56 protein-coding genes and 4 pseudogenes (1 of these 60 cut by a window edge) are annotated in these 55,870 nt (G+C 66.3%); 38 read left to right on the forward strand and 22 right to left on the reverse strand.

Going from position 1 to position 55,870, the window contains the following annotated elements; translation table 11 throughout:
• The 3 genes from EZJ19_RS10725 to dnaA form a co-directional block, all read right to left on the reverse strand.
• The coding region (locus tag EZJ19_RS10725; RefSeq protein WP_240754742.1) for an ATP-binding protein at positions 1-1,209 on the reverse strand (1,209 nt) is incomplete at its 3' end.
• A gap of 53 nt (positions 1,210-1,262) precedes the next feature.
• Positions 1,263-2,369, reverse strand: coding sequence for a DNA polymerase III subunit beta (dnaN, locus tag EZJ19_RS10730; protein WP_131447438.1), 1,107 nt, complete (start codon positions 2,367-2,369; stop codon positions 1,263-1,265).
• Positions 2,370-2,567: 198 nt separating this feature from the next.
• A complete protein-coding gene (dnaA, locus tag EZJ19_RS10735; RefSeq protein ID WP_131447440.1) occupies positions 2,568-3,914 on the reverse strand; it encodes a chromosomal replication initiator protein DnaA in 1,347 nt (448 codons plus the stop codon).
• 154 nt (positions 3,915-4,068) lie between these two features.
• On the opposite strand from dnaA, the gene rpmH reads away from it, so the two are divergent.
• The 4 genes from rpmH to mnmE are packed head-to-tail and all read left to right on the forward strand — an operon-like array spanning position 4,069 to position 7,614.
• Positions 4,069-4,203 (forward strand): 50S ribosomal protein L34, encoded by a 135-nt coding sequence (gene rpmH / locus EZJ19_RS10740; RefSeq protein ID WP_131447442.1) that lies wholly within the window; start codon positions 4,069-4,071, stop codon positions 4,201-4,203.
• A complete protein-coding gene (rnpA, locus tag EZJ19_RS10745) occupies positions 4,200-4,589 on the forward strand; it encodes a ribonuclease P protein component (RefSeq protein ID WP_131447443.1) in 390 nt (129 codons plus the stop codon). The genes rpmH and rnpA overlap by 4 nt, the downstream gene beginning before the upstream one ends.
• A gap of 3 nt (positions 4,590-4,592) precedes the next feature.
• Positions 4,593-6,302, forward strand: coding sequence for a membrane protein insertase YidC (yidC, locus tag EZJ19_RS10750; protein WP_131447445.1), 1,710 nt, complete (start codon positions 4,593-4,595; stop codon positions 6,300-6,302).
• The gene (gene mnmE, locus EZJ19_RS10755) at positions 6,280-7,614 is read left to right on the forward strand and encodes a tRNA uridine-5-carboxymethylaminomethyl(34) synthesis GTPase MnmE (RefSeq protein ID WP_131447447.1); all 1,335 of its coding nucleotides are present in this window, start codon (positions 6,280-6,282) and stop codon (positions 7,612-7,614) included. The genes yidC and mnmE overlap by 23 nt, the downstream gene beginning before the upstream one ends.
• A 3-nt stretch (positions 7,615-7,617) precedes the next feature.
• Here the strand turns inward: mnmE and EZJ19_RS10760 are convergent, their stop codons facing one another.
• Positions 7,618-7,911 carry a hypothetical protein gene (locus EZJ19_RS10760; RefSeq protein WP_131447449.1) on the reverse strand — a complete coding sequence of 98 codons (294 nt, stop codon included), beginning with the start codon at positions 7,909-7,911 and terminating at the stop codon, positions 7,618-7,620.
• Positions 7,912-7,980: 69 nt separating this feature from the next.
• On the opposite strand from EZJ19_RS10760, the gene EZJ19_RS10765 reads away from it, so the two are divergent.
• Positions 7,981-9,780 carry an ABC transporter ATP-binding protein gene (locus tag EZJ19_RS10765; protein WP_131447450.1) on the forward strand — a complete coding sequence of 600 codons (1,800 nt, stop codon included), beginning with the start codon at positions 7,981-7,983 and terminating at the stop codon, positions 9,778-9,780.
• A 6-nt stretch (positions 9,781-9,786) separates the two neighbouring features.
• Here EZJ19_RS10765 and EZJ19_RS10770 read toward each other — a convergent pair whose 3' ends face one another.
• Positions 9,787-10,179: a bacteriohemerythrin gene (locus tag EZJ19_RS10770; protein WP_165873553.1), complete on the reverse strand. Its 393-nt coding sequence runs from the start codon at positions 10,177-10,179 to the stop codon at positions 9,787-9,789.
• Positions 10,180-10,342: 163 nt separating this feature from the next.
• Between EZJ19_RS10770 and mnmG the strand changes: the two genes are divergently transcribed.
• From mnmG to EZJ19_RS10855, 17 genes are all read left to right on the forward strand, one after another.
• Complete coding sequence (gene mnmG, locus EZJ19_RS10775; protein ID WP_131447454.1) at positions 10,343-12,232, forward strand: tRNA uridine-5-carboxymethylaminomethyl(34) synthesis enzyme MnmG; 1,890 nt, start codon at positions 10,343-10,345, stop codon at positions 12,230-12,232.
• Entirely contained in the window at positions 12,229-12,840 is a 612-nt protein-coding gene (rsmG, locus tag EZJ19_RS10780; protein ID WP_131447456.1) for a 16S rRNA (guanine(527)-N(7))-methyltransferase RsmG, read from the forward strand. Before mnmG ends, rsmG begins: the two co-directional genes overlap by 4 nt.
• Complete coding sequence (locus tag EZJ19_RS10785) at positions 12,837-13,622, forward strand: ParA family protein (protein WP_131447458.1); 786 nt, start codon at positions 12,837-12,839, stop codon at positions 13,620-13,622. Before rsmG ends, EZJ19_RS10785 begins: the two co-directional genes overlap by 4 nt.
• An 8-nt stretch (positions 13,623-13,630) precedes the next feature.
• Positions 13,631-14,470, forward strand: coding sequence for a ParB/RepB/Spo0J family partition protein (locus tag EZJ19_RS10790; RefSeq protein ID WP_131447460.1), 840 nt, complete (start codon positions 13,631-13,633; stop codon positions 14,468-14,470).
• A 93-nt stretch (positions 14,471-14,563) separates the two neighbouring features.
• Positions 14,564-14,932 (forward strand): ATP synthase subunit I, encoded by a 369-nt coding sequence (locus tag EZJ19_RS10795; RefSeq protein ID WP_131447462.1) that lies wholly within the window; start codon positions 14,564-14,566, stop codon positions 14,930-14,932.
• A 2-nt stretch (positions 14,933-14,934) separates the two neighbouring features.
• Positions 14,935-15,834 carry a F0F1 ATP synthase subunit A gene (gene atpB, locus EZJ19_RS10800; RefSeq protein ID WP_131447464.1) on the forward strand — a complete coding sequence of 300 codons (900 nt, stop codon included), beginning with the start codon at positions 14,935-14,937 and terminating at the stop codon, positions 15,832-15,834.
• A 46-nt stretch (positions 15,835-15,880) separates the two neighbouring features.
• On the forward strand, positions 15,881-16,120 hold the full coding sequence (gene atpE / locus EZJ19_RS10805) for a F0F1 ATP synthase subunit C (protein WP_131447466.1): 240 nt from the start codon (positions 15,881-15,883) through the stop codon (positions 16,118-16,120).
• A 40-nt stretch (positions 16,121-16,160) separates the two neighbouring features.
• Positions 16,161-16,631, forward strand: a complete 471-nt coding sequence (locus EZJ19_RS10810; protein ID WP_131447468.1) for a F0F1 ATP synthase subunit B — start codon at positions 16,161-16,163, stop codon at positions 16,629-16,631.
• Positions 16,632-16,633: 2 nt separating this feature from the next.
• Positions 16,634-17,170 carry a F0F1 ATP synthase subunit delta gene (locus EZJ19_RS10815; protein WP_131447469.1) on the forward strand — a complete coding sequence of 179 codons (537 nt, stop codon included), beginning with the start codon at positions 16,634-16,636 and terminating at the stop codon, positions 17,168-17,170.
• A 20-nt stretch (positions 17,171-17,190) separates the two neighbouring features.
• On the forward strand, positions 17,191-18,732 hold the full coding sequence (gene atpA / locus EZJ19_RS10820; RefSeq protein WP_131447471.1) for a F0F1 ATP synthase subunit alpha: 1,542 nt from the start codon (positions 17,191-17,193) through the stop codon (positions 18,730-18,732).
• A 13-nt stretch (positions 18,733-18,745) separates the two neighbouring features.
• Positions 18,746-19,606 (forward strand): F0F1 ATP synthase subunit gamma, encoded by an 861-nt coding sequence (atpG, locus tag EZJ19_RS10825; RefSeq protein ID WP_131447473.1) that lies wholly within the window; start codon positions 18,746-18,748, stop codon positions 19,604-19,606.
• 27 nt (positions 19,607-19,633) lie between these two features.
• Complete coding sequence (gene atpD / locus EZJ19_RS10830) at positions 19,634-21,013, forward strand: F0F1 ATP synthase subunit beta (RefSeq protein ID WP_131447475.1); 1,380 nt, start codon at positions 19,634-19,636, stop codon at positions 21,011-21,013.
• A 12-nt stretch (positions 21,014-21,025) separates the two neighbouring features.
• Positions 21,026-21,451, forward strand: a complete 426-nt coding sequence (locus tag EZJ19_RS10835) for a F0F1 ATP synthase subunit epsilon (protein ID WP_131447477.1) — start codon at positions 21,026-21,028, stop codon at positions 21,449-21,451.
• 90 nt (positions 21,452-21,541) lie between these two features.
• Complete coding sequence (gene glmU / locus EZJ19_RS10840) at positions 21,542-22,915, forward strand: bifunctional UDP-N-acetylglucosamine diphosphorylase/glucosamine-1-phosphate N-acetyltransferase GlmU (RefSeq protein WP_206199406.1); 1,374 nt, start codon at positions 21,542-21,544, stop codon at positions 22,913-22,915.
• 12 nt (positions 22,916-22,927) lie between these two features.
• A complete protein-coding gene (glmS, locus tag EZJ19_RS10845) occupies positions 22,928-24,757 on the forward strand; it encodes a glutamine--fructose-6-phosphate transaminase (isomerizing) (protein WP_131447479.1) in 1,830 nt (609 codons plus the stop codon).
• Positions 24,758-24,843: 86 nt separating this feature from the next.
• Positions 24,844-26,148, forward strand: a complete 1,305-nt coding sequence (locus tag EZJ19_RS10850; RefSeq protein WP_131447481.1) for an Hsp70 family protein — start codon at positions 24,844-24,846, stop codon at positions 26,146-26,148.
• A 12-nt stretch (positions 26,149-26,160) separates the two neighbouring features.
• A complete protein-coding gene (locus tag EZJ19_RS10855) occupies positions 26,161-26,385 on the forward strand; it encodes a DUF3820 family protein (RefSeq protein WP_131447483.1) in 225 nt (74 codons plus the stop codon).
• 40 nt (positions 26,386-26,425) lie between these two features.
• Here EZJ19_RS10855 and EZJ19_RS16695 read toward each other — a convergent pair whose 3' ends face one another.
• Positions 26,426-27,253, reverse strand: a complete 828-nt coding sequence (locus EZJ19_RS16695; protein ID WP_338069429.1) for a helicase-related protein — start codon at positions 27,251-27,253, stop codon at positions 26,426-26,428.
• Positions 27,250-27,894: a DEAD/DEAH box helicase gene (locus tag EZJ19_RS16700; RefSeq protein ID WP_338069430.1), complete on the reverse strand. Its 645-nt coding sequence runs from the start codon at positions 27,892-27,894 to the stop codon at positions 27,250-27,252. The genes EZJ19_RS16695 and EZJ19_RS16700 overlap by 4 nt, the downstream gene beginning before the upstream one ends.
• A gap of 171 nt (positions 27,895-28,065) precedes the next feature.
• Here EZJ19_RS16700 and EZJ19_RS10865 point away from each other — a divergent pair, with 171 nt between their 5' ends.
• A complete protein-coding gene (locus tag EZJ19_RS10865; RefSeq protein WP_131447485.1) occupies positions 28,066-28,344 on the forward strand; it encodes a hypothetical protein in 279 nt (92 codons plus the stop codon).
• Positions 28,345-28,408: 64 nt separating this feature from the next.
• On the opposite strand, the gene EZJ19_RS10870 is transcribed toward EZJ19_RS10865, so the two are convergent.
• The 3 genes from EZJ19_RS10870 to EZJ19_RS10880 all read right to left on the reverse strand — a co-directional run bounded on the left by EZJ19_RS10870 (position 28,409) and on the right by EZJ19_RS10880 (position 29,837).
• Positions 28,409-28,900: a GNAT family N-acetyltransferase gene (locus EZJ19_RS10870; protein ID WP_131447487.1), complete on the reverse strand. Its 492-nt coding sequence runs from the start codon at positions 28,898-28,900 to the stop codon at positions 28,409-28,411.
• A 286-nt stretch (positions 28,901-29,186) separates the two neighbouring features.
• On the reverse strand, positions 29,187-29,486 hold the full coding sequence (locus tag EZJ19_RS10875) for a TusE/DsrC/DsvC family sulfur relay protein (RefSeq protein WP_131447489.1): 300 nt from the start codon (positions 29,484-29,486) through the stop codon (positions 29,187-29,189).
• Positions 29,487-29,639: 153 nt separating this feature from the next.
• Entirely contained in the window at positions 29,640-29,837 is a 198-nt protein-coding gene (locus EZJ19_RS10880; RefSeq protein WP_240754743.1) for an Hpt domain-containing protein, read from the reverse strand.
• 29 nt (positions 29,838-29,866) lie between these two features.
• Between EZJ19_RS10880 and EZJ19_RS10885 the strand changes: the two genes are divergently transcribed.
• Positions 29,867-30,220: a response regulator gene (locus EZJ19_RS10885; RefSeq protein ID WP_206199407.1), complete on the forward strand. Its 354-nt coding sequence runs from the start codon at positions 29,867-29,869 to the stop codon at positions 30,218-30,220.
• A gap of 72 nt (positions 30,221-30,292) precedes the next feature.
• Here the strand turns inward: EZJ19_RS10885 and EZJ19_RS16805 are convergent.
• Positions 30,293-30,832, reverse strand: a pseudogene (locus EZJ19_RS16805) (HDOD domain-containing protein); the annotation flags it as partial.
• A complete protein-coding gene (locus EZJ19_RS10895) occupies positions 30,787-31,005 on the reverse strand; it encodes a hypothetical protein (RefSeq protein ID WP_131447495.1) in 219 nt (72 codons plus the stop codon). The pseudogene EZJ19_RS16805 and the gene EZJ19_RS10895, both read right to left, overlap by 46 nt.
• A 274-nt stretch (positions 31,006-31,279) precedes the next feature.
• Here EZJ19_RS10895 and EZJ19_RS10900 point away from each other — a divergent pair, with 274 nt between their 5' ends.
• Positions 31,280-33,484: a tetratricopeptide repeat protein gene (locus EZJ19_RS10900; RefSeq protein WP_131447497.1), complete on the forward strand. Its 2,205-nt coding sequence runs from the start codon at positions 31,280-31,282 to the stop codon at positions 33,482-33,484.
• 65 nt (positions 33,485-33,549) lie between these two features.
• Complete coding sequence (locus tag EZJ19_RS10905; protein WP_165873554.1) at positions 33,550-35,502, forward strand: tetratricopeptide repeat protein; 1,953 nt, start codon at positions 33,550-33,552, stop codon at positions 35,500-35,502.
• An 11-nt stretch (positions 35,503-35,513) separates the two neighbouring features.
• Here EZJ19_RS10905 and EZJ19_RS10910 read toward each other — a convergent pair whose 3' ends face one another.
• On the reverse strand, positions 35,514-36,119 hold the full coding sequence (locus EZJ19_RS10910; RefSeq protein WP_131447501.1) for a TetR/AcrR family transcriptional regulator: 606 nt from the start codon (positions 36,117-36,119) through the stop codon (positions 35,514-35,516).
• Positions 36,120-36,227: 108 nt separating this feature from the next.
• Here EZJ19_RS10910 and EZJ19_RS10915 point away from each other — a divergent pair, with 108 nt between their 5' ends.
• The 5 genes from EZJ19_RS10915 (at position 36,228) to EZJ19_RS10935 (ending at position 41,546) form a co-directional block, all read left to right on the forward strand.
• Complete coding sequence (locus EZJ19_RS10915) at positions 36,228-37,670, forward strand: efflux transporter outer membrane subunit (protein WP_131447503.1); 1,443 nt, start codon at positions 36,228-36,230, stop codon at positions 37,668-37,670.
• 17 nt (positions 37,671-37,687) lie between these two features.
• Positions 37,688-38,641, forward strand: a complete 954-nt coding sequence (locus tag EZJ19_RS10920; protein WP_131447505.1) for an efflux RND transporter periplasmic adaptor subunit — start codon at positions 37,688-37,690, stop codon at positions 38,639-38,641.
• A 10-nt stretch (positions 38,642-38,651) separates the two neighbouring features.
• Positions 38,652-40,187, forward strand: coding sequence for a DHA2 family efflux MFS transporter permease subunit (locus EZJ19_RS10925; RefSeq protein ID WP_131447507.1), 1,536 nt, complete (start codon positions 38,652-38,654; stop codon positions 40,185-40,187).
• Between the two features lie 19 nt (positions 40,188-40,206).
• Positions 40,207-40,650, forward strand: coding sequence for a universal stress protein (locus tag EZJ19_RS10930; RefSeq protein WP_131447509.1), 444 nt, complete (start codon positions 40,207-40,209; stop codon positions 40,648-40,650).
• Positions 40,651-40,781: 131 nt separating this feature from the next.
• The gene (locus EZJ19_RS10935; protein ID WP_131447511.1) at positions 40,782-41,546 is read left to right on the forward strand and encodes a ParA family protein; all 765 of its coding nucleotides are present in this window, start codon (positions 40,782-40,784) and stop codon (positions 41,544-41,546) included.
• Between the two features lie 42 nt (positions 41,547-41,588).
• On the opposite strand, the gene rsfS is transcribed toward EZJ19_RS10935, so the two are convergent.
• From rsfS to leuS, 6 genes and pseudogenes are all read right to left on the reverse strand, one after another.
• Positions 41,589-41,933: a ribosome silencing factor gene (rsfS, locus tag EZJ19_RS10940; protein WP_131447513.1), complete on the reverse strand. Its 345-nt coding sequence runs from the start codon at positions 41,931-41,933 to the stop codon at positions 41,589-41,591.
• 10 nt (positions 41,934-41,943) lie between these two features.
• Positions 41,944-42,585 carry a nicotinate-nucleotide adenylyltransferase gene (gene nadD, locus EZJ19_RS10945; RefSeq protein WP_131447515.1) on the reverse strand — a complete coding sequence of 214 codons (642 nt, stop codon included), beginning with the start codon at positions 42,583-42,585 and terminating at the stop codon, positions 41,944-41,946.
• A 1-nt stretch (position 42,586) separates the two neighbouring features.
• On the reverse strand, positions 42,587-43,858 hold the full coding sequence (locus EZJ19_RS10950; RefSeq protein WP_131447517.1) for a glutamate-5-semialdehyde dehydrogenase: 1,272 nt from the start codon (positions 43,856-43,858) through the stop codon (positions 42,587-42,589).
• Positions 43,848-44,882, reverse strand: a complete 1,035-nt coding sequence (gene holA, locus EZJ19_RS10955; RefSeq protein ID WP_131447519.1) for a DNA polymerase III subunit delta — start codon at positions 44,880-44,882, stop codon at positions 43,848-43,850. The genes EZJ19_RS10950 and holA overlap by 11 nt, the downstream gene beginning before the upstream one ends.
• Entirely contained in the window at positions 44,879-45,424 is a 546-nt protein-coding gene (locus EZJ19_RS10960) for an LPS-assembly lipoprotein LptE (RefSeq protein WP_131447521.1), read from the reverse strand. The genes holA and EZJ19_RS10960 overlap by 4 nt, the downstream gene beginning before the upstream one ends.
• Before the next feature lie 11 nt (positions 45,425-45,435).
• Positions 45,436-48,023, reverse strand: a pseudogene (gene leuS, locus EZJ19_RS10965) (leucine--tRNA ligase).
• Positions 48,024-48,142: 119 nt separating this feature from the next.
• Here leuS and EZJ19_RS10970 point away from each other — a divergent pair.
• Positions 48,143-49,033, forward strand: coding sequence for a phosphoribulokinase (locus tag EZJ19_RS10970; RefSeq protein WP_131447523.1), 891 nt, complete (start codon positions 48,143-48,145; stop codon positions 49,031-49,033).
• A gap of 60 nt (positions 49,034-49,093) precedes the next feature.
• Positions 49,094-49,453, forward strand: coding sequence for a 6-carboxytetrahydropterin synthase QueD (gene queD / locus EZJ19_RS10975; RefSeq protein ID WP_131447525.1), 360 nt, complete (start codon positions 49,094-49,096; stop codon positions 49,451-49,453).
• Positions 49,454-49,499: 46 nt separating this feature from the next.
• Here queD and lipB read toward each other — a convergent pair whose 3' ends face one another.
• Both lipB and EZJ19_RS10985 read right to left on the reverse strand, forming a co-directional pair.
• Positions 49,500-50,108, reverse strand: coding sequence for a lipoyl(octanoyl) transferase LipB (gene lipB, locus EZJ19_RS10980; protein ID WP_131447527.1), 609 nt, complete (start codon positions 50,106-50,108; stop codon positions 49,500-49,502).
• A pseudogene (locus EZJ19_RS10985) lies at positions 50,105-51,084 on the reverse strand (integron integrase). Before EZJ19_RS10985 ends, lipB begins: the two are co-directional and overlap by 4 nt.
• 157 nt (positions 51,085-51,241) lie before the next feature.
• Between EZJ19_RS10985 and EZJ19_RS10995 the strand changes: the two are divergent.
• From EZJ19_RS10995 to EZJ19_RS11005, 3 genes are all read left to right on the forward strand, one after another.
• Positions 51,242-51,952 carry an OB-fold protein gene (locus EZJ19_RS10995; protein WP_206199408.1) on the forward strand — a complete coding sequence of 237 codons (711 nt, stop codon included), beginning with the start codon at positions 51,242-51,244 and terminating at the stop codon, positions 51,950-51,952.
• 450 nt (positions 51,953-52,402) lie between these two features.
• Positions 52,403-52,687 carry a hypothetical protein gene (locus EZJ19_RS11000; protein ID WP_131447533.1) on the forward strand — a complete coding sequence of 95 codons (285 nt, stop codon included), beginning with the start codon at positions 52,403-52,405 and terminating at the stop codon, positions 52,685-52,687.
• Positions 52,688-52,760: 73 nt separating this feature from the next.
• Complete coding sequence (locus EZJ19_RS11005; protein WP_131447535.1) at positions 52,761-53,021, forward strand: hypothetical protein; 261 nt, start codon at positions 52,761-52,763, stop codon at positions 53,019-53,021.
• A gap of 66 nt (positions 53,022-53,087) precedes the next feature.
• Here the strand turns inward: EZJ19_RS11005 and EZJ19_RS11010 are convergent, their stop codons facing one another.
• Positions 53,088-54,044, reverse strand: a complete 957-nt coding sequence (locus EZJ19_RS11010; RefSeq protein ID WP_131446378.1) for an IS110 family RNA-guided transposase — start codon at positions 54,042-54,044, stop codon at positions 53,088-53,090.
• 307 nt (positions 54,045-54,351) lie between these two features.
• On the opposite strand from EZJ19_RS11010, the gene EZJ19_RS11015 reads away from it, so the two are divergent.
• Complete coding sequence (locus EZJ19_RS11015; RefSeq protein WP_131447537.1) at positions 54,352-55,059, forward strand: PEP-CTERM sorting domain-containing protein; 708 nt, start codon at positions 54,352-54,354, stop codon at positions 55,057-55,059.
• A gap of 131 nt (positions 55,060-55,190) precedes the next feature.
• Positions 55,191-55,870: pseudogene (locus EZJ19_RS11020) on the forward strand (IS481 family transposase); it runs 286 nt beyond the window's last position.

Raw genomic sequence — 55,870 nt, forward strand, 5'->3', positions numbered from 1 at the left:
CTCGACGATCTTGCTGCAGATGATCTTGGCGTCGGCCGGTCGTTCCAGCAGGAATTCGGACAGCTTGGCCGCGACCACGTCCTCGACCGCCTGGCGCGCCTCGCTGGAAACCAGCTTCATCTTGGTCTGCGAGGAAAACTTCGGATCCGGCATCTTGACCGAAAGCACGCAGGCGAGGCCCTCGCGCATGTCGTCGCCGGTGATCTCGACCTTGGCCTTCTTGGCGATCTCGTTCTCGTCGATGTACTTGTTGATGATCCGGGTCATCGCCGCGCGCAGCCCGGTCAGGTGGGTACCGCCGTCGGCCTGCGGGATGTTGTTGGTGAAGCAAAGCACCTGTTCCTGGTAGCCGCTGTTCCACTGCATGGCGACTTCGGCGCTGATGGTGACGCCGTTCAGGACGCTCTCGCCGGCGGAGTGGAACACGTTCGGATGCAGGACGGTCTTGCTGCGGTTGATGTACTCGACGAAGCCTTTGACGCCGCCCGAGAAGGCGAAATTCTCATGCCGGCCATCGCGCTCGTCGATCAGCTCGATCTTGACGCCGTTGTTCAGGAAGGACAGCTCGCGGATCCGCTTGGCGAGGATTTCGAAATGGAAGTCGACGGTGCCGAAGATTTCCTCGTCGGCGCGGAACTGGACTTCGGTGCCGCTGCGACCCGACTCGCCCAGGACGCGCATGGGCGACACCTCGACGCCGTTCTGGACTTCGAGCAGGCGGTTCTGCGGCACGCCGCGGGCGAACTCCATGAAATACGCCTTGCCGTCGCGCCGGATGGTCAGCTTGAGCCAGCGCGACAGCGCGTTGACGCAGGATACGCCGACGCCGTGCAGGCCCCCGGATACCTTGTAGCTGTTCTGGTTGAACTTGCCGCCGGCGTGCAGCACGCACATGACGATCTCGGCCGCCGAGCGCTTCGGTTCGTGCTTGTCGTCGAACTTCACCCCGACCGGGATGCCGCGGCCGTTGTCGGACACGGAGACGGAGTTGTCAGCGTGGATGACGACCTTGATGTCGTCGCACCAGCCGGCCAGGGCCTCGTCGATGGCGTTGTCGAGCACCTCGAACACCATGTGATGCAGGCCGGTGCCGTCCTGGGTATCACCGATGTACATGCCGGGGCGCTTGCGTACCGCCTCGAGGCCTTCGAGTTGCTGGATGCTGTCTTCGTCGTAGCCGCCGTTGCCGGCGCCGTTTTCGTGTTCCACGTGAAACATTCCTTATCGGAGGGTGGGATTCCTTGCGGGCGGGATGGTCGGGATCAGATGCGCATCGGCATGACGACGTAGCGGAAGTTGTCGTCGCCGGGCACGGTGATCAGCATGCTGCTGTTGGCATCGCCGAACAGGCAGCGGACCGCCTCGGTATCGAGGTTGTTGAGCACGTCCTGGATGTACTGGACGTTGAAGCCGATGTCGAGGGCATCGTAGGCGTATTCGATCTCCAGTTCCTCCTGCGCTTCCTCCTGCTCGTTGTTGCTGCAGGCGACACGCAGCGTGCCGGCGGTCATGGCCAATCGGACGCCGCGGTACTTGTCGTTGGTCAGGATGGCGGCCCGGGCCAGGGACTGGTGCAGGCGCTGGCGGTTGATGTCGAAGTACTTCTCGTAGCCGACCGGGACGACGCGTTGATAGTCCGGGAACTTGCCGTCCACCACCTTGCTGCGCAACTCGAAATCGGGGTGGCTGACGACGACCTGGTTGGCGCCGATGCGGATGCGTGCCTTTTCATCGCCTTCGCCTAGCAGCTTGATCAACTCCATGACCGTCTTGCGCGGCAGGATCACCTCGACCGGCTGGCTGGCTTCGGCTTCCAGCTCGATGGCGTCGACGGCCAGGCGGTGGCCGTCGGTAGCGGCCACCACCAGCTTGTTGCCCTGCAACTGGAACAGCATGCCATTCAGGTAATAGCGGATGTCCTGTACCGCCATGGCGTATTGGGCGCGGGCCAGCAGCTTGCGGAGTTTGCTGGCGCTCACTTCCAGTTCGATGCCGTCGCCCTCGCCGCTTTGCAACTTGGGGAAGTCCTTGGCCGGGAGGGTCTGCAGGTTGAAACGGCTCTTGCCGGCCTGGATGCGCAGCTGTTCGTTGTTGAGGTCCAGCGCCAGGCTGGTTTCGTCGGGGAGGGAACGGGTGATGTCCAGTAGCTTGCGTGCGGATACCGTGAAGGCGGTATCGGTTTCCGACTCACCGGCCATCCAGGTGGTGATCTGCAGTTCCAGGTCGGTGGCGATCAATGCCGTCTTGCCCGCGCTGTTTTCTACCAGGATGTTGGAAAGGATGGGCAGGGTATGTTTGCGTTCCACCACGCCGACCACGGCCTGGAGCGGCTTGAGGAGGGTTTCCTTCTGGCAGTTAAGTACAAGCATAATATCTCTTTCGTTGGTAATAATAACGTCCGATATGGCTTTGTATAAGTCGATATTCCCAATAAAAATCAACTAACTATATCATCGCAAAGGCTGTGGATAAATTCTGTACCGGCTGTGCACGGATTGGGGACAAATCCGCACTCCGGAACAAATGGGCTTTTCGTCCACAGCTAATCCCGGTACTCATCCACATGGTTATCCCGTGAGTACCTGGATCAGCAGGCTGTAATCCTTGCGGAACTCGGGCTCGGCATTCTTGAGCTCCTCGATCTTCCGGCAGGCATGCAATACCGTGGTGTGGTCGCGACCGCCGAAGGATTGACCGATCTCGGGCAGCGACAGGTCGGTGAGTTCCTTGGCGAGGTACATGGCCATCTGACGCGGCCGTACCAGGTTGCGCGTACGTTTCTTGGAAAACATGTCGGCAACCTTGATCTTGTAATAGTCCGACACGGTCTTCTGGATGTTCTCGATCGAGACCTGGCGGTTCTGCACCGCCAGCAGGTCCTTGAGCGCCTCCTTGGCCAGTTCCACGCTGATGGCCTGCTTGTGGAACCGGGCATAGGCGATGACCCGTTTCAGGGCACCCTCCAGTTCGCGCACGTTGGAACGCACCTGCTTGGCGATGAAGAAGGCGGTGCTCTCGCCCAGGTGTTCGCCCTCCTGCTGGGCCTTGTTGAGCAGGATGGCGACCCGCATCTCCAGTTCGGGCGGTTCCAGCATCACCGTCAGTCCCCAACTGAAACGCGATTTCAGGCGTTCCTCGATGCCTTCCAGGTCCTTCGGAAAGGTGTCGCTGGAGATGATCACCTGCTTGTGCGACTCGATCAGGTTGTTGAAGGTGTAGAAGAACTCTTCCTGGGTGCGGCCCTTGCCGGCGAAGAACTGGATGTCGTCGATGAGCAGGATGTCCAGGCTGTCGTACTTGCGCTTGAATTCGTCGAAGGACTTGTGCCGGAATGCCTTCACCATGTCCGAGACATAGCGCTCGGCATGGATGTAGCGGACCTGGGCCTTGGGATTGTTCTCCAGCACCTTGTTGCCGATGGCCTGGATCAGGTGGGTCTTGCCCATGCCGACGCCGCCATAGACGAACAGCGGGTTGTAGCCGGAGCCGGGATTGTCGGCGACCTGCAGGGCGGCGGCGCGCGCCAGGTCGTTGGCCTTGCCGCGCACGAAACTGGAAAAGGTGAAGTTGGCGTTCAGGCGGGATTCACTCGGCGGCACCTTCTCGGCCGCACCCGCGCCGCGCGGTCCCGGAGCGGCGGCCGGTGCCGATTCCCCGGTTTGCGGGCTGGCCTTGCCTTTCGCCTCGACGATGACCGCGACCGGCGTCGGCTTGCTGAAGTAGGAGGCCGCCAGGTCCTCGATATCGCCGAGGAACTTGTCCTTGATCCACTGGGCGACGAAACGGTTCGGTGCACTGATCCGGATCTGGTCCTCCGCGACGCTCACCGTCAGAGGCTTGATCCAGGTGTTGACTTGCTGGGCGTTGAGCTTGACCTGGAAATGCCCCAGACAATGGGACCAGAAATCGTGCATGGATCGTTCGGGATGGAGGGTGGGGAGGGAACGCGGCGGGCGCCATTGTAGCATCGCGGCTGCTCCCTGTAGGCCTTGAAATGTTTGACAAATTATAGGCTTAAAAGGTGTAATACGCCCCTTTTTACGTCCAGCCGTACTTTTAGGAACAACCATGAAACGCACTTACCAGCCCTCCGTAGTCCGTCGCAAGCGTACCCACGGTTTCCGTGCCCGCATGAAGACCAAGGGCGGCCGCGCGGTGATCAATGCCCGCCGCGCCAAGGGCCGCAAGCGTCTGGCCGTTTGACGGACACGACGCGCCGGGGGCTGTATGCCTTCGGTTGGAACAGCAAACTCAGAAAAACGGATGACTTCTCATCCGTTTTTCGTTTCAAGCGGGTCCATCGCGGCGCCAATCTGGACATATTTTTCAGCCAAAATGGCTTGCCATATCCGCGCCTCGGCCTGATTGTGCCGAAGAAGATATTGGCCCGGGCGGTGGACCGTAACCGGACCAGGCGGGTATTGCGGGAAGCCTTCCGGCTCGGCCAGCCGGGCCTGAGTGGACTCGACGTGGTCATCCGGGTCAAGGCCGCCGGCCAGGATGCCGACTACCGGGCGCAGTGGGAACTGTTCATGCGCAAGCGCGTGAGCAGGAGTCCAGCCGCGCCCGGCAACGAAATGAACGGGTAGAACATGGATTTGCAACGCATCGTCGCCTTCGTCGTCTTTTCCTTCTCCCTGCTGATGCTTTGGAATGCCTGGCAGGACTACAACCATCCGAAGCCGGTGCAGACGACCCAGGCGAACGGCCAGCCGGCCGGCCCCGCCCTGCCGATGCCGGGCGCGAATCTGCCGGCGGCCCAGCCGCAGCCGGTCGCCAGTGGAGTGCAGGTGGCCAGCGGCACGCGCGCCGTGGTCAAGACGGACGTGATGACGGTGGTGGTCGACGCCAACGGAGGCGATCTGCGCGAGTTGAGCCTGGACGCCTACCAGCAGGACACCGAGGTCGAGCTGCTGAAGGGCTTCAAGAAGCTGTTCAGCGGCGGCGGTCAGGGCGCGGACAAGGCCAAGCCGTTCAAGCTTTTCGAACAGAGCCCGGAACACGACTATTTCGCCCAGTCCGGCTTCGTCGGCAAGGATCTGCCCAACCATAAGACGGTCTACACCCTGCAAGCGGGCGAGTACGACCTCAAACCCGGCGAGAACACGCTCAAGGTCAGCATGACGGCGCAGATGGACGGCGTCGAGGTGGTCAAGACCTATACCTTCCATCGCGACAGCTACGTGATCGACGTGGATTACGCGGTGCACAACGGCGGCACGGCGGACGTCGAGGGATATTCCTACTTCCAGTTCCAGCGTGACGGCAAGAAGCCGGAGGGGCAATCCACCTTCATCAGCAGCTACGCCGGTCCGGCCATGTATACCGAGTCCGGCAAGTTCCAGAAGATCGCCTTCTCGGATATCGACAAGGCCAAGCAGGATTTCGTCAAAGCCGCGCCGGACGGCTGGATGGGCATGGTTCAGCACCATTTCGTCGCCGCCTGGGTGACACCGAACCCGGACGACAAGGCGGAGCGCGGCTTCTATGCCGACGCGCTCGGCAATGGCCAGTACCGGGCCGGCATGAAGATGCCGACCATCAAGGTTGCCCCGGGCGGCAGCGCCAACGTCGACATGCGGCTGTATGCCGGGCCGCAGGACCAGGCCAAGCTGAAGACCCTGGCCCATGGCCTCGAGCACGTCGTCGACTACGGCTGGCTGACCGTCCTCGCCTACCCCCTGTTCGTCTTCCTGAGCTGGCTGAATTCCCTGGTCCACAACTGGGGCGTCGCCATCATTCTCCTGACCGTGGCCGTGAAGATGGCCTTCTACCCGCTCTCGGCCGCCAGCTACAAGTCGATGGCCCAGATGCGCAAGTTGGCGCCGCGCCTGCAGCACCTCAAGGAGCGCTACGGAGATGATCGCCAGAAGCTGCACGAGGCGATGATGAAGGTCTATCAGGAGGAGAAGATCAATCCGCTCGGCGGCTGCCTGCCCATCGTGGTTCAGATTCCGGTCTTCATCGCCCTGTACTGGGCCCTGATGTCGGCCGTCGAACTGCGCCAGGCGCCCTTCGCCCTCTGGATCACCGACCTTTCCGAGCCGGATCCCTACCTGGTGCTGCCCATCCTGATGGCGTTGACCATGTTCATCCAGCAGAAGCTGTCGCCGACCCCGCCCGATCCGGTCCAGGCCAAGGTGATGATGATCATGCCGATCGCCTTCTCCTTCATGTTCCTGTTCTTCCCGTCCGGCCTGGTGCTCTACTGGCTGGTCAACAACATCCTTTCCATCCTCCAGCAATGGCGCATCAATTACGTGATCGAACGCGCCGGTCATGGCAAGCCAGCCACAAAATGACGTAATCGCCGCCGTCGCGACCGCCCCGGGGCGCGGCGGCATCGGGGTCGTGCGGGTGTCCGGCCCCGACCTCGCGGCACTCGCGGCGGCGGTCGTCGGCAAGACGCCGGCGCCACGCCACGCGACCTACGCCCATTTCCGCGACGCGACCGGCACGATCCTCGACGAGGGCATCGCACTCTATTTCCCGGCCCCCCATTCCTTCACCGGCGAGGATGTCCTCGAACTGCAGGGCCATGGCGGTCCCCAGGTCCTGCAATTGGTGCTGGAACGCTGCCTGGAACTGGGCGCTCGGGTCGCCCAGCCAGGTGAATTCAGCCGCCGCGCCTTCCTCAACGACAAGCTGGACCTCGCCCAGGCGGAGAGCATCGCCGACCTGATCGACGCCCAGAGCCGCGAGGCGGCGCGCTCGGCCATGCGTTCGCTGACCGGGGAGTTCTCCGCCCGCATCCGGGAACTCGTGGACGCCCTCATTCACCTGCGCATGCTGGTCGAGGCGACCCTGGACTTTCCCGAGGAAGACATCGATTTCCTCGCCAGGGCGGATGCCTTCGGCCAGCTCGACGCCATCGAGGGACGGCTCGCCGGGGTGCTCGGCCAGGCGCGCCAGGGGGCGCTGCTGCGCGAAGGCCTCAGTGTCGTCCTGATCGGCCAGCCCAACGTCGGCAAGTCGAGCCTGCTCAACGCCCTGGCCGGACACGAGGCGGCGATCGTCACCGAGATCGCCGGCACCACGCGGGATGCCCTGCGCGAAGCGATCCAGATCGATGGCATCCCCTTGCACGTCACCGACACCGCCGGCCTCCGGGAAACCGCGGATACCGTCGAGGCGCTGGGCATCGCGCGTACCTGGCAGGCGGTGGAACACGCGGACGTCGCCCTGCTGCTGGTGGACGCCGGTCACGGTGTCGGCGCCAGCGAGGCGGCGATCATCGCGCGCCTGCCGCCGATCCCCCGGCTGACGGTGCACAACAAAATCGACCTGGCGGGCGAACCGGCACGGATCAGCGGCGACGAGGTCTGGCTCTCGGCGAAAGCGGGTGCCGGGCTCGATCTGTTGCGCCGTAGGCTGTGCGAACTCGCGGGCTGGCAGGCGACCGGCGAAGGTGTCTTCATGGCCCGGCGCCGCCACCTGGCGGCCCTCGTCGAGGCGGGCGAGCGCCTTGCGCACGCCCGGACGGCTTGGCCGGCGCTCGACCTGTTCGCCGAGGAATTGCGCCTGGCCCAACTCGCCCTCAACAGCATCACCGGCGAGTTCGGCGCCGACGACCTGCTGGGCGAGATATTCAGCCGATTTTGTATCGGGAAGTGATCCCTACAGGCCGTTTCCGAAGCCGAAACGGAGTGGCGACACCTGCACGCCGTTGTCGTTGAAATGACGCCGCTTCCAGTTCAGGTCGGATATGAACATCAGCTCCTCGAAGGCTTCTTCCGGGAGACCGGCACGGCCGTTGCGGTCGTCGACCAGGATGGTGGCGAGGAAGCGGTCAGCCGCCTCGGGTTCGATCCACGCCTGCACCAAGCCTTTGACGATATGGGGGAAACGTCGTTCCAGCACGCTGGTGGTATCCGCTGCGGCCGGCTCCTGGCCGGGATTCTGCTTATCCATTACCTGGCTCCCAAATTTTTTACGCGATACATTTATAGTCATGAAAATCGTTATTAATCAAGGTGAAGCATGACGCATCCCGAGTCGCTTGGCGAGTCGGCGGCATTATCCTGGCGCACCGTATGGAACGAGGTGCTGCGCCACAAGCGCCGCCTGGCGGTCGCCAACCTGGCTGCCATCGTCGCCGTGATGGCGGCGGTCCCGGTACCGCTGGTGCTGCCGATCCTGGTCGACGAGGTGCTGCTCGACAAGCCCGGCCGCTTCGTCGCCGCAGTCGCACCGCTGTTTCCGCCGGCCTGGCACGGTCCCCTGCTGTTCATAGGCAGCGCCCTGCTGCTCACCGTGGTGCTCCGCGTCGTCGCCATCCTCCTCAACGTCTGGCAGACGCGCAGCTTCGCACTGGTGGCCAAGGAGGTGGTATTCATCATCCGGCGCCGCCTGCTCGAACGCCTGTCCAGGATCGCCCTGTCCCAGTACGAGACCCTGGGTACCGGCAAGATGACTTCCCATTTCGTCACCGACCTGAACGCCATAGACAGCTTCCTGGGTGCCTCGATCTCGGGTTTCCTGGTCGCCGTGCTGTCGCTGGTCGGCGTCGCCGCCGTGCTGTTCTGGATGAACTGGCAACTGGCATTGTTCATCCTGCTCCTCAACCCCGTGGTGATCGGTTTCTCCACCCGGCTGGGAAAGAAGGTGAAGGAATGGAAGCGGCGCGAGAACAGTGCTTTCGAGCTGTTTCAGGAAGCCCTGACCGAGACCCTCGATGCCCTGGCGCAAATCCGGGCGATGAACCGCGAGCGCCACTACCTGGCGCGCGTGATCGACAAGGCGGGTGACATCCGCAAGCACGCCGCCGCCTACGCCTGGAAGTCGGACGCCCTCGGACGAATCTCCTTCTTCATCTTCCTGGTCGGCTTCGACGTCTTCCGCGCCGTGTCCATGCTGATGGTCATCTATTCCGGGCTGAGCATCGGCGAGATGCTGGCGGTGTTCGGCTACCTCTGGTTCATGATGTCCCCGGTCCAGGAGATCATCAACATCCAGTACGCATGGTTCGCCGCCAACGCCGCGATCGCCCGGGTCAACGGCCTGCTCGCCCTGGCCGAAGCGGAGCAAGGCGGCGGCGGGCGCAATCCGTTCGCCGGTGCCGAGACGGTGGGGCTGGAGCTGCGCCACCTGAGCTTCGCCTACGGCGATGGCGACGTCGTCCTCGACGACGTCAGCCTGACCGTGGCGCCCGGCGAGAAGGTCGCCCTGGTCGGCGCCTCCGGAGGCGGCAAGTCGACCCTGGTGCAGGCCCTGCTCGGGCTCTATCCGGCCAGCTCAGGGAGCATCCTGTACGGCGACGTCCCGGTGGCCGAGATCGGCTGGGCGACGGTGCGGGACCACGTCGGGGTGGTCCTCCAGCACCCAGTGCTTTTCAACGCCAGCGTGCGCGATAACCTGGCCATGGGCCGGGAGTACGCCGACGAGCGGCTCTGGCACGCCTTGGCGATCGCCCAGCTCGTCGAGCTGGTCGAGTCCCTTCCCGGCGGATTGGAGGCCGTGGTCGGCCGGCACGGCGTCCGCCTTTCGGGCGGGCAGCGGCAACGGCTCGCGATCGCCCGCATGGTCCTGGCCGAGCCCGAGGTGGTGATCCTGGACGAAGCCACCTCGGCGCTCGACACGGAGACCGAACGGGCTTTGCACCAGGCCCTGGCCGCGTTCCTGAGCGGCCGCACGACGCTGATCATCGCGCACCGGCTGTCCGCGGTGAAGCAGGCCGACCGCATCCTGGTGTTCGAGAACGGCCGCGTGGTCGAAGAGGGCGAGCATGCCGCCCTGATGGAGAAGGGCGGCCTCTACCACAAGCTGTACGCCCACGCCTGAGCGTGGTCAGTGGCTGGCGATCCAGTTCGCGGTGACGAAATCCATGGTCTGGATGTGCTGGATGAACCAGGCCGGGATTTCCTGGCCGACGACCCGGTTAACCGCGTCCGCGTCGGGCGAACCGGCAGCGACGCCGGCGGTGAAATCGGCCAGCCAGGCGAGCGCCCGCTCGTGTTCCTGCTTGTGCACCGGATAGGGCGGGAAGCCGGTCGCCTGCATGGCCTCCTCCTCGCGCGCGAAATGCTCGCGGTTGTGGTCGAGAAAGGCGCGGCAGGCCTCGGCCAGGGCCGCGGGAGCGGCACCGTAGGTGGGCAGAGCGGCGAGCATGTCGGCAAGCTGTTCGGCGGCGTGATCATGGTCGGAATTCATGAACTCGACGGCGACGCGGGGAATTTCCATGGTCATTGAAGCTACCTCGTCGTGCAATCGGGGCTATCATAGGCGGCGCCCGCGCGCGGGCCATGACAAATGTCATGGCCACGGTAGTGTTTCACGTGAAACAGCGGGCGAATTTGCGTAGAATCCGGCTCCCTCCGCGAGCCCGAACCCCCTGACCAAGCTGATGATTTTCCCGGATATATTCGATGTGATCGTGGTGGGTGGCGGCCACGCCGGCACCGAAGCGGCGCTCGCGGCGGCGCGCCTGGGCGTGCGTACCCTGCTGCTCAGCCACAACATCGAAACGCTCGGTCAGATGTCCTGCAATCCGTCCATCGGCGGCATCGGCAAGGGCCATCTGGTGCGCGAGGTGGACGCCCTGGGCGGCGCCATGGCGCTCGCGACCGACGCCGCCGGCATCCAGTTCAGGACCCTGAATTCCTCCAAGGGCCCGGCCGTGCGCGCCACGCGCGCCCAGGCCGACCGCGTCCTGTACAAACAGGCCATCCGCAGCCGTCTGGAGAACCAGGCCAATCTGACGCTCTTCCAGCAGGCGGTCGACGACCTGATCCTGGAGGGCGACCGGGTCGCCGGCGTGCGTACCCAGCTCGGCCTCGTGTTCCGTTGCCGGGCCGTGGTGCTCACCGCCGGTACGTTCCTGGACGGCCTCATCCACGTCGGCATGGAGCACTTTCCGGCCGGCCGCATGGGCGACCCGCCGGCGGTCTCGTTGGCGGCCCGCCTACGCGAGCTGCAACTTCCCGCGGGCCGCCTGAAGACCGGCACGCCGCCGCGCATCGACGGCCGCAGCATCGATTTCGCGCAGACCCAGGAGCAGCCGGGTGACGACCCGGCGCCGGTGTTCTCGTTCATGGGCGAGCGCGCCATGCATCCGCGCCAGCTGCCTTGCTGGATCACCCATACCAACGCACGCACCCACGAGATCATCCTCGGCGGCCTCGACCGCTCGCCCCTGTACACCGGCGTCATTGCCGGCGTGGGGCCGCGCTACTGCCCGTCCATCGAGGACAAGATCAAGCGTTTCGCCGACAAGGATTCGCACCCCATTTTCCTGGAGCCGGAAGGCCTCGCCACCCACGAGTTCTACCCGAACGGCGTCTCCACGAGCCTGCCGTTCGACGTCCAACTGGCCCTGGTGCGTTCCATCAAGGGCCTCGAGCAGGCCCATATCCTGCGTCCGGGCTACGCCATCGAATACGACTACTACGACCCGCGCGCCCTCCGGCCCTCCCTGGAGTCCAAGGCGATCGGCGGTCTGTTCTGTGCCGGCCAGATCAACGGTACCACCGGCTACGAGGAGGCCGCGGCGCAGGGTTTGCTGGCCGGACTCAACGCCGGCCTGCAGGTCACGGACAAGGAGCCTTGGTGGCCGCGCCGCGACGAGGCCTACCTGGGCGTGCTGGTTGACGACCTGATCACCCGGGGGGTTTCCGAACCGTATCGGATGTTCACCAGCCGGGCCGAGTACCGCCTGTCCCTGCGCGAGGACAATGCCGACCTGCGCCTGACCGAGACGGGTCGCCGCCTGGGCCTGGTCGACGATGTCCGCTGGCGCCGTTTCGAGGCGAAGCGGGAGGCCATCGCGCGCGAGACCGAGCGTCTCAAGGCGACCTGGGTCAATCCGCTGCGCCTGCCGGAGGCGGAGGCGATGCGGGTCCTCGGCAAGCCGATCGAGCGCGAGTACAGCCTGTTCGACCTGCTGCGCCGGCCGGAGGTGGCTTATCCCGCGCTGCTGAGCCTGCCCGACGCCGGCGTCGCCGTCGCCGATCCGGAGGTCACGGAGCAGGTCGAGATCCAGGCCAAGTATTCGGGCTACGTCGACCGGCAGGTCGAGGAGATCGCTCGCCAGCGCGAGCTCGAGGACACCGCGCTGCCCACCGATCTCGATTACATGGCCCTGAAGTCGCTATCCATCGAGGTGCGCCAGAAACTCAGCCAGGCGCGTCCGGCCACCCTGGGCCAGGCCTCGCGGGTGTCCGGCGTGACGCCGGCGGCGATCTCGGTGCTGACGGTGTACCTGAAGCGCCTACAGAAGACGAGGGAGCGGGCATGAAGGAACGACTGGACGCCGCCCTGGCGGCGATGGGCCTCGACCTGCCGGGAGCGTGCCGGGAGCAACTGCTCGCGTATCTGGACCTGCTGCGCAAGTGGAACAAGACCTACAACCTGACGGCGATCCACGAACCCGAGCGGATGCTCACCCACCACCTGCTCGACAGCTTGGCCGTACTGCCCTACATCGGCGCCGAGCGGTTGCTCGACGTCGGCGCCGGCGCGGGTCTGCCCGGCATCCCGCTCGCCATCGCCCGGCCGGGCCTCGCCGTGACCCTGATCGACGCCAGCCACAAGAAGGTCGCCTTCATGCACCAGGCCGCCATCGAGCTCGGCCTGGACAACGTCAAGGCGGTGCACGGTCGGGTCGAGCAGCTGCCCGCGGCGCCCTTCCCGCAGATCATCTCGCGCGCTTTCAGCGACCTGTCCGACTTCGTCCGTCTGACCCGTCCATTGCTCGCCGAGGGCGGCGAGTGGCTGGCCATGAAGGGCCTGTTTCCGAACGAGGAACTCGCCCAACTGAAAGGTGCCCGCCTGAAGCGGGACATCGAACTGGCCGTTCCCGGCCTGGACGCAAATCGCCATTTGATAGTTCTGGAGGCGGCATGAGCGGGAAAGCGGCGCATATCCTGGCGGTCACCAACCAGAAGGGCGGGGTCGGCAAGACCACCACCACGGTCAACCTCGCCGCCGGCCTGGCCCTGCTGGAGCAGCGCGTGTTGCTGGTCGACCTCGATCCCCAGGGCAATGCCACCATGGGCAGCGGCGTGGAGAAGCGCGATTGCCAGCAGACCGTCTACCACGTGCTGCTGCGCCAGGCCGTCTGCCGCCAGGTGCGCCGGGCGGCCGCGAACGGCGGCTACGACATCCTGCCGGCCAACCGCGACCTGGCCGGGGCGGAGGTCGAATTGGTCCTGGAACAGGGCCGCGAAGGCCGCCTGCGCGAGGCGCTCGGCACGGTCGCCCAGGAATACGACTACATCCTGATCGACTGTCCGCCGGCGCTCAACCTGCTCACGGTCAACGCCCTGGCGGCGGCCGACGCCGTGCTGATCCCCATGCAGTGCGAGTACTACGCGCTGGAGGGGTTGTCGGACCTGGTCAACACCGTCAAGCGGGTGAAGTCGAGCCTGAACCCGGCCATCGAGATCGAGGGCCTGCTGCGCGCCATGTTCGATCCGCGGAATACCCTGGCCCAGCAGGTTTCCGAGCAACTCAAACAGCATTTCGGCGAGAAGGTGTACGACACCGTGATCCCGCGCAACGTGCGCGTGGCCGAGGCGCCCAGCTACGGCATGCCGGTTCTCGTCTACGACCGCCATTCCAAGGGCGCCCAGGCCTATATGAAGCTGGCCGAGGAAATCGTCGGCCGCCGCGCCGGTCAACATTAGGAGGCAAGATGGCGAAACTGAAGGGATTGGGACGGGGCCTCGATGCCCTATTGGCCGAGGGCGAGACCCCGGAGGGCGAGCGCTTGTTGACGTTGCCGTTGACCAGCCTGGCGCCCGGGCGCTACCAGCCGCGCACCCGGATGGACGAGTCGGCGCTCGCCGAACTGGCCGATTCGATCCGGTCGCAGGGGCTCATGCAGCCCATCCTGGCGCGTTCCATCGCCGGCGGCAAGTACGAGATCATCGCCGGCGAAAGGCGCTGGCGCGCCAGCCAACTGGCCGGCCTGAAGGAAGTCCCCGTGCTGGTGCGCGACGTCCCGGACGAGGCGGCCCTAAAGATGGCCCTGATCGAGAACATCCAGCGGGAAGACCTGAATCCGCTCGAAGAGGCACTCGGCCTGCAGCGTCTGATCAGTGAGTTCACCATGACCCACCAGAGCGTGGCGGAATCGGTCGGCCGCTCGCGCACCGCGGTGACCAACCTGCTGCGCCTGCTCAACCTCGCCAAGCCGGTGCAGACCCTGATGATGGACGGGCAGTTGGACATGGGCCACGGCCGCGCCCTGCTCGCCCTCTCCAACACGCGCCAGGTCGAGGCCGCCGGCGAGATCGTCAAGCGTGACCTGTCGGTCCGCGAGACCGAGCGCCTGGTCGATCGCCTGCTCAAGCCGGCGGCCCCGAAGCCGGAGGAGAAGAAGGATCGCGACGTCATCCGACTGGAGGAGTCGCTCTCCGAACGCCTGGCCACCAAGGTTTCCATCAACGCCAACCGCAAGGGTTCGGGTCGGTTGACGGTGGAATTCGCGAGCCTCGACCAGTTGGACGAAATCCTGAAGCGGATCAAGTGAGTAGCATATGTGGAACAACGTGCACGGGCGAGAAATCATCAAAGGGTTTGATGATTGCATTAGCCTCCCTAATTGCTTTATCATAATCGTCTAATGTTATTGGCCGTTCGCCGTCCCTTGCTGTTGCAGGCGGGCGCTCTCGGCCTGTTGGCTTTGGCAGTTGGCGGATTCGGCGACATGGGGATCGCATTGGCGGTCGCGTATGGCGGCGCGGTTTCGGTACTGAACACGGCCTTGTTGTGGTGGCGTTGGTATCGCGGTGCACAGGACTTCCACTGCGATGGCGGCCGCCACCTGAGATCGTTCTACCGTTCCGCCATGGAGCGGTTTTTTGTTGTCGTCATAATGCTGGCGGCCGGTTTCGTCTGGATAGGGGACCATCCAGTGGCCTTGCTGGCGGGATTTATGTTTGGACAGGCGGCCTGGATAGCGGCCAGTCTGGCCTTGCGTGAGAGAACTTGACCATGTCCGCGGAAGCGCACACTTCTACTGAATATATCAAGCACCACCTGCAGAACCTGACCTACGGCAAGCTGCCTGCGGGTTACCAGCGCCATGACGGCGAGACGCTGCAAGCCGACACCTGGACCCTGGCGCATTCCCCGCAGGAAGCCAAGGACATGGGCTTCTCCGCCTTCAACGTCGACACCCTGGGCATCTCCCTGGTGCTCGGTCTCCTGTTCATCTGGCTGTTCCGCAAGGTTGCCAAGAGCGTCACCGCCGGCATCCCCGGCGGCGCCCAGAACTTCGTCGAATGGGTGATCGAGTTCATCGACAACAGCGTCAAGGGCTCGTTCACCGGCCGCAACCCGCTGGTCGCCCCCTTGGCCCTGACCATCTTCATCTGGATCTTTATGATGAACTTCATGGATCTGGTGCCCATCGACTGGATTCCGGGTGTCGCCACGCTGCTCGGCGTGCCCTACCTGAAGGCGGTGCCGACCACCGACCCGAACGCCACCTTCGGCATGTCCATCACCGTGTTCTTCCTGGTCCTCTACTACAGCGTCAAGATGAAGGGCCTCGGCGGCTTCGTCGGTGAGTTGACCCTGCAGCCGTTCGGCAAGTTCGGCCTGCCCGCCAACTTCTTCCTCGAAGGCGTGAACCTCCTGGCCAAGCCGGTTTCGCTGGCCCTGCGTCTGTTCGGCAACATGTACGCGGGCGAGATGATCTTCATTCTGATCGCGCTCATGGGCGGTGCCTGGGCGGGTGCCAGCATCGGCAACCTCACCCTGTTCGGCTCGCAGATCCTGCTCTCCCTGGGCTGGGCGATCTTCCACATCCTGATCGTCACCCTGCAGGCCTTCATCTTCATGACGCTGACCATCGTCTACCTGGACATGGCGCATCAGGAACACCACTGATTTCCCGAATCCCTGTCATTCCATCTTTAATCTCTAGGAGAAAACCATGACTGAAGTACAAGCCCTGCTGTTCATCGCTGGCGCCATCATGATGGGCCTGGGCGCGCTCGGCGCCTCCGTCGGTATCGGTATCCTCGGCGGCCGTTTCCTGGAAGGCGCCGCCCGCCAGCCCGAACTGATCCCGATGCTGCGTACCCAGTTCTTCATCGTCATGGGTCTGGTCGACGCCGTGCCGATGATCGCCGTCGGTCTGGCCATGTACGTCCTGTTCGCGGTCGCCGGCTGATAAAAGCGAGGTTGTCCGCCACCGGCAAGAAAGGTAACGCATGAACATCAATGCAACCCTGATCGCCCAGATGATCATGTTCGCCATCTTCGTATGGTTCTGCATGCGCTTCATCTGGCCGCCGATCGTCAACGCCCTGGATGCCCGCAAGAAGCAGATCGCCGACGGTTTGGCGGCTGCCGACCGCGGCAAGCACGAACTCGAGCTGGCCGCCAAGCGCGCCAGCGAATCGCTGCACGAAGCGAAGATGAAGGCTTCCGAGATCATCGCCCAGGCCGAAAAGCGCGCCGCCCAGATCGTCGACGACGCCAAGGTCGCCGCTCAGGCCGAGGGTGACCGCCAACTGGCCGCCGCCCAGGCCAACATCCAGCAGGAAGTCTTCCGTGCCCGCGAGCAGCTGCGCGGTCAGGTGGCCGCCCTGGTGGTCGCCGGCGCCGAGAAGGTGCTGCGCCGCGAAGTCGACGCCAAGGTGCATGCCGACCTGCTCGAAGCGGTGACGAACGAGCTCTGACCATGGCCGAGATCACCACCATCGCCCGTCCCTACGCTGAAGCCGTAGCCAAGCTGGCCGGCGAGAGCCAGGCCTGGCAGGCCTGGTCGGCCATGCTGGCGGCTGCCGCCCAGGTCGCCGCCGATCCGCAGATCGCCGCCTTGGCCGGCAACCCGGCCATTCCGGCCGAGCGCGTCGCCGACGTGATTGTCTCCGTGTGCGGCAAGGCCCTGAACGACGAAGGCGCCAACTTCGTCCGCCTGCTGGCCGACAACAAGCGCTTCAACGTCCTGCCCGAGATCGCCGCCCTGTTCGAAGAGATCAAGGCCGCCCAGGAAGGCACGCTGGAAGCGCGCGTCACGACCGCTTTCGAACTCTCCGCCGCGCAGATGAGCGCCCTGGTGGCGAAGCTCGAAGCGAAGTTCGGCCACAAGGTCAACGCCAGCCAGGAGGTGGATACCTCCCTGATCGGCGGCGTGGTGGTCCAGGTCGGCGACGAGGTCATGGATGCGTCGGTGCGCGGCCGCCTTGAAGGCATGGCTGCCACCCTGAAAGCTTGATAAGAGAATCTGGAGTTACTATGCAACTCAATCCGTCTGAAATCAGCGAGCTGATCAAGAGCAAGATCCAGAACCTGGAGACCGGCTCCGAGCTCCGTACCCAGGGGACGGTGGTTTCCGTCACCGACGGCATCGTGCGCGTCCATGGCCTCACCGAGGTCATGCAGGGCGAAATGCTGGAATTCCCCGGCAACACCATGGGCATGGCCCTGAACCTGGAGCGCGACTCCGTCGGTGCCGTGGTGCTGGGCGAATACGAACACATCACCGAAGGCGACATCGTCAAGTGCACCGGCCGCATCCTGGAAGTGCCGGTCGGCGAAGGCCTGCTCGGCCGCGTGGTCAACGCCCTGGGCCAGCCGATCGACGGCAAGGGCCCGATCAACACCACCGCGACCAGCCCGATCGAGAAGATCGCCCCCGGCGTGATCGCCCGCCAGTCCGTCTCCCAGCCGGTGCAGACCGGCCTGAAGTCGGTCGACGCCATGGTGCCCATCGGCCGCGGCCAACGCGAACTGATCATCGGCGACCGCCAGACCGGTAAGACCGCCGTCGCCATCGACGCGATCATCAACCAGAAGGGCACCGGCGTTAAGTGCATCTACGTCGCCGTGGGCCAGAAGGCTTCCTCCATCGCCAACGTGGTGCGCAAGCTGGAAGAGCACGGCGCCATGGACCACACCATCGTCGTGGCCGCCACTTCCTCCGATCCGGCCGCGATGCAGTTCATCGCCCCCTACGCCGGTTGCTCGATGGGCGAGTACTTCCGCGACATCGGCCAGGACGCCCTGATCGTCTACGACGATCTCACCAAGCAAGCCTGGGCCTACCGCCAGATCTCCCTGCTGCTGCGCCGTCCGCCGGGCCGCGAAGCCTACCCGGGCGACGTCTTCTACCTGCACTCCCGCCTGCTCGAGCGTGCCGCCCGCGTCAACGCCGACTACGTCGAGAAGAAGACCGCTGGCGCCGTCAAGGGCCAGACCGGTTCGTTGACCGCCCTGCCGATCATCGAAACCCAGGCCGGCGACGTGTCCGCCTTCGTGCCGACCAACGTGATCTCCATCACGGACGGGCAGATCTTCCTGGAAACCGACCTCTTCAACGCCGGTATCCGCCCCGCCATCAACGCCGGCCTGTCGGTGTCCCGCGTCGGCGGCGCCGCCCAGACCAAGATCATCAAGAAGCTCGGCGGCGGCGTCCGTCTGGCCCTGGCCCAGTACCGCGAGCTGGCCGCCTTCGCCCAGTTCGCCTCCGACCTGGACGAAGTCACCCGCAAGCAGCTCGAGCGCGGCAAGATGGTCACCGAACTGATGAAGCAGCTCCAGTACGCGCCCATGAGCGTGACCGAGATGGCCATCACCCTGTTCGCCGTCAACCGCGGCTACATGGATGACGTCGAGGTCAAGCGCGCCCTGGCCTTCGAAGCCTCGCTGCAGTCCTTCCTGAAGGGCAAGTACGCCGGGCTCCTGGCCAAGATCGCCGAGACCAACGACCTCAGCGCCGACAGCGAGAAGGAACTCGCTGCCGCCATCGAGGACTTCAAGGCCTCCGCCGCCTACTGATCGGGACTGAACGATGGCCGCCGGAAAAGAGATCCGCACCAAGATCAAGAGCGTGGAGAACACGCGCAAGATCACCAAGGCCATGGAAATGGTCGCCGCGTCCAAGATGCGCAAGGCGCAGGAGCGCATGAAGCATGCGCGTCCCTACGCCGAGAAGATCGGCAACGTGGCGGCCCATTTCAGCCAGGCCCATCCCGAGTACCGGCATCCCTTCGTCGAGCACCGTGAGCAGATCAAGCGCGTCGGCCTGATCGTCGTCACCACCGACAAGGGCCTGTGCGGTGCCCTCAACACCAACGCCCTGCGTCTCGCGCTCACCAAGCTGAAGGACTGGGACGGCCAGAACATCGAGGTGGATGTCACCACGATCGGCAACAAGGGTGCCGGCTTCATGCAGCGCCTGGGTGCCAATATCGCCTCGCAGGTCACCGGCCTGGGCGATACGCCGCACATGGAACGCCTGATCGGGCCCGTGCAGGTCATGCTGGACAACTTCAAGTCCGGCCGCATCGACGCCCTGTACCTGATCTATTCGCGCTTCATCAACACCATGAAGCAGGAAGTCGCCTTCACCCAGCTCCTGCCGCTCGCGGCCGAGCCGGAGGCCGAGCCGACCCACTGGGACTACATCTACGAGCCCGAGGCCAAAGGGGTCGTCGACGGCCTGATGGTGCGCTACGTCGAGGCGCTGATCTACCAGGCGGTGGCCGAGAACATGGCCTGCGAACAGTCCGCCCGGATGGTCGCCATGAAGGCCGCCTCGGACAACGCCAAGACCGTGATCGAGGAACTGAAGCTGGTCTACAACAAGACCCGCCAGGCCGCCATCACCAAGGAACTCAGCGAGATCGTGGCGGGCGCCGCGGCCGTGTAACGGATTCAATACTTAGGAAATACTGCGATGAGCGAAGGAAAAATCGTACAAATCATCGGCGCCGTGGTGGACATGGAGTTCCCGCGCGGCCACCTGCCCAAGGTCTATGACGCCGTCAAGATAGACTCCCCGGCGCTCACCTTCGAGGTGCAGCAGCAACTGGGTGACGGCATCGTCCGGACCATCGCCATGGGCTCCACCGACGGTCTCCGTCGCGGCATGCCCGTGCAGGATACCGGCGCCCCCATCCAGGTGCCGGTCGGCCAGGCCACCCTGGGCCGCATCATGGACGTCCTGGGCGAGCCGGTCGACGAGGCCGGCCCGGTCAACGCCGAAACCCGCATGCCCATTCACCGCAAGGCTCCGGCCTACGCGGACCAGGCGTCCGCCGTGGAAATCCTGGAAACCGGCATCAAGGTCATCGACCTGATCATGCCGATCGCCAAGGGCGGCAAGGTGGGCCTGTTCGGCGGCGCCGGCGTGGGCAAGACCGTGACCCTGATGGAACTGATCCGTAACATCGCCGTCGAGCACAGCGGCTTCTCCGTGTTCGCCGGCGTCGGCGAGCGGACCCGCGAGGGCAACGACTTCTATCACGAAATGAAGGAAGGTGGCGTTCTCGACAAGGTGTCCCTGGTCTACGGCCAGATGAACGAGCCGCCGGGCAACCGTCTGCGCGTCGCCCTGACCGGCCTGACCATGGCCGAGTACTTCCGCGACGAAGGCCGCGACGTGCTGTTCTTCGTCGACAACATCTACCGCTACACCCTGGCCGGTACCGAAGTGTCCGCCCTACTCGGCCGGATGCCTTCCGCCGTGGGCTACCAGCCGACCCTGGCCTCGGAAATGGGCGCCCTGCAGGAACGGATCACCTCCACCCGCACCGGCTCCATCACCTCCTTCCAGGCCGTCTACGTGCCTGCCGACGACTTGACCGACCCGTCCCCGGCGACCACCTTCGCCCACTTGGACGCCACCCTGGTGCTGTCCCGTCAGGTGGCCGAGCTGGGTATCTACCCGGCCGTCGACCCGCTCGACTCCACCTCCCGGATTCTGGATCCGCTGGTGGTCGGCGAGGAGCACTACTCCGTGGCCCGTTCCGTGCAGGCCACGCTGCAGCGCTACAAGGAACTGCGCGACATCATCGCCATTCTCGGCATGGACGAACTCTCCCCCGAGGACAAGCTGGTCGTCTCCCGCGCCCGGAAGATCCAGCGCTTCCTGTCGCAGCCCTTCTTCGTGGCCGAGGCCTTCACCGGCGCCCCGGGCAAGTACGTCTCCCTGAAGGACACCATCGCCGCCTTCAAGGCGATCGTGGCCGGCGAATACGACCACCTGCCCGAGCAGGCCTTCTACATGGTCGGCACCATCGAGGAAGCCGCCGAGAAGGCCAAGACCATTCAGTAAGGAACAGCCACCATGGCCATGACCATTCATCTCGACATCGTGAGCGCGGAAGCCTCCATCTACTCGGGTCTCGCCGAGTTCGTGGTGGTCCCCGCCGAGATGGGCGAGGTGGGCATCTACCCCCGCCACGCCCCTCTGCTCACCCGGATCAAGCCCGGTTCGGTGCGCATCAAGGCCCCGGATCGCGACGAAGAGGACCTGATCTACGTCTCCGGCGGCATCCTGGAAGTGCAGCCGGGTGTGGTGACCATCCTGTCCGATACCGCCATCCGCGGCGCCGACCTTGACGAGGCCAGGGTCCTGGAGGCCAAGAAGCAGGCCGAGGAGGCCATGGCCAACCGGACCGGTGCCATGGAGTACGCCCAGGCCCAGGCCGAACTGGCCGAGGCCGTGGCCCAACTGGCGGCCATCGACAAGCTGCGCAAGCATCGTCATTGAGCCAGCCGGAACGGCGCAAAATGGGCAGCCTCGGCTGCCCTTTTGTTTTTCCGTGCCCGTATAATTTGCCGACCTGATGGACCCGCACCCATGACCCGTCCCCTGACCGTAGTCGTCCTCGCCGCCGGCAAAGGCACCCGGATGCAGTCCGACCTGCCCAAGGTGCTGCACCCACTGGCCGGCCGTCCCCTAATCGGCCATGTCCTGGCCGCCGCCGACAGCCTCGGCCCCGACGGCATCTGCGTGGTCTACGGTCATGGCGGCGAGACGCTGCCGAAAACGGTCGGCCGCGCCGACCTGGCCTGGGCACTGCAGGAGCCGCAGCTGGGCACCGGCCACGCCGTCCAGCAGGCCATGCCGCACGTCGATCCGGCCGGCGACGTCCTGATCCTGTACGGCGACGTCCCCCTGATCCGTCCGGACACCCTCGCCGAGATGGTCATGATCGCCCGTGAGGGCGCCCTGGCATTGCTCACGGTCGAGTTGGCCGACCCGGCCGGCTACGGCCGCATCGTGCGCAACGCGCGCGGCCAGGTCGAGGCCATCGTCGAGCACAAGGACGCCGACCCCGAGCAACTGGCCATCCGTGAGGTCAACACCGGAATTCTCTGCCTGCCCGCCGCCAAGCTGGCGGCCTGGCTCGCCCGCCTGTCCAACGACAACGCCCAGGGCGAGTACTACCTGACCGACGTGATCGCCATGGCGGCCGGCGAAGGTGAGCGCATACTTCCCTGCCACCCCGCTGCCGAGTGGGAGGTCCTGGGCGTCAACAGCCGAGCCCAGCTGGCCGGCCTCGAGCGCCGCCTGCAGGCCACCATCGCCGACGCCCTGATGGCCGCCGGCGTCACCCTCGTCGACCCCGCCCGCCTGGACGTCCGGGGCCGTCTCGAGTGCGGCCGGGACTGTCTGATCGACGTCAACTGCGTTTTCGAAGGCCACGTGGTCTTGGGGGACAACGTGAAAGTGGGCGCTAACTGCGTGATTCGCGACGCGGTCCTTGGCGACGGCGTCGAGGTCAAGGCCTTCTGCCACCTCGACGGCGCCAAAATCGGCGCCCAGGCGATCATCGGCCCGTATGCCCGCCTGCGCCCGGGTACCGCCCTGGCCGAGGCGGTGCACATCGGCAACTTCGTCGAGTTGAAGAATGCCCAGGTCGGCTACAACTCCAAGATCAACCACCTCTCCTACGTCGGCGACGCCAGCGTGGGCGCCCGGGTGAACATCGGCGCGGGCACCATCACCTGCAACTACGACGGCGTCAACAAGCACCGCACGGTGATCGAGGACGAGGCCTTCATCGGCTCCGACACCCAGCTGGTCGCCCCCGTCACGGTCGGGCGCGGCGCCACCCTGGGCGCCGGCACCACCCTGACCAAGGACGCCCCCGCCGAGCAGCTGACCCTGTCGCGTGCCAAGCAACTGACCATGCCGGGCTGGAAGCGCCCGGTGAAGCGGCCAAAGTAAGAGGAATCGAGCATGTGCGGAATCGTCGGTGCGATCGCCGGGCGCGACATCGTCCCCATCCTCATCGAGGGCCTCAAGCGCCTGGAGTATCGCGGCTACGACTCGGCCGGCGCCGCGGTCCTGCACGACGGCCGCCTGGAACGCATCCGCCGCGTCGGCCGGGTCGCCGAGATGGCCGCCAGTGCCGCGACCCAGGGCCTGGCCGGGACGCTGGGCATCGGCCACACGCGTTGGGCGACGCACGGCGGCGTCACCGAGTACAACGCCCATCCGCACATCTCGCGGGGCGAGATCGCCCTGGTCCACAACGGCATCATCGAGAACCATGAGGAACAGCGGCGGCGCCTGACCGAACTCGGCTACCAGTTCGAATCGCAGACCGACACCGAGGTGATCGCCCACCTGGTCCACCACTATTACGGCCGCGACCACGACCTGTTCCGGGCCACCCGGGCGGCGGTCGCCGAGCTCAAGGGCGCCTATGCGATCGGCGTCGTCGCCCTCGCCTCGCCCGACCAGATTTGCTGTGCGCGCATGGGCTGCCCGCTCCTCATCGGCCGCGGCGAGGGCGAGAACTACTTCGCCTCCGACGTCTCCGCACTGCTCGCCGAGACCCGCCGGGTGATCTACCTGGATGAGGGCGATGTCGCCGCCGTCACCCGCGACGGCGTCGAGATCGTCGACCGCGAAGGCCATCCGGTCACCCGCCCGGAGCGCCTGTCGACCGTCGCCGCCGACGCCATCGAGCTGGGTCCCTACGACCACTACATGCAGAAGGAGATCCACGAGCAGCCGCGCGCCACCGCCGACACGCTGGAAGGCGTCATCGACGCCGGCGTCGTGCCGGCGTTGTTCGGCAGCGACGCGGCCACCGTTTTCGCCGAGGTCGACAGCGTCCTCATCCTGGCCTCGGGCACCAGCTACTACGCCGGCCTGGTCGGCCGGCAGTGGCTGGAGTCGCTCGCCGGCATCCCCTGCAACGTCGAACTCGGCCACGAATACCGCTACCGCGACTCCATCCCCAATCCGCGCCAGCTGGTGGTCACCATCTCGCAGTCCGGCGAGACCCTGGACACCATGGAGGCCCTGAAGCGGGCCAAGGCGCTCGGCCACGCCCATACCCTGTCGATCTGCAACGTCCAGGAAAGCGCCTTGCCGCGTGCTTCCAGGCTGGTGTTCTACACGCGCGCCGGCGCCGAGATCGGCGTCGCCTCGACCAAGGCCTTCACCACCCAGCTGTGCGCCCTGTTCATCCTTGCCCTCACCCTGGCCAAGCAGCGCGGCCGGCTGGCTGCCGATGCCGAAGCCGGCCACCTGGAGGCACTGCGCCAGCTCCCCGGCAGTGTCCAGCACGCCCTCAACCTGGAACCGCAGATCAAGGTTTGGGCCGAGCAGTTCGCCGACAAGGACCACGCCCTCTTCCTCGGCCGCGGCCTGCACTACCCGATTGCCCTGGAAGGCGCCCTCAAGCTCAAGGAAATCTCCTACATCCACGCCGAGGCCTATCCGGCCGGGGAACTGAAACACGGCCCCCTGGCACTGGTCGACGACAAGATGCCGGTGGTGGTCATCGCCCCCAACGACAGCCTGCTCGAGAAGGTGAAGTCCAATATGCAGGAGGTCCGCGCCCGCGGCGGCCAGCTCTATGTCTTCGCCGATCTGGACAGCCATTTCAGCGCCACCGACGCCGTGCACGTCATCCGCACGCCGCGCCACGCCGGCCTGCTGTCGCCGATCATACATGCCATCCCGGTGCAGCTGCTCGCCTATCACGCGGCCCTGCGCAAGGGTACCGACGTCGACAAGCCGCGCAACCTGGCCAAGTCCGTCACCGTCGAGTGACGGGGCCCGGCCGCCGGGAGCCGCCGTATACTACGCGCCTGCCGGTCCGGCCTGACCGTGCCGGCGCCGGAAAACCTCGACCTCCCATGCCTCGCAGACCGCGTCCCACCCGTTCCGCTCGCGCCAGCGCCGGCGGCGCCATCGTCGCCATCGACTTCGGCACCTCCAATTCCACCGCCGGATATCCGAGCGCCGCGGGACCGGTGCTGGTGCCGCTGGAAGCGGATCACGCCACCATTCCGAGCGCGATCTTCTTCAACACCGAGGACGAGTGCATCCAGTTCGGGCGCAGTGCCATCGAGTCCTACACCCAACACTACGAGGGTCGTCTGCTGCGGGCGCTGAAGAGCGTCCTGGGCAGCGCGCTGATCGAGGAGACGACGCCGGTCGGCAACCAGCGGATCGCCTTCAAGGACATCATCGGACTGTTCCTGCGCCACCTGAAGGCCCGGGCCGAGGCCGGGATGGGGGCGGCCGCCGAAGCGGTTGTCCTGGGCCGGCCGGTCCATTTCGTGGACGACGACGATGCCCGCGACCGGGCGGCCCAGGACCAGTTGGAGGCCATTGCCCGCGAGGCCGGTTTCAAGCAGGTGGATTTCCAGTACGAGCCCATTGCGGCGGCGCTCGACTACGAGGCCGGGATCGACGCCGAGGAACTGGCGCTGATCGCCGACCTGGGCGGCGGCACGGCGGACATCTCCATCGTCCGGGTCTCGCCGGCGCGCCACCTGAAGGCGGACCGCAAGGCCGACGTACTGGCCAATGCCGGGGTCCACATCGGCGGTACCGACTACGACAAGCGGCTGAGCCTCGACCAGGTCATGCCGCATCTGGGCTACCGGAGCCACCATCGCCTACACCCCGACCGCGAGCTGCCGGCCCCGGTGTATTTCGATCTCGCCACCTGGCACCGCATCGTCCTGCTCAACGACAACCGCACGGCCTCGTTGTTGAAGGAGCTGCACCACGTCGCGGCGCAGCCGGCCCTGGTGCATCGCCTGGCCCGCGTCATCCGCGAGCGGACCGGCCACCAGTTGGCCGGCGATGTGGAAACCGCCAAGATCGCCCTGTCGGATGCGGCGAACGTCGCGCTGGCGTTGCCCTATGTCGACGACGGCCTGGTCGTCGAGCTCTCACGCGCGGCCTTCGAACGGGCCACCGGCGCCGAGACGGAGAAGATCGCCGCCAGCATCCACGCCTGTCTGAACCAGGCCGGCGTGCCGGCCACGGCGATCACCACGCTGTTCCTCACCGGCGGCACTTCGGCAATTCCCTCGGTACGCGCGGCCTGCCGGGCAAGCGTGCCGAATGCCCGTTTGGTCGAGGGCGACCGCTTCGGCAGCGTCGGCCTCGGTCTGACCATCCACGCCGGCGTGCGCGCCCACGGCTGAGGCGCGCGCGACGTGAAGCGCGAGGACCTGGAACGGCTGGTCAGCGTCGAAATGCCCTTCGGCAAGCACAAGGGCTGGCTTATCGCCGACCTGCCCGGCCACTACCTGAACTGGTTCGCCCGGGAAGGCTTTCCCACAGGCGAGATCGGCCGTCTGCTGGCCCTGATGCAGGAGATGGACCACAACGGCCTGCGGCCGTTGCTTGATCCACTACGGTCCCGACCGGCCGCCAAATAGCTTCCCCCAGGGCACACTCGGGCGCTTCGGGACGAACGCCTCAGCCCTTCGGCCGCCGCCTGATGCTGGCGTTGGCCCGCGACGGCCGGCCGTCGAAGGCGGCATCGAGGGCACGCACCTTCACGCTCTTGCCCTTGAGCTTGCCGTCGGCCAGCCGGCTTTGCGCCTTCAGGGCGATCTCCCGCGCCACCGCGACATAGGTGACGCTGTCCGTGACGTTGATCTTGCCCACCTGCTCGGCCTTGAAACCGGCCTCCCCGGTGAGCGCGCCCAGCACGTCGCCGGGCCGGATCTTGTCCTTGCGCCCGCCCAGTATCTGCAGGGTCACCATCGGCGCCCGCAGGGGCTGGCCGCTGGCGGCGGACAGCTCGTCGATCGGGTGCCATTCCACCTCCGTGCCCAGGACCTTGGCGATCTCGTCGACCCGGCGCATCTGGTTGCGGCTGGCGAGGCTGAGCGCCCAGCCGTCCTGGTCGGCCCGGCCGGTGCGGCCGATGCGGTGGATGTAGATCTCCGGGTCCGGCGTCACGTCCACGTTGATCACCGCCTCCAGCTGGGCGATATCGAGCCCCCGGGCCGCCACGTCGGTGGCCACCAGCACCGAACAGCTGCGGTTGGCGAACTGGATCAAGACCTGGTCGCGGTCGCGCTGCTCCAGTTCGCCGTGCAGCGCCAGGGCGTCGAAGCCCGCCTCCCGCAGCACCTGGAGCAGGTCCCGGCATTGCTGGCGGGTGTTGCAGAAGGCCAGGGTGCTGACCGGCCGGTAGTGGTTCAGCAGGCGCACCACCGCGTCTAGCCGTGTCTCGTTGCTGACCTCGTAGAAGCGCTGGCGGATCTTGTCCGCCTCGTGCAGGTCGGTGAGCTTCACCTCCCGGGCTTGTGCAGGAACTTCCGGCCCAGGTCGACGACGCCTTCGGGGTAGGTGGCCGAGAACAGCAGCGTCTGGCGCGCCTTCGGACAGCGCCGGGCGATGTAGACGATGTCGTCGTGGAAGCCCATGTCGAGCATGCGGTCGGCCTCGTCCAGCACCAGGGTGTTGAGGGCGTCGAGGTTCAGGCTTTCCCGTTGCAGGTGATCCATGATGCGGCCCGGCGTGCCCACCACGATGTGGGCGCCGTGGGCCAGGCTGGCCATCTGCGGGCGCATCACGCTGCCACCCACCAGCGACAACACCTTGATGTTGTCCTCGCTGCGCGCCAGGCGGCGGATCTCCTGGGTCACCTGGTCGGCCAGTTCGCGGGTCGGGCACAGCACCAGGGCCTGCACCTCGAACCGGCTGACGTCGAGGTTCGCCAGCAGGGTGAGGCCGAACACCGCGGTCTTGCCGCTGCCGGTCTTGGCCTGGGCGATCAGGTCGTGGCCGTCCAGGGTCACCGGCAGGCTCGCGGCCTGGATCGGCGTCATGTTCAGGTAGCCCAGCTGGCGCAGGTTGTCGATCACCGCCGGTGCCAGCGGCAGGCAACCGAACGGCGCGGAGAGGGCAGAATCGGATTGGGTATCTTCAGGCATGCCGGATTATACGGATGGGCTCGGCCGGACGGGGCATCGGGCGCTGACCGGCAAGTCGCTTCGGTGCCGCGGGCTGCCGCCGACTCGCACCTTTATTCGTGGCGAGGATTCGTGGAACCGCGCATGATCCCATCCGCGGCCGACTCATCGGCGCAGTGGAGGACATGGAAAGTGACCACCCGAATCAAGATAGCCGCCTGCGAGGTCCGCCTAGGCGATTTGATCTACAACGGCCTCGGTACCAGCAAGCATCCGACCGATACCTGGGAAGCCATCACCCAGGTCAATGCCGTCGATGGCTTCGTACAGTTGATTACCGGCCACCCCGACCTTCCCCCCGGTGAATTCTGGTTCGAGCCGGACGAACTCGTCGTCGTCATCCGTCATCCGCCGGCCGCGCCGGAGGCAGAGGCCGCCAAGCCCGAGCACAAGCATCGTCATCGTCATTAGGCGAGTTCCCGTGCCGCGCTGGGCTGGCGACTAGCAGGCGACGGCCGGGGCGGTCGGCAACCCGTCAGCGACGAAGCAGGGCCATCAGGTACCCGTCGAAATACCGGCCGTCGACGCAGAAATCCTGTCGTAGGACGCCTTCCGTGGCGAAGCCGAAGCGTTCATACAGCGACGTGGCCCGGCTGTTGTCCGCGCGTACCGTGAGCTGGATTCTCCGCAGGCCCTTGGCCCAGGCCTGGTCGATCGCCGCTTCCATCAGCATGGCGCCAATGCCCCGGCCGCGCGCAGGCGGCAGAACGCCGATCGTCAGCACCCCGACGTGGGTTCGCGCTTCACCCGGGGCCGGCAAGACGTCGCACCAGCCCAGGACTTCGTCGTCCACGGCGACGAACTGGCAGAGGTCACGGGCGATGTTGGTCCGCAGGGTGCCCAGCCACGCTTCCTTCGCGGGCGCTTGGAAGGACGCCAGGTATTGCCGCTCGCGCGCCACCGCGTCGAAAGCCGCATACAGGCCGTCCAGATGGCACTCGGCGGTTGGCAAGATCGCTAGGGGCATGGCGGTGCCGGAGGCAGATTCGGCGGCTCGATCGGATGGGGAGGCGTGCTGTGGCGGCATTGTGGTCCGCGCCCGGAGGACGCTCGAACCATCGAGCCTGGCAACGGTGTCCGGTCGTCGCCCGAATGGCCGGAACGCCGGAACGCAGCCGTCCGCAGATCGCGGCGCACGGCCCGGAGCGCCGGCGAAGGGTCCAGCGGGACCCGCCTGAACGGCGCTGGCCGGTCAGGCGGTCAAGCCGCGGGAACCGGTTCTTCGGCGGCGGCCTGTCGTGGCCTGAGTTCGATCAGACGCAGCCCGTCGGCTGGGGCAGGCCGCCGTACTTGGTGATCATCTTCATCGGCCCGCGCGGGAACAGGTCGTAGAGCGGCTGTGCCTTCCGGTCCATGCCATGCATCTTGGCGAATTCGCGTATGGGCGGTACGGCCTGGGTCTCGCTGTAGATCTCGCGGGCGGACCGGATGTACTTCACGTGCTCCTCGGTCAGCTCGAAGTTGTCGTCCAGCCGAGCGAGTTCATACATGACTTCCTCCGTCCAACTGGAGGGATCGACGAGATAGCCGTTGCCGGTGAGTTCAAGTTCCATGATATTCCTGCGTATAGTTGATCAGTTTGGTCAAGTATAACCGAATTCCGCATTGGAATAGAACCCGAGTTTATAGGACTGGCTCGATTCGCACATCGTCATCGGCCCGCCGGCGCCGGGGCGGGCGAAGTGGCCCTGCCGGTGGCCGGCGCCTCATTCCCGGGCGCGGAAGGCCTCGATGCGCTGGCTGGCCAGTTCGAATGCGGCGTCGAAGGCCCCGAGCTCGGCCCTGAGCACCTCGGTGTCACCCGCCTTGCCGGCCTGCTCCAGCTTCTCGCACAGGTCGCCCAGGCGCATCGCACCGACCGCACGGGCATTGGACTTGAGACCGTGGGCGATCTGGCCGGCCACGGCCGGCACGCAGCCTGGCGGGCCATCGGGTGCTGCTCGTCGAGGACAATGCGCTGAACCAGGAGCTGGCGACCGACCTGCTGGGCGACGTCGGTCTCCAGCCCGAGCTCGCCGCGAACGGTGCCGAGGCCGTGGCGGCCGTGCAGCGCAAGCGCTACGACCTGATCCTGATGGACGTCCAGATGCCGGTCATTGATGGCCTGGAGGCGACCCGGCGCGTCCGCCTGCTGCCCGGCTATGAGGAAACCCCCATCCTGGCGACGACGGCAAGCGCCTTCGAGGAGGACCGGAAACGCTGTCTCGAGGCCGGCATGGACGACTTCGTGGCGAAGCCGATCGACCCCGCGTTGCTGCGCGGCGCCTTGGCGCGCTGGCTGCCCTAGCGCGGGGGCGCGGCCGCCGACCTCGCCATGGTCCATGCCGAAGACGTCCCGCTCCACCTCGTGGCGGGGCCGGCCGTGCCGATGGACGGTCTCGCCGACCTGGAGGAACTTGCCCGGATAGAAGGCGTACATCCAGGCCTGGCCGATGTCGTGCAGCATGCCCGCGACCAGGCTCGGATGGGCGGGCAGGCCGCAGCGGCCGGCGAGTTCCTGGGCGCCGGCGCCGATCGCCAGGGAGTGCTGCCAGAACGACTGTTCGTGGTCGAGAAAGCGCATGAAATCGGCCAGGGTGACGATCAGGATGGTCTCCCGCAGGCGCTCCTGGCCCAGGCGCGCCATGACGGCGTGGACCTCGCGAGCAAAGGACTGCCCGGCCGGCGCGTCGTGCGCAGGCGCATGGCCGAGGATCCGGCTGAATACCAGGGGATCCCGATACAGGCTGGCGACGATGGTCTCCAGGCAGGCGTCCTCGTCGTCGAGGTTGTCCAACAGCTCGTTCACCGCGCCCGGGAAGGGCGGCAGCATGGAGAGGCTGTCGGCGACCAGCGTCGCCGAGACGTAGCCGGTCACGGCCGGCACCGGTAGCGCCGGATGGCCGCGAACAGCCCGCATTGGCCGGGCTCGCTGAGGTCGGCGTCGCGGAATATCGCCTCGACCCGGGCCTGGCCGGCGGGCAGGTCCAGGACGCCGCGGCCTTCGTTCGAACAGCGGATGGGCTGTGCCAGGATCATGCCGGCATGGAGCTGGAACAGGGGCAGGTGGCGCGGCCGCGCGGTGGCGGCCACACGGTCTCGACCCGGGACGGGACGACGCGTTGAAGCGGACAGGACGGTCATGTTTTCAGCCATAGCCATTTGCCACGATCCTGCCACACGACGGCGGCGAAACCAGCCCGGTCGTCACCCGGACAGGCCTAGGTGATCGCCCAGTTGCGCCGTCGGATTTCGGCCCCGGACCGGGTTGCCGAGGATCGGACGGAGGGCCGGTAACGCCGGGTGTCGTTTGACAGCCAAATCCGCCGCACAGCAGACTTGGGGGTCGGATGAACCGGGACCGGGCATGCAGAAACTGCCAGAGCAATTTGCCGCCGCCGTGCAACTCCATCGCTCCGGGAAGATCGGCGCGGCGATCGATCTCTATCTCAAGATCCTGCCCCGCCAGAAGAACAACGCCCAGCTGCTTTATCTGCTCGGGACCGCCTATCTGCAGGCCGGGCGGCTCAGCGAGGGCATCGCCGAGGTCCGGCGCTCGCTCGCCATCGCGCCGGACAACCCCGATGCCCTGAACAATCTCGGCAACGCCCTCAAGGGCCTCGGCCGTCCGGACGAAGCGCTGGCCACCTACGACCGGGCGCTCGCCCTGCGGCCGGACTACGGCGACGCCCACTTCAACCGTGCCAACGTCCTCCAGGACCTCGGCCGCCATGCCGAGGCGCTGGCCGCCTACGAGCAGGCGCTCGCCCTGCGTCCGGACCATGCGGAAGCGCACAACAACCGGGCCAACGCCCTGAAGGACCTCGGGCGCCCGGACGAAGCGCTGGCCGGCTACGACCGGGCGCTGGCCGCGCGCCGGAACTACGCCGAGGCATACAACAACCGCGGCGTCGTCCTCAAGGACCTGAAGCGCCACGCCGAAGCGCTGGCGGATTACGAGCGCGCGCTGGCGCTCCGGCCGGACTACCCGGAGGCCCATTACAACCGCGGCAACGCCCTGGCCGAGCTCAAGCGCCACGAGGAGGCGCTGGCCAGTTACGAGCGGGCGCTGGCCGGCCGCCCGGACTATGCGGACGCCCATCACAACCGCGGCAACGTCCTCAAGGACCTCAAGCGTTACGCCGAGGCCTCGGCGAGTTACGAGCGGGCGCTGGCGCTCCGGCCGGACTACCCGTTTCTGCGCGGCAAGGCCCTCCAGGCGCGGATGCAGCAGTGCGTCTGGCGGGGCCTCGAAGCCGACCTGCAGGCACTGGCGGCGGGCATCTCGGCGGGCCGGCCGGTCACCCCGCCGTTCGAACTGCTGGGGGTGATCGACGACCCGGCGCTGCAACTCGCGGCGGCCCGCCTCTTCGCCCGGGAACGCTACCCGGAGGGCGGCGCCGTCGTCGGCACCCCCACGCCGGGGCGGAAGATTCGCATCGGCTACTATTCGGCGGACTTCCACAACCATGCCACCACCTGGCTGATGGCCGAGTTGTTCGAGGCCCATGACGTCGACGCCTTCGAGGTGCACGGTTTTTCCTTCGGGCCCGACAAGAACGACGAGATGCGTCGCCGGGTGTCCTCGGCCCTGCATCGCTTCCACGAGGTCTCGGCCCGGTCCGACCGCGAGATCGCCGAGCTGTCGCGCACGCTCGGCATCGACATCGCGGTCGACCTGAAAGGCTACACGGGAGACAGCCGGACCGGCATCTTCGCGCAGCGTTGCGCGCCGATCCAGGTGAGCTACCTGGGCTACCCCGGCACCATGGGGGCGCCCTACATCGATTACCTCGTCGCCGACCCGACCCTCATCCCGGAGGCGGACCGCCGGCATTACTCGGAAAAGATCTGCTACCTCCCGCACAGCTATCAGGTCAACGACTCCAGGCGGGCCATCTCCGAGCGGGTATTCAGCCGCGCAGAGGCGGGCCTGCCGGCGAGCGGATTCGTGTTCTGCTGCTTCAACAACAACTACAAGATCCTGCCGGCCACCTTCGACGGCTGGATGCGCATCCTCAAGGCCGTGGAAGGCAGCGTGCTGTGGCTGCTCGAGGACAATCCGGCGGCGGCCGCCAACCTGCGCGAGGCGGCCCGGGCCCGGGGCGTGGCCGAGGGCCGCCTGGTGTTCGCGCCGAAGCTGAAGCTGGACGAGCACCTCGCCCGGCACCGCCTGGCCGACCTGTTCCTGGACACGCTGCCCTATAACGCGCACACGACGACCAGCGATGCCCTCTGGGCCGGGTTGCCGGTCCTCACCCGGATCGGACGGTCGTTCGCCGCCCGGGTCGCGGCCAGCCTGATCAACGCGGTGGGCATCCCCGAACTGATCACCGGGAGCCAGGCGGACTACGAAGCCATGGCCATCGAGCTCGCCCGGCAGCCGGCGGCGCTGGCGCGCATCAGGACGACGCTGGCGCGCAACCGGTCGACCTCGCCGCTCTTCGACGGGCGCCGGTTCGCCCGCGATATCGAGGCCGCCTATGCCCAGATGATCGGGCGTCATCGCGCGGGCCTGCAACCCGAGCATCTTTTCGTCGCGGCCGGGCACCCGGCGGACAGGGCGGGCTGATCGGCCCGAGCGGGCCGGTTAGAATGCCGCCCACCTGCCCGAGCCGACGCCGATCCCGCCGAACCATGTCGCGAAGAAGCCCCCCGATTCCCCCGCGCCGGGTCGCCGCGCCGCCGCCGGCGGCCGTGGCCGGGTTGCTCCGGCAGGCCCTGGCCGAGCACCGGCAGGGCCGGCTCGAGGAGGCGAAGCGGCTGTACGAGGCCGTCCTCAAGGTGCAGCCGGGCAATGCCGACGTCCTGCACCTGTTGGGCGTCGTCGCCGCGCAAGGGGGCGATCATCGGCTTGCCGTCAGCCTGATGGACCGGGCCATCGCCGCGAATCCGGACAACGCGGCCTTCCATTCCAACCGCGGCAACGCCCTCAAGGACCTCGGCCGGCTCGACGAGGCGCTGGCCGCCTACGAACGGGCGGTCGCCCTCAAGCCGGACTATGCCGATGCCCTCTCCAACCGCGGCAACGTGCTCCTGGACCTGGGCCGCTTCGACGCCGCACTCGCCAGCTACGACCAGGCCGTCGCGCTGGCTCCGGGGCACGCCAAGGCCCACTCCAACCGCGCCGCGGCGCTGCTGGGCCTCGGTCGTGCGGAGCTCGCCCTGGCCAGTTGCGACCGGGCCATCGCCTGCCAGCCGGACTACGCCGAGGCCTATTTCAACCGCGCCAACGCGCTGGTCCGGCTCGGCCGCCTCGACGAGGCGCTGGCCGCCTACGCGGGCGCGCTCGCCCGCAAGCCGGACTATGCCCAGGCGCACTGCAACCGCGGCAACGTATTGCTGGATCTCGAGCGTCCGGACGAGGCCCTGGCGAGTTACGACCGGGCCATCGCCGTCCGGCCCGGCTACGCCGAGGCCTACTCCAACCGCGGCGTCGCTCTCAACGATCTCGGCCGCCCGGACGAGGCCCTGGCGAGCTACGACAAGGCCATCGCCCTCAGGCCGGACTATGCCGAGGCCTATTCCAACCGGGGCAACGCGCTCAAGGCGATGAGCCGCCTCGACGCGGCCCTGGCCAGCTACGACCGGGCCATCGCGCTACGCCCGGACTACGCCGAGGCGCATTGGAACAAGTCGCTCGCGCTCCTGCTCACCGGCGAACTGGCGTCCGGCTGGCGCGAGTACGAATGGCGTTGGCGGCGCGAGAAGGACGCCCCCCGGCAGCGGCATTTCAGCCAGCCGGTCTGGCTCGGCGGGGAGGCGGCGGGCCGCACCATCCTGCTCCACGCCGAGCAGGGGCTGGGCGACACCATCCAGTTCTGCCGCTACGCGCCGCGGGTCGCCGAACTCGGCGCCCGGGTGATCCTCGAGGTGCCCGGCGCCCTGGTCGACCTGATGCGCGGGCTGCCCGGCGTCGCCGACGTCGTCGCCGCCGGCGCGGCGCTGCCGGCGTTCGACCGCCATTGCCCGCTCATGAGCCTGCCGCTGGCGTTCGGGACGACGCTTGCCGGGGTGCCCTCGGCACCCCGCTACCTGTACGCCGACTCGGCCCGGGTGGCCGAGTGGCACGACCGCCTCGGCCCGTCAGGCCAGCCGAGGGTGGGCCTGGCCTGGAGCGGCAATACCGCGCACAAACAGGATCGCAACCGCACCCTGGCGCTCGACACCTTGCTCCCCTATCTCCCCGAGGGTTGCGAATACGTCTGCATCCAGAAGGAACTGCGCGCCGCGGACCGGGCCATCCTGGCCGGCCATGGCGGCATGCGCTTCTTTGGGGATGAACTGAGGGACTTCGCCGATACGGCCGCGCTGTGCGCGCAGCTCGACGTGGTGATCAGCGTCGATACCAGCGTCGCGCACCTGGCCGCGGCCCTGGGCAAGGAGACCTGGATCCTGCTGCCGCAGGTGCCGGACTGGCGCTGGCTGCTCGGCCGCGACGACAGCCCGTGGTACCCGTCCGCGCGACTCTATCGGCAGACCGGGGCCGGCGACTGGGCCGGCGTGCTGGCCCGCCTGCAGGGGGATCTGCGGGTACGCTTGGCCGCCGCGCGCGAACCCGGCCTCGCCGCGAACAAGACGGGCGGCTGAAGGCGCGCCGGTCAGGTGGGGCCGTAGGCGCGCATGAACACTTCGACGGCGCGCTCGACCATGGGGCCCAGCGCCTCGGCGCCGATGTCGGTGAGGACGCCGAACAGGAAACGTTCCAGCAGCTCGGCCTCGAGCAGGCCGCGCAGATGGCTGGCGGCGATGCGCGGCTCGGCCGGGCGCAGCTTGCCGGCCTGCATGGCGGTCTCGAGGAAGCCGGCCAGGGCCGCGTCCCCCTTGCCGGGGCCGAGGGCGTAACAGGCGCGGCCGAGCTCGGAACGGTGCGCCTCGGCGATGACCAGGCGGCGCGCCGCCGTCACCTGGGGCGAATAGAGGACGGCCAGGAAGCCGCGCCCGAAATCGCGCAGGGCCCCGGCGACATCGCCGATATCGGGGTCGAGCAGGCGGTGCACGGCCTCGAATTCATGCTCCGAGGCCTGGAACATGACGGTGAGGAAGAGTTCTTCCTTGGAGGCGAAGTGGTTGTACAAGGTGGCCTTGGAGCCGCCTACGCGGGCGCAGATCTCGGACATCGAGGCGCGTTCGAAGCCGAGTTCCCCGAAGGTCTCCGCCGCCACCGCCAATATCGCCTGCCGTTTGGCTTCGCTCTTGGTTTTCATCGCTGCTCGGCTCGGTAAAAGTGTACTAACTGGTTCATTTTAGCCTGTCTCGGGTATAATCGCTCCATATGTACCGTACGGTACAGTTTTAATAGCGAGCCCATCACCATGCCCACTCTTCTACCACGCCCGCCCTCGCGGCCGGGCTTCCTCGGCACCCTGTTGTCAGTCGGCCTGCTTGCCGCCGGCTGCGCCCCGCTACCGACTCTGTCGCCGCCGGCGACCGCCCGACCGGCCGCCGATTACGGCACCGAGGCCACCTTCGCGGCGGCCGCGACGGCCTGGCCGGCGGCGCACTGGTGGAGCGAATACGGTGACGCCCAGTTGAACGTACTGATCGAAGAGGCGCTCGCCAATTCGCCCGACATGGCCGCCGCCGCGAGCCGGCTGCGCCGCGCCGAGGCCCTGCAGCAGGTCGCCGGTGCCGCCCTGGCGCCGCGGGTCGACGCCAACGGCTCGATCAGCGAGCAGAAGCAGAGCTACAACCACCTGATGCCCCGCAGCGTAACGCCGGCCGGCTGGCACGACTACGGCCTGCTCAGCCTGGATTTCAGCTGGCAGCTGGATTTCTGGGGCCGCAACCGGGCCGCCCTGGCGGCGGCCCTCTCGCAGCGCGACGCGGCCCGTGCCGAATTCGCCGGCGCCGGCCTGGTCCTGGCGGCGGCCATCGCCTCCGACTATGCGGACCTGGCCCGCCTGTACGCGGTGCGCGACACCGTCGAACGCTCGGTCGCGGTGCGCGGCGAGACGGTCGCCCTGTTCGCGCAACGCTACGCCAACGGCCTCGAGACCAAGGGCGGCTTGAGCGAGGCCGAGGCCCGACGGGCGGCGAGCGAGGGCGAACTGCTTACCCTCGACGAGCAGATCGGCCTCCAGCGAAACCGCCTGGCGGCGCTGCTCGGCGCCGGCCCGGACCGCGGCCGCCGCATCGCCCGGCCCACGGTCGCCCTGGCCGGCGCCGACGGCCTGCCGGCCAACCTCGCCGCCGACCTGCTCGGCCGGCGGCCCGACATCGTCGCCGCGCGCCTGCGCGTCGAAGCGCTGTCGCACCGCGTCGAGGAGAAGAAGGCCGCGTTCTACCCGAACGTCAACCTGAGCGCCTTCATCGGCCTCCAGGCCCTGGGCCTGGACAGGCTGACCCGGAGCGGCTCCGACGTCGGTGCCGTCGGTCCGGCGTTGTCGCTGCCCATCTTCAGCGCCGGCCGCCTGCAGGGCGACCTGCGCGCCGAGGCCGCCGGCTACGACGAAGCGGTGGCCGACTACGACCGCACCGTGACCCGGGCGCTCCAGGAAGTGGCCGATGCCGGCCTCAGCCGGCGGGCGGCGACGGCCCAGGTGGCCAAGGCCGGCGAGGCGGTGGCCGCGGCCGAGCAGGCCTACCAGGTCGCCCGCAACCGCTACGAGGGCGGCCTCGCCAGCCACCTGGAGGTGCTCTACGCCGAGGACGGCCTGCTCGCCAACCAGCGCAACCTCGCCGCCCTGCAATCGCGTGCCTTCATCCTCGACGTCGCCCTCAAGCAGGCCCTGGGCGGCGGCTACCTCTCCATCTAGTCGCAAGGAATCCAGTCATGTCCGAACACCCTGTCCCCCAGCCGCAGCCCGGCGGCCGCGCGGATGCGCGCCGCAAGCGCCTGCTCGCCGGCCTGGCCGGCGTCGTCGTCCTCGCCGGTGCCGGCTACGCCGCCTACTGGTATGCCGTCGCCTCGCACTACGTCGCCACCGACAACGCCTACACGGCGGTGGAAAGCGCCCAGATCACCGCGTCGGTGGCCGGCATCGTCCGGGTCGTGCACGTGACCGACACCCAGGCCGTGCGCAAGGGCGACGTCCTGGTCCAGCTCGACCCCATCGACGTGCGCCTGGCGCTGAGCCAGGCCGAGGCCGAGGCGCGCCAGGCCGACGCCCGCCGGGCGGCGGCCGGATCGGAGGTCCGGCGCGCCGGCATCGACCTCAAGCGGCGCCTCGCCCTGGAAGCGTCCGGCTCGGTGTCCGGCGACGAGGTCACCCGCGCCCAGGATGCCATGACCACTGCCGGCGCCAACCTGGCGGGCGCGCAGGCGGCCGTCGCCCTGGCCCGGGCGCGCGTCGAGCAGGCCCGCGTCGACCTCGACCGGACGGTGATCCGGTCGCCGGTCGACGGCGTCGTGGCCCGGCGCCAGGTCCAGCTCGGCCAGCGCGTCGCCCTGGGCACGCCGCTGCTCAGCGTGGTGCCGGTCCAGGACATGCACGTCGACGCCAACTTCAAGGAAGGCCAGCTGGCCCGGGTCCGGGTCGGCCAGCCGGCCACCGTGCAGGCCGACATCTACGGCGGCGCGGTGACCTACCATGGCCGCGTGGCCGGCTTCTCCGGCGGCACCGGCGCCGCGTTCTCGGCGATCCCGGCCCAGAACGCCACCGGCAACTGGATCAAGGTGGTCCAGCGCCTGCCGGTGCGCATCGCGCTCGACGCCGCCGAACTGGCGGCCCACCCGCTCAAGGTCGGCCTGTCGATGAGCGCGGAAATCGACACCCGCGAGCGCTGAGCCGGCGGCCATGACCGACTCGACCCGCGCCGACGCGCCCCTGACCGGCGGACGCCTGTGGCTGGCAGCCCTGTTCCTGGCCGCGGCCAACTTCATCGCCGTCCTCAACATGACCATCGCCAACGTCTCGGTGCCCAACATCGCCGGCGCCCTGGGCGCCACCACCAGCCAGGGTACCTGGGTGATCACCTCCTACGCGGTCGGCGAGGCCATCACCGTCCCGCTCACCGGCTGGCTGGCGGCGCGCCTGGGCGCGGTGCGCGTGTTCGTCGGCTCGATGGCGCTGTTCGGCCTCTTCTCGGCGGTCTGCGGCCTGGCCAATTCGCTCGGCCTCCTGGTCGTCGCGCGCATCTTCCAGGGCTTCTCCGGCGGCCCCCTGATGCCCCTGTCGCAGACCCTCCTGATGCGCATCTTCCCGAAGGAGAAGGTCGCCGCCGCGATCGGCCTGTGGTCGATGACCACCCTGGTCGCGCCGGTCGTGGGACCGATCCTGGGCGGCTACCTGTGCGACGAGTACAGCTGGCCGTGGGTGTTCTTCCTGAACACCCCGGTCGCCCTGGTGGCCGCCGCGTTCGCCTGGCAACTGCTGAAGCGCTATGGCGAGCCGCTCGCCCGCAACCCCATCGACAAGGTGGGCCTCGCCCTCCTGGTGGTCTGGGTGGCCGCCCTGCAGCTGATGCTCGACGAAGGCAAGGACCTCGACTGGTTCGCCTCCGCCAAGATCGTCGGCCTCGCGGTGACCGCCGCGGTCGGCTTCGCCGCCTTCATCATCTGGGAGCTCTACGAGCGCCACCCGGTGGTCGACCTGCGCGTGTTCCGGCACCGCGGCTTCACCGTCAGCGTGCTGACCATCAGCCTCGCCTTCGCCGCCTTCTTCGGCGTCAACGTCCTGACGCCGCTCTGGCTGCAAAGCTTCATGGGCTACACGGCGACCATCTCCGGGCTGGCCACCGCGTGGACCGGGGTCACGGCCATCTTCCTGGCGCCCCTGGTCGCCCACGCCGCGACCAAGACCGACCCGCGCCGGCTGGTCTTCGCGGGGGTCGTCTGGCTCGGCCTGGTCACCCTGTGGCGCACCGTCGCGACCACCGACATGGGCTTCTGGGACGTCGCCGTGCCCCTGATGGTCATGGGCTTCGGGCTGCCGTTCTTCTTCATCCCGACCACCGGCCTGGCGCTGGCCAGCGTCGAGCCGCGCGAGATGGACTCGGCGGCCGGCCTGATGAATTTCCTGCGCACCCTGTCCGGGGCCTTCGCCACCTCGCTGGTGAGCACCGCCTGGTCGGACCAGATCATCCGCAACCATGCCGAGCTGGTCGCCGTCGCGGACACCGGCGCCGGCTTCGCCGGCACGCTCGGCCAGTCCGGCATGGCGCCGGACGCGGTCCGCGAGGCGGCGGACTACCTACTCACCAACCAGGCGGTCATGCTGGCGACCAACCAGCTCATGACCGTCATCGGCCTCGCCTTCCTGGTCGCCGCCTCGGTCATCTGGCTTGCCCCCAAGCCGATGCGGGTCGTCGAGCCGGGCGCCGGCGGGCACTGAGCGCAATCGGGAAACCATCATGTTCAAGCACATCCTCGTTCCGACCGACGGTTCGGACCTGTCGCAGCAGGCCGTCGACCGTGCCATCGCCTTCGCCGTCGAGACCGGCGCGCGCCTGACCTTCTTCAACGCCGAGCCGGCCTTCCCGGCCATGTACTACGGCACCGGGGCGATCTTCGACGCCAGCATGCCGCGCCGATTCCACGACGAAGTCGACAGCGTCGGCCAGGCCATCCTGGCCAAGGCGGCGGCGCAGGCGCAGGCCGGCGGGGTCGCCTGCGACACCCTGGCGCTCGCCAGCGACAGCCCCTACGAGGCCATCATCGAGGCCGCCGGACGCTGCGCCTGCGACCTGATCTTCATGGCCTCGCACGGCCGGCGCGGCATCGACGCCCTCCTGCTCGGCAGCGAGACCCAGAAGGTGCTGACCCATTCCAGCATCCCCGTGCTCGTCTATCGCTGACCCCGGGACGTCGCCGGCCCGCTCCCGGGCCGCCGGGTCGACGCCGGAAAGAGACGGGCCGGGCCGACTGAGGGCCCGGAAATCTGGCAAAATCCCCGATGGCGGAATAAATACTCCAGGAGCGGCGAGTCATGGCAGTCATCGCGGTGTTCAACCAGAAAGGCGGGGTCGGCAAGACGACGACGACGCTCAACCTGGCGGCTGGCCTGGCCATGCTGGAACGCAAGCCGGTCATCATCGACCTCGACCCGCAAGCCCACGTCAGCCTGGCCTGCGGCGTGCGCGGCGCGCCCAGCCGGGAATGCTCGTGTGCCTTCTTCCGCGACGGCGTGCCGCTCATGGACCTGCTGCGCAGCCAGGGCAACGGCGTGCGCGTGGTGCCTGCGCATCCGGACCTGTCCAAGATCGACGCCATGATGGGCAGCACCCCGGGCGTCGCCGGCAAGTTGCGCAAGGGTCTCGAAGCGGGGCTGGCCTGGGAGGAGGACCCCATCCTGGTCGACTGCGCGCCCTCGCTGGGCGTGCTGTCGCTCAACGCCCTGCTCGCCGCCGACCGCGTCCTGGTGCCGGTCACCCCCGATTTCCTGGCCATCCAGGGCCTGACCCGCCTGGACCTCGCCCTGCGCGTGCTGGAGCAGCAGATCCGCCGCCAGGTCGAGCGCCGCATCGTGCTGACCCGCTACGACGAGAACAAGGCGCAGAGCCGCGAAGCCCTGGCGACCCTGAAGCAGCGCTACGGCAACGCCCTGTGCGACAACCACGTCCCGGACGATCCGGCCCTGGCCGAAAGCCCGGCGCACGGCATGGACATCTTCGCCTATGCGGCCGACTCGCCCGGCGCCCACGCCTACCGCATGTTGACCATGGAACTGCTCTCGAAGGGCTTCTTCCAGTAGGCGTCCGGGGCCGGCACGGCAGCCCGGGTCGACCCGGGCCCGTCAGGCGGCGGCGCGGCGCTGGCCGGCCACGCTCCAGAGTTCCTCGAGGTTGTAGTACTGCCGGGTGGCCGGGTGCATGACGTGCACGACGACGTCGCCGGCATCGACCAACACCCATTCGGCGGCCTGCTCGCCCTCGGTGCCGAGGATCTCGCCGCCCGCCTCCTTGATCTTCTCGCGCACGTTGTCCGCCAGGGCCTTGACCTGGCGGGTCGAGTCGCCGCTGGCGACGATCATGGTGTCGAACAGCGAGGTCATCTGGCGCACGTCCAGCACGGTGATGTCCTTGGCCTTGATCCCCTCGAGGGCGTCGACGGCGATGCGGGTGAGTTCGGCGGTGTCCATTGCTTCCTTTTCAACGATACAGGCGGTGTTGTGCGATATAGCTTAATACGGAGTCGGGCAGCAGGTAACGCGGACTGCGGCCGGCCGCGACCAGGGTGCGGATGGCGCTGGCCGAGATGTCCAGCTGGCTGATGGCGTGCCGGAACACGCGGCCGGCCGGCGCGCCGGCCAGGGCGCCGGGCTCGCTGGTCTGGCGGCTGGCCAGGACGCCGGCCAGGGCGGGCGACAGGCGGCCGTCCAGTCCGTAGCCGGGCCGTTCCGCCACCGCGAGGTGGCAGAGGGCGAACAGGCGCCGCCACTGGTGCCAGCCTTCCAGCCCGGCGAAGGCGTCGGCGCCCAGGAACAGCACGATGGGCAGTTCGTCGCCCAGCTCGCCGCGCAGTTCGCTCAGGGTGTCGACCATGTAGCAGGGTTCGGTCTTGTGCACCTCGTGCTCGTCGAGCCGCAAACGGCCATTGCCGGCGATGGCCAGCTCGACCATGGCCAGGCGGTCGGCGGCCGCCGCATGCGGCCGGCCGCGATGCGCCGGCGTGCCGGTGGGCAGGACGCGCACCGCGTCGAGGCCGAGGGCCTCGGCCATCTCCTCGGCCAGGCGCAGGTGACCGTAGTGGATCGGGTCGAAGGTGCCGCCCAGCAGTCCGACCGGGGTCAAGTCAGCCCCGGACGTGGCCGTCGCCGAGGACCACCCACTTCTGGCTGGTCAGGCCTTCCAGGCCGACCGGCCCGCGGGCGTGGATCTTGTCCGTGGAGATGCCGATCTCGGCGCCCAGGCCGTATTCGAAGCCGTCCGCGAAGCGGGTCGAGGCGTTGATCATCACCGAGCTGGAGTCGACCTCGCGCAGGAAACGCATGGCGTTGGGGTGGTTGGTGGTGAGGATGGCGTCGGTGTGGTGCGAGCTGTACTTGTTGATGTGGGCGATCGCCTCGTCCAGGTCCGCCACCACCTTGACGCTGATGATCGGCGCCAGGTACTCGGTGTACCAGTCCTGTTCCGTCGCGTCGGCCAGATTGGCGCCCGGCACCGCGGCCAGGATCGCCTTGGCGGCGGCGTCGCAGCGCATCTCGACGCCCTTGCCGGCGAAGACGGCGCCGATCCGGGGCAGGAAGGCCTCGGCGGCCTGCGCGTGCACCAGCAGCGATTCGGTGGCGTTGCAGGGGCTGTACTTCTGGGTCTTGGCGTTCTCGGTCACCACCAGGGCCTTGGCCATGTCGAACTCGGCGTCCACGTAGGTGTGGCAGTTGCCGTCCAGGTGCTTGATCACCGGCACCTTGGCCTCGGCGCTGATGCGCTCGATCAGGCCCTTGCCGCCGCGCGGGATGATGACGTCGACGTAGGCGGGTAGGGTGATCAGCTCGCCGACCGCGGCGCGGTCGGTGGTCTCCACCAGCTGCACCGCCTCGGCGGGCAGGCCGGCCGTCGCCAGGGCCTGCCGGACCAGCGTCCAAAGGGCCAGGTTGGACTGGATGGCCTCGGAACCGCCGCGCAGGATGCAGGCGTTGCCGCTCTTGATGGCGAGCGAGGCGGCCTCGATGGTCACGTTCGGCCGGCTCTCGTAGATCATGCCGAACACGCCCAGGGGCACGCGCATCTGGCCGACGCTGATGCCGCTCGGGCGGCGCTTCACGCCGGTGATCTCGCCCACCGGGTCGGGCATGGCGGCGAGTTGTTCGCAGCCCTCGGCCATGGTCTCGACGACCTTGGCGGTCAGGCGCAGGCGGTCGACCATGGGGGCGGCGAGTCCCGCCGCCTCGGCTTTGGCGATGTCCAGGGCATTGGCCTCGGCCAGCGGCGCGCCGGCCGCGCGCAGCAGGCCGGCCAGCTCGCTGAGGGCGTCGTTCTTGGCCTTGGTGGAGGCCCGCGCCATGGCGGCGGAGGCGACGCGGGCCTGGCGGCCCAGGGTATCCATGTAAGACTTAATATCCATATGCGAACTCGTTCTTCAGTTTCGACTTGCCCATCAGGCCGAGGCCCAGTTGTTTCAACAGCGCCCAGGCGTCTTCCCGGAGCAGGCCCTTGCTCGCCCGGTCGACCCGGCCGGCCTCGCGCAGGGCGAGCGCCAGTTCGGCCGCCCGGAGGCCTTTCAAGGCCCGGCTCACCAGGGCCTGGCGGCTTTCCCAGACGCGATTCTCGCGCATCAGGGCGGGCAGCGGCTCGCCCGCCTCGACGCCGGCGGCCAGGCGGTACAGGGTGCGCAACTCCTGGGCGAGCAGCCAGAGCGCCAGGATGGGCGTCTCGCCCTCCGCCTCCAGGCCGTCGATGATACGACAGTAGCGCACCGCGTCGCCTTTCAGGAAGGCCTCGGGCAGGTCGCTGGCGTCGTAGCGGGCGACGTCCACCACGGCGGCGCGGGCCGCCTCCAGGTCGAATGGCCCGGGTGGCAGGATGAGGGCCAGCTTCTCGATCTCCTGGTGGGCGGCGAGCAGGTTGCCCTCGACCCGGCTGGCCAGGAAGGCCAGGGTCTCGGCGTCGGTCTTCAGCTGGTAGCGGGCCAGACGGCTGCCGATCCAGGCCGGCAACTGTTCCGGCGCCGGCACCTGGACGTGCACGGCGACGCCGGCCCGGTCCAGGGCGCCGTACCACTTGCTGCCCTGCATCGCCTTGTCGGCGCGCGGCAGCATCACCAGCAGGTGGGTGTCGGCAGGCGGGTTGGCGCACCAGGCCTCCAGGGCCTTGCCGCCCTCGACGCCCGGCTTGCCGGTGGCCAGGCGCAACTCGACCAGGCGCAGGCTGGCGAACAGCGACAGGGAATCGAAGCCGGCCGCCCAGGCACCCCAGTTGAAGCCGGTCTCGACCTGGAAGGACTGGCGCTCGGCGCCGGCCGTGCGCGCCGCCGCCCGGATCGCCGCCGCGGCCTCGTCGGTGAGCAGCGGCTCGTCGCCGCACACGGCGTAGACCGGCGCCAGGCCCTTGGCCAGGGCGCCCGCCAACTGCTCGGCGCGCAGCCTCATTCGGTCCGGACGAACGCCAGGCGCCTGATGATCTGGCGCAGGGCCTCGTCTTCCATGTCCTTGCGCAGGGTCGCCTCCTCGGCTTCCTTGGCGAGGATCTGTTCGTCGCTGTAGGAGAAGTCCCGGGTGAGGCGGATGTCGGTGGGGGCCAGCATCTCTTCGCCGCCCGGGCTGATTGCCGAGATCGTCAGGCTGTGCACGAGCCGGTATTCGCGCACCTTGCCGGCGCCGGACAGGGACAGGATGGACTTGCCGCGCGTCTCGTTGGTCAGCAGGATGACCACGTCGGCCTTGTTGCGTTGCGCGGCCAGCTTGCCCTGCACGTCCAGGTAGTGGCGCAAGGACTTGGCCAGGGTCGACTCGCGCGAACGGGCGGACGGCATCGGGCCGGTGATCGCGCTGCCGCGCCCGCCTACCCCGCCCGCCTCCACGTAGGCGCTCTTGAACGGCAGCTTGGCCTGGCCGCGCAACTGGAAACCGCAACCGGCCAACGCGGCCGGGACGCCGACCGCCAGCCATTTCAATGCCTCACGCCTCAGCATGTGCTTGCTCCTCAGACGACGATGTTGACCAGGCGGCCGGGCACCACCACCACCTTCTTGGCCGGCTTGCCTTCCATGTGCTTCTGCGCCTCGGGGCTGGCCAGGGCGGCGGCCTCGATGGCGTCCTTGGCGGCCTCGGCCGCCACCTTGATCTTGCCGCGCAGCTTGCCGTTCACCTGCAGCATCAGTTCGATCTCGTTCCGGACCAGGGCGGCTTCGTCCACCGCCGGCCAGGGCGAACCGACCAGGCAGGCGCCCGGCTTGAGCGCCTTGATGAGGATGCGGCAGACGTGCGGCACGATCGGCGCCAGCATGAGGACGATGGCCTCCATGGCTTCCTGCTTGACGCTGCGGGTGAGCGAGTCCTCACCTTCCTGCTTGGCCATGGCGTTCATCAGTTCCATGACGGCGGCGATGGCGGTGTTGAACTGCTTGCGCCGCTCGATGTCGTCGGTGACCTTGGCGATGGTCTGGTGCAGCTGGCGGCGGAAGCCGGCCAGGGCCTCGGGCAGTTCGCCGCCCGCGAACGGCTCGGCCGGGCCGGCCTCGACGTGGTCGTAGACCATCTTCCACAGTCGCTTCAGGAAGCGGTGCGCGCCTTCGACGCCGGCGTCGGACCATTCCAGGCTCTGCTCCGGGGCGCCGCGAACATCATGAACAGGCGCGCGGTGTCGGCACCGTACTGGTCGATCAGGGCCTGGGGGTCGACGCCGTTGTTCTTCGACTTCGACATCTTCTCGATGCCGCCGATCACCACCGGCTGGCCGTCGGCCCGGAGCCGGGCGGCGAAGATCTGGCCCTTGTCGTTGCGCTCCACGTCGACGTCGGCGGGGTTGATCCAGAGCTTCTTGCCGTCGGCCTGGTCGCGGTAGTAGGTCTCCGCCACCACCATGCCCTGGGTGAGCAGGTTGGCGAACGGTTCGTTGGTGCTCACCAACCCCTGGTCCCGCATCAGCTTGTGGAAGAAGCGGGCGTACAGGAGGTGCAGGATGGCGTGCTCGATGCCGCCGATGTACTGGTCGACGGGCAGCCAGTAGTTGGCGCGGCCGTCCAGCATGCCGCGGTCCAGGTCCGGGCAGGCATAGCGGGCGTAGTACCAGGACGACTCCACGAAGGTGTCCATGGTGTCGGTCTCGCGCTCGGCCTTGCCGCCGCACTTCGGGCAGCTGCACGCGTAGAACTCGGGCATCTTCTTGATCGGCGAGCCGACGTCGATCCGGACGTCCTCGGGCAGTACCACCGGCAACTGGTCTTCCGGCACCGGCACGTCGCCGCAGGTCGGGCAGTGGATGATCGGGATCGGGCAGCCCCAGTAGCGCTGCCGGGAGATGCCCCAGTCGCGCAGGCGGAAGGTGGTGCGCTTCTCGCCCAGGCCCAGGTTGCCCAGCACCAGGGCGATCTTGTCGATGGCGTCCTCGGAGGTGCGGCCGGAGAAGTCGCCGGAGTCGAACAGCACGCCGAGCTCGGTATAGGCGGCCTGCAAGGGTCGTTCGAGATCGCCGTCGGCGGGCTTGATCACCGCCTTGATCGGCAGGCCGTACTTCTCGGCGAAGGCGAAGTCGCGCTCGTCGTGGGCCGGCACGGCCATCACGGCGCCCTCGCCGTAGCCCATGAGCACGTAGTTGGCGACGAACACCGGCACCGGCTCGTTGGTGAAGGGGTGGTAGACCTTGAGGCCGGTGTCCATGCCCTTCTTTTCCATGGTCGCCAGGTCGGCCTCGGCGACGCTGCCCTGCTTGCACTCGGCGATGAAGGCGGCCAGGGCGGCATTGCCCTCGGCGGCCTGCTGGGCCAGCGGATGCTCGGCGGCCACCGCGACGTAGGTGACCCCGAACAGGGTGTCGGCCCGGGTGGTGAACACCTTCAGCACGTCGCCCTTGCCCTGCGCCTGCAGCGGGAAATGGATCTCGACGCCGAAGCTCTTGCCGATCCAGTTGCGCTGCATGGTCTTCACGCGCTCCGGCCAGCCGGGCAGGTTGTCGAGTTCGGCCAGCAGCTCCTCGGCGTAGTCGGTGATGCGGAAGAAGTACATCGGGATGTCGCGCTTCTCGACCAGGGCACCCGAGCGCCAGCCGCGCCCGTCGATGACCTGCTCGTTGGCCAGCACGGTGTTGTCCACCGGGTCCCAGTTCACGGTGGACATCTTCTTGTAGATCAAGCCCTTCTCGAACAGCTTGGTGAACAGCCATTGCTCCCAGCGGTAGTAGTCGGGCTTGCAGGTGGCCAGCTCGCGGCTCCAGTCGATGGCCAGGCCGAGCGACTTCAGCTGTTTCTTCATGTAGTCGATGTTGGCGTAGGTCCAACCGGCCGGGGCGACGTTGTTCGCCATGGCGGCGTTCTCGGCGGGCAGGCCGAAGGCGTCCCAGCCCATCGGCTGGAGGACGTTGTAACCCTTCATGCGGTGGTAGCGGGCGAGCACGTCGCCGATGGTGTAGTTGCGCACGTGGCCCATGTGCAGCTTGCCCGACGGGTACGGGAACATGGACAGGCAATAGTACTTCGGCTTGCTGGTGTCTTCGCCGGCCTTGAAGGCCTGATTCGCTTCCCAATTCCGTTGGGCTTCCGGCTCGATGATCTCCGGGCGGTAGATGGCGTCCATATACAAGGATGTTATTGAGTAAGAAGAAGATTATATCGGCCCGCCGATGACATGGCGGCATCGCGGCGGATATACTGGTTCAAATTCAGCGTTTGTTATCCGTTTTTGGGGGAGCCTACATGTCCAAGAAGCATCCAGTCGTGGTCGTCACCGGGTCGTCCGGCGCCGGTACCACCACCGTCAAGCGCGCGTTCGAGCACATCTTCACCCGTGAGCAACTGAACGCCGCGGTCATCGAGGGCGACAGCTTCCACAGCCTGAATCGCGTCGAGTACAAGGAGGCGATCAAGAAGGCGGAAGCCGAGGGTAACAAGAACCTGAGCCACTTCGGCCCGGAGGCCAACGACTTCGCCGCCCTGGCCAACCTGTTCCGCACCTATGGCGAGACCGGCTCCGGCAAGAAGCGCTACTACATCCATAGCGACGAAGAGGCGGTGCAACTGAACGCCCACTTCGGCACCAACCTGAAGGCCGGTGAGTTCACCCCCTGGGAAGACGTGCCCTCGGGCACCGACATGCTGTTCTACGAAGGCCTGCACGGCCTGGTCGTGACCGACCAAGTCGACATGGCCAAGTACGTCGACCTGGCCATCGGCGTGGTGCCCGTGGTCAACCTGGAATGGATCCAGAAGATCCACCGCGATGCCGCCGAGCGGGGCTATTCCGCCGAGGTGATCGTCGACACCATCCTGCGCCGCATGCCGGACTACGTGAACTACGTCACCCCGCAGTTCTCGCGCACCCACATCAACTTCCAGCGCGTGCCCACGGTCGACACCTCCAACCCGTTCATCGCCCGCGACATCCCGACCCCGGACGAGAGCTTCGTGGTGATCCGCTTCGCCGATCCGAAGGGCGTCGATTTCCCGTACCTGCTCAACATGGTGCACGACTCCTTCATGTCCCGGCGCAACAACCTGGTGGTGCCCGGCGGCAAGATGGGCATGGCCATGGAAATCATCCTGGAGCCGATCATCCACAAGATGGTCGAGGACAGCAAAAAGGGCTGAGCGCCTGCCGCGCCGCCGACAAAAGCCGGGTTCGCCCGGCTTTTTACTTTTGGAGCCGCCATGGACATCTACAACATCTTCCACCTCGAATGCGCCCGCCGCCTGCCCAACCTGCCGGCCGAGCACCCCTGCGCCCGGGTGCACGGCCACTCCTTCCGGGTCGAGGTGCACGTCTCCGGGCCGCTCGACGAACGGCTCGCCTGGGTGCTCGACTTCGCCGACGTGGAGACGGCCTGGGGGCCGGTCAAGGCCGCCTTGGACCACCGCTACCTGAACGACGTGCCGGGCCTGGACAACCCGACCAGCGAGCGCATGGCGATCTGGATCTGGGACCGCCTCAAGCCCGCCCTGCCCGGCCTGGCCAAGATCGTCATCCAGGAAACCGCCGTCTCTGGCTGCATCTACACCGGCACCGGCTAAGACCCCTCTCCCCGGAAGGGCGGGGGAGAGGGGGCAACCCCCGTCCCTAAAGCGCCGCCACCAACTTCTCCACCAACGCCTCGCCCACCTTCTCCGCTCCGCCGGCAATGCCCAGATTGCGGGTCTGCGTCACCGCCATTCCGGCATAGCCGCACGGATTGATGGCCGAGTACGGCGCCAGGTCCATATCCACGTTCAGCGCCAGGCCGTGATAGGAGCAGCCGTTGCGGATGCGCAGTCCGAGGGCGGCGATCTTCGCCTCGCCGACGTACACCCCGGGCGCCCCCTCGCGTCGTTGCGCCATGACACCCATATCGGCCAGCAGGTCGATCACCGCCTGCTCGATCCGGCTGACCAGCTCCTTGACGCCATAACCGCGCCGGCGCAGGTCGAGCAGCAGGTAGACCACCGCCTGGCCGGGGCCGTGGTAGGTCACCTGGCCACCCCGGTCGATCGGGACGATGGGAATGCCCAAGTCGGCGAGCACATGCTCGCGCTTGCCCGCCTGGCCCAGGGTGAACACCGGCGGGTGCTCCAGCAGCCAGATCTCGTCCGGCGTATCCGGCGTCCGGGCCGCGGTGAAATCCTGCATGGCGCGCCAGGTCGGCTCGTATTCGACCCGGCCGAGGCAGCGCACCACCGGCGCGCGGCTCACCGGTCGAGCGGGCTGACCACGCCGCGCCCGCCCTTGTTCAAGACATGGGTGTAGATCATCGTCGTCGAGACATCCGAATGGCCCAGCAGCTCCTGTACCGTTCGGATGTCATAGCCCGCCTCAAGCAAATGGGTGGCAAAGGAATGGCGCAGGGTATGCGGCGACACCGGCTTGACGAGTCCTGCCCGTGCCGCGGCCTTGCGCACCGCCCGTTGCACCCGCTTGTCGTCGACATGGTGACGGCGCACCGCGCCGGAACGCGGGTCTACGGAAAACCCCGAAGCCGGAAACACATACTGCCAACCCAAGGTGCGTGAGGCATTGGGATACTTGACGGCCAGCGCGTCGGGCAGCCAGACCTCGCCGCGTCCGGCCAAAAGGTCGGCGTCGTGCTGCGCCTTAACCACCTTCAGATGTGCCTGGAGAGCCTCCTTCAAGCTGGCAGGCAACATCGTGACACGGTCCTTGTTGCCCTTTCCCTCACGAACAACGATCTCGTTGCGGGAAAAATCCACATCCTTCACCCGCAAGCGCAGGCCCTCCAGCAAGCGCATCCCGGTGCCGTAAAGCAGCCGAACGATCAACCCGAGCAGCGGGTCGTCCATCTGGGCCAGAAGGGCCTGTACCTCGTCCCGTGCGAGCACGGTCGGCAACCGGACCGGTTTCTTGGCGCGGGTCAGGTCCGACAGCCAGGGTGGCTCGATACCCAGAACTTCCTTGTACAGGAACAGGATGGCGGAAAGCGCCTGGGTCTGGGTGGAAGCCGCGACATTGCGGTCCACCGCGAGGGAAGTCAGGAACGCTTCGATTTCCTCCTTTCCCAAGTCGGCGGGATGGCGCTTGCCGTGAAAAGGATGTATCGTTTCACCCACTGAAGATAAGCCTGCTCGGTACGCAAACTGTAATGCTTCAAGCGGATACGGTCGCGTAGCTGGTCAAGCAACCTGGGGGCATGGTCGGGTGCGGAAGCGTTCATGGCCTACAAGATTATCAGACACAGGGGGCATTAATAATCATGAGGTTAGCACGAATACTAAGATTATTGGACATGTCCGATAAGCCATTACGCCGGCACTTGTCGGCGAATAGACGTTGGGCATCATTTCGCAATCGCTGAGAAAAAGGGGAATGTTATGGATTTGTTTTGGATCATCGTAATTGCAACGAGCATTTGGGTTCTGATTGACGCGAAGACCATCGGCGTTAAGAAGGGACAAATTCAGGGTATGGGAAATCTTGGGCCGTGGGGCTGGTTCTTCGCCTGCCTCCTACTCTGGATCATCGGTTTCCCCTTCTACCTCGCGAAGCGCTCCGAATTTAAGCGTATCAATAGCGGCTCATCCCAAGGCGATCAGATCATCGCTACAGGGTCACCACAAACCAAGAAAGGTCTTAGCGTTGTCCACTGGATCGGAATAATTGTCTTCGGGGGCATTGCGTTGCTCGCTCTCTTCGGCCAACGCAACGATGGAACCACTGGCATTGGCCGCATTGCTTCGGGCGGCGCCTCCTCGAACTCAACATCAGCCCCAGAAGGCTCTACCACCGCTACTGCTATCGCGCAGGCATATGAAGAAAACACTGTTGCCGCTGACCAAAAGTTCAAAGGGAAGAGATTCAAAATCACTGGTACGGTTGCCGACATCAACACCGACTTTATGGGCGATCCATATGTAACCCTTAAGGGTGGCGTCAACCAGTTCATGGAGCCGCAATTCGGTTTTGATAAGTCGTCTTCCACCCAGCTCGCCAACCTCTATAAGGGAGCCACCATTACTCTCGTTTGCACTGGAAAGGGCGACATCGCAAAGACGCCAATGTGGGATTCGTGCACGCTTCAATGACGATGCCCAACAAACGCTTCGAGAGGGACGCTCCGCCAGCAAGCTTCGCTTGCTGTCTCCGCGCCCCTCAAGCTGCACGTTAGGGGTCGACAGGTTGCGCAGCCAATACAGTGTCGCCTTTTCGACCCGATCTTTCGCTTCTTCTTCGCGCTCGAAATAGTCGAGCGTGTCTTTCAGCCCAGGTAGGCGCGAGTTTGCTGCGTAGTGCTTTGTTTCTCCCTTCGTGCGGCTTGCGTAATGCACGCCACCAACCGGCCACTTGCCAACGAAAAGAACGTCTCCACTAGCCCACATGCCGGTCGCCTTCTCCCATCGGAAGACCCCTAACATTTCTGTCAACACGGACGCCCCGCCAGCGGCGCTGTTTTCTGTCTGTGCGTTCTCCACCTTCATCACTCCTTGTTCGGTTCGTGGCGCGGGTCGCCGGTTACATCAACGTTAGAAGTCACCATGGCCAAGAAACGTTACTGGCGTGTCATAGGGTATGACAGCACAAATCAAATCTATGAAAGGCAGTTCCCTCTAGGCATCATGCCTCAGAATCAAATGGCGGCAGCCCTTCGCTCTCTGGTAGCTAGCGCTGGGCTTACGTTTGACGAGATATTGGATTGCCACACAAGAAAAAACGCAAAGATACATCGCGAACTCTTGGAGGTTCGAACAGAATCCCAACCACATTTTTCAATGACTTGTGGCTTAAACCCACACTTTATTGCTTCAGTGGTGGAGAAATGACTTCTAACCCTGCGCTCAAGCGGGACCGTCCGCCTGCGGCGTCCGGCCCCTTAGCTCCACGTTATGTCGCACCGTGACCAAGCGTAGAAAATTGCTCACATGGCTTGGGTTGTTTTTTTCGTTACCAGCAGCTGGCTACGCTGGCGTAAGTTTTATCTTCTATTCGTGGCTAAGCGCTGCTGAGCCGGAACGTTGGCCACCTGAGCGTGCAGGTGTTTGGGCGTTTGGTGCACTTGCCCTGGCAATACTATTTTTCGGCTTGTTTGTTTATTGCCTGGTCAGTCTGATCCGAGAAGCAAACAGGAGGTATCGTGAAGAACAAAAAGCAACATAACCCTGCGCTCAACCCGGACGCCTTACAGCAAGCTTCGCTTGCTTCCAGGCGCCGGTTAGCTCCACGTTAGCAACTGTGTTGAAAGTCAATAGAAGGATTCCAGGGAGAGTGATGTTTCAGCATGGAATTCATGATCACGAGCAGTTTGCGCATGCACGCGGTGAGGGCGACCTTGGCGGGTTTGCCCTGGTCACGCAGATGCCGATAGAACGCCCGGATCACCGGATTGCAGCGCATTGCGCAGACAGCCGCCATGTAGAGGGCGCGCCGGACTTGGGCACGTCCACCCCAGATGACCCGCTCGCCCCGATGTTTTCCGCTGTCCCGGTTGAATGGGGCCACACCCGCCAGGGCGGCGATCTCCTTGCTGCCCAGCGTGCCCAACTCGGGCAGCAGGGCCAGCAGGGTGGCCCGCGTCACCGCACCGATGCCGGGAATGGCCTGGAGCAGATCGTCTTTCTCGCACCACGCCCCCGAGGTTCTCAAGGCATGGGTCAGGTCGATATCCAGGCGGGCAATCCGTTCGTCGAGCCAGGCAATGTGTTCCTTGAGGCTGGCGCGTTGGAAGGCCGAGGCGCGACCCAGGCGCAGTTTCTCCTGGACGCGGATATCGATGAGCTGGCGCCGACGCGCGAGCAGGTCGCCCAAGGCGCGGGTTTCCTCGTCGGGCAGGGGGCGCACTTGGGGCCGGATGGCGGCGGCGAAGGCGGCCAGCATCAGGGCATCGATGCGGTCGGTCTTGGCCAGCCGGCCGCAGGCCTTGGCGTAGTCCCGTGCCTGGCGCGGGTTGACCACCGCCACCGGCAACCCGGCTGCCGCCAGCGCACTGGCAAGATCGGTTTCCAGCCCACCGGTCGCTTCCATCACGATCAAGGTGGGCGACTCGGCGCGCAGCCGCTCGCACAGGCCGGCAATGGCGGCTTCGCTATGGTCAATCCGCTGGCTGTGGCCGCCGGGATGCCAGCCCAGGTCGAGCCAGTCTTGCGCGATGTCGATGCCGATAAACAATTCATGGTTGCTCATTCCGGTACCCTGCCTTGCAAAAATCCGGGCTTGCAATGGCCCGATCAACTGTCCGGGTTACAAGAACATGCGACACGACGCCCCGCGCTAACGTACGGGCTGGACCGCCCAAGGCTTCAACGGGCTGTCGTGTCGCCAACCACAGGGGCTCTACGCCCCCGCTCAACGGCCGATTCTTCTACGGAATCGGTAGGCTGAACATACAAGGCATCCGGTCGCATTGAGAAAATATACTGAAGCGTCACCCACAAGAACAATCCCACCCACAGATTCACAAATCGCCATATTCTTCCACTTGGAGCTAAAAATGTCTTTTACGAATAGGTTAATACAAGTCACATTTTTAACCCTTGCTGTTGCTTTAGCACCCAAAGCACAAGCAGCCCCAGTGGTCAATCAAGGCACATGGGAAGTTTCACTGCAAGGGAGAGATCTAGATGGCGACATATCCAACGGCTTTGAGGCTTACTACGATACTGACTTAGATATTACATGGCTTGCCAATATGAATTTAGCCACCACGGATAGTTCATGGATCGGAGCCAAGAACTTGGCATCGGGCTTGAACTTGTATGGAATAGCAGGCTGGCGTCTGCCAATGATGGTTGATACTGGGCTCCCGGGCTGCGACTACAGTTATGGCGGAACTGACTGCGGGTACAACATTGACATTAACTCCTCAGAGTTGGCGCATATGTTTTACACAACACTCGGCAATACGGCTTACTTAGATCAATCAGGCAGCGCTCAGCCTTCTTTCGGCATGAAAAATACTGGGCCATTTCACAACCACTCAGACCCAATTGTTTTTTGGCTAGGAAACTCATACCCATCTGGAACAGACGCTTTTGCTTGGGCTTTTGACAGCTCTGGCGCCCAATATGGCACAAATGCGATGGGGGCAGCAATTTGGGTTGTTCATTCTGGAGACATTTCAGCCGTGCCAGAGCCCAGCACTTTTTTACTCCTTTTCATAGGGTTGTCGTTAGTATTTTTTAGAAAGTTATTCCTATAACCTGATATTTCTATATTTCCATACAGCAATTATCGAAAATAAATGCCTAACTGTTGTGTCCTGGATGATTCCCTTGTCTCCCGCCGGCGTGGTTTACTGTTGGTGCGGGACATTCTCCAGGAGTTGAAGCGATGCAAGTGAGGCTGCACAAGAACGCCACCACGACCCCGAAGACCCGGGCCATGATCTAGGCGAGCGACGAACCCATGGCGGTTCTGGCCAAGCGCTTGGGCGTCACGGTGGAGACCATCGCGCGCTGGAAACACCGCGATTCGGTCGAGGACCGCTCCCATACCGCGCATCGGCTGCAAACGACGCTCAGCGCCGAGCAGGAAGCCATCGTCCTGGTCTTGAGGAAGACCCTCGACCTGTCCCTGGACGACCTCCTGGCCGTCGTGCACGAGTTCATTCATGCCACGATCACCCGCTCCGCCCTGCATCGTATGCTCAAGCGGCATGGTGTCTCGAAGCGCGAGCCGGTCGAGGCGGGCAAGCCCAAGACCAGGTCCTTCAAGGCGTATGTCCCCGGTTTCGTCCATGTCGACGTCAAGTACCTGCCGCAGATGGCCGACGAGGACAAGCGGCGCTACCTGTTCGTGGCCATCGACCGGGCCACCCGCTGGGTGTTCATCGCCGTGTATGCCGCCAAGACCGCCGCCAACGCCAAGCGCTTCCTGGCGGCCCTGGCCAAGGCCGCACCCTTCCACATCCGGACCCTGCTGACCGACAACGGCAAGGAGTTCACCGACCGCTTCATCACCGCCGGTGAGCGCACCCCGACGGGGGAACACGCCTTCGACCAACTCTGCGC

This window comes from Parasulfuritortus cantonensis, assembly GCF_004337445.1.
Lineage (GTDB): Bacteria > Pseudomonadota > Gammaproteobacteria > Burkholderiales > Thiobacillaceae > Parasulfuritortus > Parasulfuritortus cantonensis.

Coding starts and splice junctions, on each gene's coding strand:
- dnaN (WP_131447438.1), bottom strand. CDS start 2,369: ATGCTTGTACTTAACTGCCAGAAGGAAACCCTCCTCAAGCCGCTCCAG.
- atpB (WP_131447464.1), top strand. CDS start 14,935: ATGTCCGCGGAAGCGCACACTTCTACTGAATATATCAAGCACCACCTG.
- EZJ19_RS10995 (WP_206199408.1), top strand. CDS start 51,242: ATGGATTTGTTTTGGATCATCGTAATTGCAACGAGCATTTGGGTTCTG.
- EZJ19_RS10795 (WP_131447462.1), top strand. CDS start 14,564: ATGTTATTGGCCGTTCGCCGTCCCTTGCTGTTGCAGGCGGGCGCTCTC.
- EZJ19_RS10790 (WP_131447460.1), top strand. CDS start 13,631: ATGGCGAAACTGAAGGGATTGGGACGGGGCCTCGATGCCCTATTGGCC.
- atpA (WP_131447471.1), top strand. CDS start 17,191: ATGCAACTCAATCCGTCTGAAATCAGCGAGCTGATCAAGAGCAAGATC.
- EZJ19_RS10785 (WP_131447458.1), top strand. CDS start 12,837: ATGAGCGGGAAAGCGGCGCATATCCTGGCGGTCACCAACCAGAAGGGC.
- queD (WP_131447525.1), top strand. CDS start 49,094: ATGGACATCTACAACATCTTCCACCTCGAATGCGCCCGCCGCCTGCCC.
- atpE (WP_131447466.1), top strand. CDS start 15,881: ATGACTGAAGTACAAGCCCTGCTGTTCATCGCTGGCGCCATCATGATG.
- glmU (WP_206199406.1), top strand. CDS start 21,542: ATGACCCGTCCCCTGACCGTAGTCGTCCTCGCCGCCGGCAAAGGCACC.
- EZJ19_RS10920 (WP_131447505.1), top strand. CDS start 37,688: ATGTCCGAACACCCTGTCCCCCAGCCGCAGCCCGGCGGCCGCGCGGAT.
- EZJ19_RS10925 (WP_131447507.1), top strand. CDS start 38,652: ATGACCGACTCGACCCGCGCCGACGCGCCCCTGACCGGCGGACGCCTG.
- EZJ19_RS10910 (WP_131447501.1), bottom strand. CDS start 36,119: ATGAAAACCAAGAGCGAAGCCAAACGGCAGGCGATATTGGCGGTGGCG.
- EZJ19_RS10760 (WP_131447449.1), bottom strand. CDS start 7,911: ATGGATAAGCAGAATCCCGGCCAGGAGCCGGCCGCAGCGGATACCACC.
- EZJ19_RS10960 (WP_131447521.1), bottom strand. CDS start 45,424: ATGCTGAGGCGTGAGGCATTGAAATGGCTGGCGGTCGGCGTCCCGGCC.
- EZJ19_RS16700 (WP_338069430.1), bottom strand. CDS start 27,894: ATGCCTGAAGATACCCAATCCGATTCTGCCCTCTCCGCGCCGTTCGGT.
- EZJ19_RS10850 (WP_131447481.1), top strand. CDS start 24,844: ATGCCTCGCAGACCGCGTCCCACCCGTTCCGCTCGCGCCAGCGCCGGC.
- EZJ19_RS10815 (WP_131447469.1), top strand. CDS start 16,634: ATGGCCGAGATCACCACCATCGCCCGTCCCTACGCTGAAGCCGTAGCC.
- dnaA (WP_131447440.1), bottom strand. CDS start 3,914: ATGCACGATTTCTGGTCCCATTGTCTGGGGCATTTCCAGGTCAAGCTC.
- EZJ19_RS10810 (WP_131447468.1), top strand. CDS start 16,161: ATGAACATCAATGCAACCCTGATCGCCCAGATGATCATGTTCGCCATC.
- EZJ19_RS10950 (WP_131447517.1), bottom strand. CDS start 43,858: ATGGATATTAAGTCTTACATGGATACCCTGGGCCGCCAGGCCCGCGTC.
- EZJ19_RS10765 (WP_131447450.1), top strand. CDS start 7,981: ATGACGCATCCCGAGTCGCTTGGCGAGTCGGCGGCATTATCCTGGCGC.
- EZJ19_RS11015 (WP_131447537.1), top strand. CDS start 54,352: ATGTCTTTTACGAATAGGTTAATACAAGTCACATTTTTAACCCTTGCT.
- rpmH (WP_131447442.1), top strand. CDS start 4,069: ATGAAACGCACTTACCAGCCCTCCGTAGTCCGTCGCAAGCGTACCCAC.
- EZJ19_RS10970 (WP_131447523.1), top strand. CDS start 48,143: ATGTCCAAGAAGCATCCAGTCGTGGTCGTCACCGGGTCGTCCGGCGCC.
- EZJ19_RS10900 (WP_131447497.1), top strand. CDS start 31,280: ATGCAGAAACTGCCAGAGCAATTTGCCGCCGCCGTGCAACTCCATCGC.
- EZJ19_RS10770 (WP_165873553.1), bottom strand. CDS start 10,179: ATGGAAATTCCCCGCGTCGCCGTCGAGTTCATGAATTCCGACCATGAT.
- yidC (WP_131447445.1), top strand. CDS start 4,593: ATGGATTTGCAACGCATCGTCGCCTTCGTCGTCTTTTCCTTCTCCCTG.
- EZJ19_RS10915 (WP_131447503.1), top strand. CDS start 36,228: ATGCCCACTCTTCTACCACGCCCGCCCTCGCGGCCGGGCTTCCTCGGC.
- atpD (WP_131447475.1), top strand. CDS start 19,634: ATGAGCGAAGGAAAAATCGTACAAATCATCGGCGCCGTGGTGGACATG.
- mnmE (WP_131447447.1), top strand. CDS start 6,280: ATGGCAAGCCAGCCACAAAATGACGTAATCGCCGCCGTCGCGACCGCC.
- EZJ19_RS11000 (WP_131447533.1), top strand. CDS start 52,403: ATGGCCAAGAAACGTTACTGGCGTGTCATAGGGTATGACAGCACAAAT.
- mnmG (WP_131447454.1), top strand. CDS start 10,343: ATGATTTTCCCGGATATATTCGATGTGATCGTGGTGGGTGGCGGCCAC.
- EZJ19_RS10935 (WP_131447511.1), top strand. CDS start 40,782: ATGGCAGTCATCGCGGTGTTCAACCAGAAAGGCGGGGTCGGCAAGACG.
- glmS (WP_131447479.1), top strand. CDS start 22,928: ATGTGCGGAATCGTCGGTGCGATCGCCGGGCGCGACATCGTCCCCATC.
- EZJ19_RS10875 (WP_131447489.1), bottom strand. CDS start 29,486: ATGGAACTTGAACTCACCGGCAACGGCTATCTCGTCGATCCCTCCAGT.
- atpG (WP_131447473.1), top strand. CDS start 18,746: ATGGCCGCCGGAAAAGAGATCCGCACCAAGATCAAGAGCGTGGAGAAC.
- EZJ19_RS10930 (WP_131447509.1), top strand. CDS start 40,207: ATGTTCAAGCACATCCTCGTTCCGACCGACGGTTCGGACCTGTCGCAG.
- rsmG (WP_131447456.1), top strand. CDS start 12,229: ATGAAGGAACGACTGGACGCCGCCCTGGCGGCGATGGGCCTCGACCTG.
- EZJ19_RS10870 (WP_131447487.1), bottom strand. CDS start 28,900: ATGCCCCTAGCGATCTTGCCAACCGCCGAGTGCCATCTGGACGGCCTG.
- holA (WP_131447519.1), bottom strand. CDS start 44,882: ATGAGGCTGCGCGCCGAGCAGTTGGCGGGCGCCCTGGCCAAGGGCCTG.
- EZJ19_RS10835 (WP_131447477.1), top strand. CDS start 21,026: ATGGCCATGACCATTCATCTCGACATCGTGAGCGCGGAAGCCTCCATC.
- rsfS (WP_131447513.1), bottom strand. CDS start 41,933: ATGGACACCGCCGAACTCACCCGCATCGCCGTCGACGCCCTCGAGGGG.
- EZJ19_RS11010 (WP_131446378.1), bottom strand. CDS start 54,044: ATGAGCAACCATGAATTGTTTATCGGCATCGACATCGCGCAAGACTGG.
- EZJ19_RS10905 (WP_165873554.1), top strand. CDS start 33,550: ATGTCGCGAAGAAGCCCCCCGATTCCCCCGCGCCGGGTCGCCGCGCCG.